Source organism: Aeromonas enterica, assembly GCF_054052465.1.
Genome location: NZ_JBSTYL010000024.1, coordinates 1 through 57,032, shown reverse-complemented (window position 1 = coordinate 57,032; position 57,032 = coordinate 1). Strand labels below are relative to the sequence as shown.

General features: G+C 60.6%; 51 protein-coding genes, 1 tRNA gene, 1 rRNA gene and 2 pseudogenes (1 of these 55 running past the window's edge). 24 read left to right on the top strand and 31 right to left on the bottom strand.

What is annotated here, in order from left to right:
• The 5 genes from glyQ to ACW5XD_RS19740 all read left to right on the top strand — a co-directional run.
• Window positions 1-668, top strand: the 3' portion of a protein-coding gene (gene glyQ, locus ACW5XD_RS19760; RefSeq protein WP_042651628.1) for a glycine--tRNA ligase subunit alpha. The gene continues 262 nt to the left of window position 1, outside the view; 668 of the gene's 930 nt are visible here — the last part of the coding sequence; its start codon lies off the left edge, out of view; its stop codon occupies window positions 666-668.
• 9 nt (window positions 669-677) lie between these two features.
• A complete protein-coding gene (gene glyS, locus ACW5XD_RS19755) occupies window positions 678-2,747 on the top strand; it encodes a glycine--tRNA ligase subunit beta (RefSeq protein WP_456496344.1) in 2,070 nt (689 codons plus the stop codon).
• Between the two features lie 138 nt (window positions 2,748-2,885).
• Window positions 2,886-3,332, top strand: a complete 447-nt coding sequence (locus tag ACW5XD_RS19750) for a hypothetical protein (RefSeq protein WP_456496343.1) — start codon at window positions 2,886-2,888, stop codon at window positions 3,330-3,332.
• The gene (locus ACW5XD_RS19745) at window positions 3,329-3,772 is read left to right on the top strand and encodes a hypothetical protein (RefSeq protein WP_456496342.1); all 444 of its coding nucleotides are present in this window, start codon (window positions 3,329-3,331) and stop codon (window positions 3,770-3,772) included. The genes ACW5XD_RS19750 and ACW5XD_RS19745 overlap by 4 nt, the downstream gene beginning before the upstream one ends.
• Before the next feature lie 513 nt (window positions 3,773-4,285).
• Window positions 4,286-4,780 (top strand): DM13 domain-containing protein, encoded by a 495-nt coding sequence (locus ACW5XD_RS19740; protein ID WP_456496341.1) that lies wholly within the window; start codon window positions 4,286-4,288, stop codon window positions 4,778-4,780.
• A gap of 75 nt (window positions 4,781-4,855) precedes the next feature.
• On the opposite strand, the gene ACW5XD_RS19735 is transcribed toward ACW5XD_RS19740, so the two are convergent.
• The gene (locus ACW5XD_RS19735) at window positions 4,856-5,929 is read right to left on the bottom strand and encodes a methyl-accepting chemotaxis protein (protein ID WP_456496359.1); all 1,074 of its coding nucleotides are present in this window, start codon (window positions 5,927-5,929) and stop codon (window positions 4,856-4,858) included.
• Here ACW5XD_RS19735 and ACW5XD_RS19730 point away from each other — a divergent pair.
• Window positions 5,900-6,058 (top strand): annotated as a pseudogene (locus ACW5XD_RS19730) (hypothetical protein); the annotation flags it as partial. The gene ACW5XD_RS19735 and the pseudogene ACW5XD_RS19730 sit on opposite strands and share 30 nt — an antisense overlap.
• A gap of 21 nt (window positions 6,059-6,079) precedes the next feature.
• Here ACW5XD_RS19730 and ACW5XD_RS19725 read toward each other — a convergent pair.
• The 6 genes and pseudogenes from ACW5XD_RS19725 to norV form a co-directional block, all read right to left on the bottom strand.
• A pseudogene (locus ACW5XD_RS19725) lies at window positions 6,080-7,006 on the bottom strand (cache domain-containing protein); the annotation flags it as partial.
• Window positions 7,007-7,346: 340 nt separating this feature from the next.
• Window positions 7,347-8,573 (bottom strand): aromatic amino acid transporter, encoded by a 1,227-nt coding sequence (locus ACW5XD_RS19720; protein WP_024945476.1) that lies wholly within the window; start codon window positions 8,571-8,573, stop codon window positions 7,347-7,349.
• Window positions 8,574-8,861: 288 nt separating this feature from the next.
• Complete coding sequence (locus ACW5XD_RS19715; RefSeq protein ID WP_456496340.1) at window positions 8,862-10,079, bottom strand: 4Fe-4S binding protein; 1,218 nt, start codon at window positions 10,077-10,079, stop codon at window positions 8,862-8,864.
• A gap of 123 nt (window positions 10,080-10,202) precedes the next feature.
• Window positions 10,203-10,559 carry a DUF1971 domain-containing protein gene (locus ACW5XD_RS19710; protein WP_456496339.1) on the bottom strand — a complete coding sequence of 119 codons (357 nt, stop codon included), beginning with the start codon at window positions 10,557-10,559 and terminating at the stop codon, window positions 10,203-10,205.
• Between the two features lie 51 nt (window positions 10,560-10,610).
• A complete protein-coding gene (gene norW / locus ACW5XD_RS19705; protein ID WP_456496338.1) occupies window positions 10,611-11,777 on the bottom strand; it encodes an NADH:flavorubredoxin reductase NorW in 1,167 nt (388 codons plus the stop codon).
• A complete protein-coding gene (gene norV / locus ACW5XD_RS19700; protein ID WP_456496337.1) occupies window positions 11,774-13,258 on the bottom strand; it encodes an anaerobic nitric oxide reductase flavorubredoxin in 1,485 nt (494 codons plus the stop codon). The genes norW and norV overlap by 4 nt, the downstream gene beginning before the upstream one ends.
• A 171-nt stretch (window positions 13,259-13,429) precedes the next feature.
• Here norV and norR point away from each other — a divergent pair, with 171 nt between their 5' ends.
• The gene (gene norR / locus ACW5XD_RS19695; RefSeq protein ID WP_456496336.1) at window positions 13,430-14,953 is read left to right on the top strand and encodes a nitric oxide reductase transcriptional regulator NorR; all 1,524 of its coding nucleotides are present in this window, start codon (window positions 13,430-13,432) and stop codon (window positions 14,951-14,953) included.
• 107 nt (window positions 14,954-15,060) lie between these two features.
• On the opposite strand, the gene ACW5XD_RS19690 is transcribed toward norR, so the two are convergent.
• Window positions 15,061-15,768 (bottom strand): GntR family transcriptional regulator, encoded by a 708-nt coding sequence (locus tag ACW5XD_RS19690; protein ID WP_456496335.1) that lies wholly within the window; start codon window positions 15,766-15,768, stop codon window positions 15,061-15,063.
• Window positions 15,769-16,052: 284 nt separating this feature from the next.
• Here ACW5XD_RS19690 and ACW5XD_RS19685 point away from each other — a divergent pair, with 284 nt between their 5' ends.
• Window positions 16,053-17,642, top strand: a complete 1,590-nt coding sequence (locus ACW5XD_RS19685) for an alpha-glucoside-specific PTS transporter subunit IIBC (protein ID WP_456496334.1) — start codon at window positions 16,053-16,055, stop codon at window positions 17,640-17,642.
• A complete protein-coding gene (locus ACW5XD_RS19680; protein WP_456496333.1) occupies window positions 17,639-18,964 on the top strand; it encodes a 6-phospho-alpha-glucosidase in 1,326 nt (441 codons plus the stop codon). Before ACW5XD_RS19685 ends, ACW5XD_RS19680 begins: the two co-directional genes overlap by 4 nt.
• Window positions 18,965-19,045: 81 nt before the next feature.
• On the opposite strand, the gene ACW5XD_RS19675 is transcribed toward ACW5XD_RS19680, so the two are convergent.
• Window positions 19,046-20,050, bottom strand: a complete 1,005-nt coding sequence (locus ACW5XD_RS19675; protein ID WP_456496332.1) for a substrate-binding domain-containing protein — start codon at window positions 20,048-20,050, stop codon at window positions 19,046-19,048.
• 435 nt (window positions 20,051-20,485) lie between these two features.
• Between ACW5XD_RS19675 and ACW5XD_RS19670 the strand changes: the two genes are divergently transcribed.
• The 6 genes from ACW5XD_RS19670 (at window position 20,486) to ACW5XD_RS19645 (ending at window position 26,557) form a co-directional block, all read left to right on the top strand.
• A complete protein-coding gene (locus tag ACW5XD_RS19670) occupies window positions 20,486-21,607 on the top strand; it encodes a branched-chain amino acid ABC transporter substrate-binding protein (protein ID WP_456496331.1) in 1,122 nt (373 codons plus the stop codon).
• 64 nt (window positions 21,608-21,671) lie between these two features.
• Complete coding sequence (gene livH, locus ACW5XD_RS19665) at window positions 21,672-22,598, top strand: high-affinity branched-chain amino acid ABC transporter permease LivH (protein ID WP_456496330.1); 927 nt, start codon at window positions 21,672-21,674, stop codon at window positions 22,596-22,598.
• 97 nt (window positions 22,599-22,695) lie between these two features.
• On the top strand, window positions 22,696-23,964 hold the full coding sequence (locus tag ACW5XD_RS19660; RefSeq protein WP_456496329.1) for a high-affinity branched-chain amino acid ABC transporter permease LivM: 1,269 nt from the start codon (window positions 22,696-22,698) through the stop codon (window positions 23,962-23,964).
• On the top strand, window positions 23,961-24,734 hold the full coding sequence (livG, locus tag ACW5XD_RS19655; RefSeq protein ID WP_456496328.1) for a high-affinity branched-chain amino acid ABC transporter ATP-binding protein LivG: 774 nt from the start codon (window positions 23,961-23,963) through the stop codon (window positions 24,732-24,734). Before ACW5XD_RS19660 ends, livG begins: the two co-directional genes overlap by 4 nt.
• Before the next feature lie 275 nt (window positions 24,735-25,009).
• A complete protein-coding gene (locus ACW5XD_RS19650) occupies window positions 25,010-25,711 on the top strand; it encodes an ABC transporter ATP-binding protein (RefSeq protein ID WP_456496327.1) in 702 nt (233 codons plus the stop codon).
• Window positions 25,712-25,714: 3 nt separating this feature from the next.
• Window positions 25,715-26,557 carry a helix-turn-helix domain-containing protein gene (locus ACW5XD_RS19645; protein WP_456496326.1) on the top strand — a complete coding sequence of 281 codons (843 nt, stop codon included), beginning with the start codon at window positions 25,715-25,717 and terminating at the stop codon, window positions 26,555-26,557.
• On the opposite strand, the gene ACW5XD_RS19640 is transcribed toward ACW5XD_RS19645, so the two are convergent.
• Entirely contained in the window at window positions 26,536-27,129 is a 594-nt protein-coding gene (locus ACW5XD_RS19640; protein ID WP_456496325.1) for a LysE family translocator, read from the bottom strand. The two genes, ACW5XD_RS19645 and ACW5XD_RS19640, sit on opposite strands and share 22 nt — an antisense overlap.
• Before the next feature lie 170 nt (window positions 27,130-27,299).
• On the opposite strand from ACW5XD_RS19640, the gene glpE reads away from it, so the two are divergent.
• Both glpE and glpG read left to right on the top strand, forming a co-directional pair.
• On the top strand, window positions 27,300-27,623 hold the full coding sequence (gene glpE / locus ACW5XD_RS19635) for a thiosulfate sulfurtransferase GlpE (protein ID WP_042867378.1): 324 nt from the start codon (window positions 27,300-27,302) through the stop codon (window positions 27,621-27,623).
• A gap of 29 nt (window positions 27,624-27,652) precedes the next feature.
• Window positions 27,653-28,486 carry a rhomboid family intramembrane serine protease GlpG gene (gene glpG, locus ACW5XD_RS19630; RefSeq protein ID WP_456496358.1) on the top strand — a complete coding sequence of 278 codons (834 nt, stop codon included), beginning with the start codon at window positions 27,653-27,655 and terminating at the stop codon, window positions 28,484-28,486.
• Between the two features lie 72 nt (window positions 28,487-28,558).
• Here the strand turns inward: glpG and ACW5XD_RS19625 are convergent, their stop codons facing one another.
• Window positions 28,559-30,991: a VolA/Pla-1 family phospholipase gene (locus tag ACW5XD_RS19625; RefSeq protein WP_456496324.1), complete on the bottom strand. Its 2,433-nt coding sequence runs from the start codon at window positions 30,989-30,991 to the stop codon at window positions 28,559-28,561.
• 300 nt (window positions 30,992-31,291) lie between these two features.
• On the opposite strand from ACW5XD_RS19625, the gene ubiK reads away from it, so the two are divergent.
• Window positions 31,292-31,549, top strand: coding sequence for a ubiquinone biosynthesis accessory factor UbiK (gene ubiK / locus ACW5XD_RS19620; protein ID WP_456496323.1), 258 nt, complete (start codon window positions 31,292-31,294; stop codon window positions 31,547-31,549).
• Window positions 31,550-31,687: 138 nt separating this feature from the next.
• On the opposite strand, the gene fre is transcribed toward ubiK, so the two are convergent.
• The 5 genes from fre to trxA all read right to left on the bottom strand — a co-directional run bounded on the left by fre (window position 31,688) and on the right by trxA (window position 37,022).
• Complete coding sequence (gene fre / locus ACW5XD_RS19615) at window positions 31,688-32,386, bottom strand: NAD(P)H-flavin reductase (protein WP_456496322.1); 699 nt, start codon at window positions 32,384-32,386, stop codon at window positions 31,688-31,690.
• Between the two features lie 222 nt (window positions 32,387-32,608).
• Window positions 32,609-34,078 carry a 4-hydroxy-3-polyprenylbenzoate decarboxylase gene (gene ubiD / locus ACW5XD_RS19610; RefSeq protein WP_456496321.1) on the bottom strand — a complete coding sequence of 490 codons (1,470 nt, stop codon included), beginning with the start codon at window positions 34,076-34,078 and terminating at the stop codon, window positions 32,609-32,611.
• A gap of 30 nt (window positions 34,079-34,108) precedes the next feature.
• Window positions 34,109-35,116 carry a hypothetical protein gene (locus tag ACW5XD_RS19605; protein WP_456496320.1) on the bottom strand — a complete coding sequence of 336 codons (1,008 nt, stop codon included), beginning with the start codon at window positions 35,114-35,116 and terminating at the stop codon, window positions 34,109-34,111.
• A 107-nt stretch (window positions 35,117-35,223) separates the two neighbouring features.
• Window positions 35,224-36,489, bottom strand: a complete 1,266-nt coding sequence (rho, locus tag ACW5XD_RS19600; RefSeq protein ID WP_042036072.1) for a transcription termination factor Rho — start codon at window positions 36,487-36,489, stop codon at window positions 35,224-35,226.
• A gap of 206 nt (window positions 36,490-36,695) precedes the next feature.
• Window positions 36,696-37,022, bottom strand: a complete 327-nt coding sequence (gene trxA / locus ACW5XD_RS19595; protein ID WP_005307306.1) for a thioredoxin TrxA — start codon at window positions 37,020-37,022, stop codon at window positions 36,696-36,698.
• A 113-nt stretch (window positions 37,023-37,135) separates the two neighbouring features.
• Here trxA and rhlB point away from each other — a divergent pair, with 113 nt between their 5' ends.
• From rhlB to ACW5XD_RS19575, 4 genes are all read left to right on the top strand, one after another.
• On the top strand, window positions 37,136-38,425 hold the full coding sequence (gene rhlB, locus ACW5XD_RS19590; RefSeq protein WP_456496319.1) for an ATP-dependent RNA helicase RhlB: 1,290 nt from the start codon (window positions 37,136-37,138) through the stop codon (window positions 38,423-38,425).
• Between the two features lie 13 nt (window positions 38,426-38,438).
• Entirely contained in the window at window positions 38,439-39,929 is a 1,491-nt protein-coding gene (gppA, locus tag ACW5XD_RS19585; protein ID WP_456496318.1) for a guanosine-5'-triphosphate,3'-diphosphate diphosphatase, read from the top strand.
• 207 nt (window positions 39,930-40,136) lie between these two features.
• Entirely contained in the window at window positions 40,137-41,111 is a 975-nt protein-coding gene (locus ACW5XD_RS19580) for a DUF4382 domain-containing protein (RefSeq protein WP_456496317.1), read from the top strand.
• An 18-nt stretch (window positions 41,112-41,129) separates the two neighbouring features.
• Window positions 41,130-41,384 (top strand): Rho-binding antiterminator, encoded by a 255-nt coding sequence (locus tag ACW5XD_RS19575; protein ID WP_456496316.1) that lies wholly within the window; start codon window positions 41,130-41,132, stop codon window positions 41,382-41,384.
• A gap of 72 nt (window positions 41,385-41,456) precedes the next feature.
• On the opposite strand, the gene ACW5XD_RS19570 is transcribed toward ACW5XD_RS19575, so the two are convergent.
• On the bottom strand, window positions 41,457-42,206 hold the full coding sequence (locus ACW5XD_RS19570) for a class I SAM-dependent methyltransferase (RefSeq protein WP_456496315.1): 750 nt from the start codon (window positions 42,204-42,206) through the stop codon (window positions 41,457-41,459).
• 76 nt (window positions 42,207-42,282) lie between these two features.
• Between ACW5XD_RS19570 and ACW5XD_RS19565 the strand changes: the two genes are divergently transcribed.
• Window positions 42,283-43,023, top strand: a complete 741-nt coding sequence (locus ACW5XD_RS19565) for a substrate-binding periplasmic protein (RefSeq protein WP_456496314.1) — start codon at window positions 42,283-42,285, stop codon at window positions 43,021-43,023.
• A 7-nt stretch (window positions 43,024-43,030) separates the two neighbouring features.
• Here ACW5XD_RS19565 and ACW5XD_RS19560 read toward each other — a convergent pair whose 3' ends face one another.
• The 12 genes from ACW5XD_RS19560 to ACW5XD_RS19505 form a co-directional block, all read right to left on the bottom strand.
• Window positions 43,031-45,577, bottom strand: coding sequence for a putative bifunctional diguanylate cyclase/phosphodiesterase (locus tag ACW5XD_RS19560; protein WP_456496313.1), 2,547 nt, complete (start codon window positions 45,575-45,577; stop codon window positions 43,031-43,033).
• Between the two features lie 205 nt (window positions 45,578-45,782).
• Window positions 45,783-47,825 (bottom strand): oligopeptidase A, encoded by a 2,043-nt coding sequence (gene prlC / locus ACW5XD_RS19555; protein WP_456496312.1) that lies wholly within the window; start codon window positions 47,823-47,825, stop codon window positions 45,783-45,785.
• Window positions 47,826-48,047: 222 nt separating this feature from the next.
• A complete protein-coding gene (hemB, locus tag ACW5XD_RS19550) occupies window positions 48,048-49,067 on the bottom strand; it encodes a porphobilinogen synthase (protein ID WP_456496311.1) in 1,020 nt (339 codons plus the stop codon).
• Window positions 49,068-49,070: 3 nt separating this feature from the next.
• Window positions 49,071-49,856: a TatD family hydrolase gene (locus ACW5XD_RS19545; RefSeq protein ID WP_456496310.1), complete on the bottom strand. Its 786-nt coding sequence runs from the start codon at window positions 49,854-49,856 to the stop codon at window positions 49,071-49,073.
• Window positions 49,857-49,969: 113 nt separating this feature from the next.
• The gene (gene tatC / locus ACW5XD_RS19540; RefSeq protein ID WP_456496309.1) at window positions 49,970-50,725 is read right to left on the bottom strand and encodes a twin-arginine translocase subunit TatC; all 756 of its coding nucleotides are present in this window, start codon (window positions 50,723-50,725) and stop codon (window positions 49,970-49,972) included.
• Window positions 50,722-51,168, bottom strand: a complete 447-nt coding sequence (gene tatB, locus ACW5XD_RS19535; RefSeq protein WP_456496308.1) for a Sec-independent protein translocase protein TatB — start codon at window positions 51,166-51,168, stop codon at window positions 50,722-50,724. Before tatB ends, tatC begins: the two co-directional genes overlap by 4 nt.
• Before the next feature lie 3 nt (window positions 51,169-51,171).
• Complete coding sequence (gene tatA / locus ACW5XD_RS19530; protein ID WP_456496307.1) at window positions 51,172-51,423, bottom strand: Sec-independent protein translocase subunit TatA; 252 nt, start codon at window positions 51,421-51,423, stop codon at window positions 51,172-51,174.
• 112 nt (window positions 51,424-51,535) lie between these two features.
• The gene (gene ubiB / locus ACW5XD_RS19525) at window positions 51,536-53,176 is read right to left on the bottom strand and encodes a ubiquinone biosynthesis regulatory protein kinase UbiB (protein ID WP_456496306.1); all 1,641 of its coding nucleotides are present in this window, start codon (window positions 53,174-53,176) and stop codon (window positions 51,536-51,538) included.
• Window positions 53,176-53,784: a ubiquinone biosynthesis accessory factor UbiJ gene (locus ACW5XD_RS19520; RefSeq protein WP_456496305.1), complete on the bottom strand. Its 609-nt coding sequence runs from the start codon at window positions 53,782-53,784 to the stop codon at window positions 53,176-53,178. Before ACW5XD_RS19520 ends, ubiB begins: the two co-directional genes overlap by 1 nt.
• Before the next feature lie 8 nt (window positions 53,785-53,792).
• Entirely contained in the window at window positions 53,793-54,545 is a 753-nt protein-coding gene (gene ubiE / locus ACW5XD_RS19515; RefSeq protein WP_042867354.1) for a bifunctional demethylmenaquinone methyltransferase/2-methoxy-6-polyprenyl-1,4-benzoquinol methylase UbiE, read from the bottom strand.
• A 65-nt stretch (window positions 54,546-54,610) separates the two neighbouring features.
• Window positions 54,611-54,988, bottom strand: a complete 378-nt coding sequence (gene crcB, locus ACW5XD_RS19510) for a fluoride efflux transporter CrcB (protein WP_456496304.1) — start codon at window positions 54,986-54,988, stop codon at window positions 54,611-54,613.
• A gap of 87 nt (window positions 54,989-55,075) precedes the next feature.
• Window positions 55,076-56,341, bottom strand: coding sequence for a cytosine deaminase (locus ACW5XD_RS19505; protein ID WP_456496303.1), 1,266 nt, complete (start codon window positions 56,339-56,341; stop codon window positions 55,076-55,078).
• A gap of 143 nt (window positions 56,342-56,484) precedes the next feature.
• Here ACW5XD_RS19505 and ACW5XD_RS19500 point away from each other — a divergent pair, with 143 nt between their 5' ends.
• Window positions 56,485-56,688, top strand: coding sequence for a hypothetical protein (locus ACW5XD_RS19500; protein ID WP_456496302.1), 204 nt, complete (start codon window positions 56,485-56,487; stop codon window positions 56,686-56,688).
• A gap of 49 nt (window positions 56,689-56,737) precedes the next feature.
• On the opposite strand, the gene ACW5XD_RS19495 is transcribed toward ACW5XD_RS19500, so the two are convergent.
• Together ACW5XD_RS19495 and rrf are read right to left on the bottom strand one after the other, a co-directional pair.
• Window positions 56,738-56,813 (bottom strand) — tRNA-Thr (locus ACW5XD_RS19495).
• A 106-nt stretch (window positions 56,814-56,919) separates the two neighbouring features.
• A 5S ribosomal RNA gene (gene rrf, locus ACW5XD_RS19490) occupies window positions 56,920-57,032 on the bottom strand; the annotation flags it as partial.

Below are 57,032 nucleotides of genomic sequence, written 5' to 3'. Positions count from 1 at the left end.
AGCCTTCCCCCGACAACATTCAGGAACTCTACCTGGGCTCGCTGAAAGAGCTGGGTATGGATCCCGAAATCCACGACATCCGCTTCGTGGAAGACAACTGGGAAAACCCGACCCTGGGTGCCTGGGGTCTGGGCTGGGAAGTGTGGCTCAACGGCATGGAAGTGACTCAGTTCACCTACTTCCAGCAAGTTGGCGGCCTGGAGTGCAAGCCGGTGACCGGCGAGATCACCTACGGTCTCGAGCGTCTGGCCATGTACATTCAGGGCGTGGACAGCGTCTACGATCTGGTCTGGTCCGATGGCCCGCTGGGCAAGACCACCTACGGCGATGTGTTCCACCAGAACGAGGTGGAGCAGTCTACCTACAACTTCGAACACGCCGACGTGGACTTCCTGTTCCACTGCTTCGAGCAGTACGAGAAAGAGGCCCAGCACCTGCTGGCACTGGAAACGCCGCTGCCGCTGCCCGCTTACGAGCGCATTCTGAAAGCCGCCCACTCCTTCAACCTGCTGGATGCCCGCAAGGCCATCTCGGTCACCGAGCGTCAGCGCTACATATTGCGCATTCGCACCCTGACCAAGGCCGTGGCCGAGGCCTACTACGCCTCCCGCGAAGCGCTGGGCTTCCCGATGTGCAAGCGCAGCGACGAAGAGAACAAGCAAGGTTAAGGAACGGACATGGCACAACATACATTTCTGGTAGAGATCGGCACCGCCGAGCTGCCACCCAAGGCCCTGCGCTCCCTGGCCGAGGCCTTTGCCGACAACTTCAAAGCTGAGCTGACCAAGGCCGACCTGGCCTTCGGCGACGTCGAGTGGTTTGCCTCACCGCGCCGCCTGGCGCTGAAGGTGCACGCGCTGGCCGGCGAGCAGCCGAGCAAGAGCGTCGAGAAGCGCGGCCCGGCCGTCTCCCAGGCGTTCGATGCCGATGGCAAGCCGACCAAGGCTGCCGAAGGCTGGGCCCGTGGCAACGGCATCACCGTCGAACAGGCCGAGCGTCTGGTCACCAACAAGGGTGAGTGGCTGGTTCACACCGCCAAGGTCGAAGGCCGTCCGGCCAAAGATCTGCTGGGCGAGCTGGTCGCCTCCGCACTGGCCAAGCTGCCCATCCCCAAGATGATGCGCTGGGGCGACAAGACCATCCAGTTCGTGCGTCCGGTGTTCACCGTGACCCTGCTGCTGGATGGGGATCTGGTGCCCGCTCACATTCTGGGTATCGACTCTGCCCGCATCCTTCGCGGTCACCGCTTTATGGGCGAGAGCGAGTTCACCATCGACAACGCCAGCCAGTACCCGCAGATCCTGCTGGAAAAAGGCAAAGTGGTTGCCGACTTCATGGCGCGCAAGGCCAAGATCAAGGCTGACGCCGAAGCGGCCGCTGCCGCCTTCGGTGGCGTTGCCGATCTGGACGACGCCCTGCTCGAAGAGGTCACCGCTCTGGTCGAGTGGCCGGTCGTGCTGACTGCCAACTTCGAAGAGAAGTTCCTGGCCGTACCGGCCGAGGCGCTGGTGCACACCATGAAGGGTGACCAGAAGTACTTCCCGGTCTACGACAAGAGCGGCAAGCTGCTGCCGAAGTTCATCTTCGTCACCAACATCGAGTCCAAAGACCCGAGCCAGATCATCAGCGGCAACGAGAAGGTGGTGCGCCCCCGTCTGTCTGACGCCGAGTTCTTCTTCAAGACCGACCTCAAGCAGACGCTGGCTTCCCGCCTGCCGCGCCTCGAAACCGTGCTGTTCCAGCAGCAGCTGGGCACCGTCAAGGCCAAGGTCGAGCGCATCGAGACCGTCGCCGGCTTCATCGCCGAGCGCATTGGCGCCAATGTGGCTCAGGCCAAGCGTGCCGGCCTGCTCTCCAAGTGTGATCTCATGACCAACATGGTTGGCGAGTTCGCCAGCACCCAGGGTGTCATGGGGATGCACTACGCCCGTCACGACGGCGAAGACGAAGTGGTGGCCGTGGCCCTGAACGAGCAGTACATGCCGCGCTTCGCCGGTGATGCCCTGCCGTCCGCTCTGGAAGCCTGCGCCGTGGCGCTGGCCGACAAGCTCGACACCCTGGCCGGCATCTTCGGCATCGGCATGCTGCCCAAAGGCGACAAGGATCCGTTCGCCCTGCGTCGCGCCGCCATCGGTGCTCTGCGCATCATGACCGAGAAGCAGCTGGATCTGGATCTGGTTGAACTGGTTGAAGAAGCGGTACGCGTCTACGGCGACAAGCTGACCAACAACACCGTCGTCACCGACGTGGTCGACTTTATGCTGGGCCGCTTCCGCGCCGCCTATCAGGACGAAGGCATAGGTGCCGATGTGGTGCTGGCCGTACTGGCCCGCCGCCCGACCCGTCCGCTGGACTTCGATCGTCGCGTCAAGGCCGTCAGCCACTTCCGCAGCCTGGATGCCGCACTGGCATTGGCTGCTGCCAACAAGCGCGTGAGCAACATTCTGGCCAAAGTTGAAGGCGAATTGCCGACTGCCGTCAAACCGGAACTGCTGCAAGATGCCGCCGAGAAGGCGCTGGCCACCCAGGTTGCTGCCCTGCAAGCCGAACTGGCGCCGCTGTTCGCTGCCGGTGACTATCAGACTGCCCTCACCCGTCTGGCCGCCCTGCGCGAGCCGGTCGACACCTTCTTCAACGAAGTCATGGTGATGGCCGACGACGAGGCCCTCAAGGCCAACCGTCTGGCGCTGCTGAACAACCTGCGCAACCTGTTCCTGCAAGTCGCGGATATCTCGCTGCTGCAGTAGCGAAGATTGCCTGTATTACCTAAAAATGGCGCCATAGGCGCCATTTTTTTACAGATGGATTCAATACAAGAATCACTGTGTGATAAGGTGAGTATTTTTATGACATGAGTCATTATCAATAGGATAAAGGAACCTAAATTGCCTAAAGACTCTAAGAATGTCGCATCAAAGCATTTTTCCGGCGAGATATTCGACAAGCCGTTAATAATGGAAGGTTTTATAGAAAGTGAGCCTACACGTTATATCGCTGAGATGCCATACGATTTAACTAGATATGAATTTAGCATAATAAAAAAGCCTGATAACACAGAAATGTATTTTAATTTGTTCGCAGGTGCTACTATAGGCTTACTAATATCGATCATTGGAAAAGTTGCCGCCTCCTTAGTAGCTAAAGAAGACCCTCAACTGGCTGGATGGGAAATAATATCATTAGTCATTGGTTTATTAATTTGCCTAGTAACAAAGCGTTTCGTTAAATCTAATGAAGACAAAGAGAAGGAAGATTTACTAAACGCGATAGAAGAACACTTCATCAATAACAAAAAAAGAAAACTACATGTTACTAAGGGAGAATGGCAATGAAGATTAATTCTCTTCCCACCAACTATAAGGCACCGAGTAGTATTTATATCGGTAGTAACATCATATCTAATGTTAATACCTTGATAGATTTCAAAGGATTTGCCCCCATATTAATAGGTGATGGCAAGATTCCCAGGATATGGATTAATATACCAGCCAAACAAGATGGCTCAGAGTGGTACCCATTGGTAAAAGATAATTTCTCTACAAACCCGTCAGTTCTTGTAATTAAAAACGGAAATAGAGTTAAAATAACTACGCCAGATGGCGTGATAATTGACTGTGAAAAAGAAAAAAATGGGAGTGTTACAGTTAATAAATTAAATTTAAAACCTTTTGGTTTAAATGTTTACTCAGATGAAAAAAGCATGAACATTATGAATGCAACTTTCTCATCAAGCAAATTTTCAAACATGATGTCCGTAATTGGCATTAGCTAACAATTTCAGTTCGTAGGTTCGATTAGCCGTCAGGCGTAATCGGACGTTCGCGTAAATAGATTCTCCCGCCATAACGGCTAGCCGAATTTTCCCTCCGGCTGGCCACCTCTGTTGCACGGCAACAACCACAACCAAAGCCTCTCGATCGTCCGATTACGCTGCGCTAATCGAACCTGCAGAAGCGTTGGCTGGCGGTAGGTACATGCAGGTTGGCACCGAGCGTAGTGAAGCCCAACGTTTACCGCGGATAACCACGCCCCCTCATCCCCAGGCCTTCTCTTCCTTGTCCATATCGCGAGAAAAGGGGCAGTCCGCAGTTTGTAGATGCTGTCTGACTTGGCTACTACCCTGGCAGTCATCTGGGTGATATGGCGGTATCTACAGGCATGACTGGCGAGTGGACAAGCAGTGCCAGGCTGCACAAACGTCCGATTCTATTGCGCTTAACAACAAGCCTGCCATCCCTCACCGCTGCTATGATGCTGACTCCAATTCATCAACGACCGAGATATCATGCAACGCAAAACCATGATCCTGCTGTTTGGCACCCATCTGCTGGTCGCGGCGGCGGGCTTTGCCGCCGGCATCTATGCCCTGCCGATCCTGATCGCGCCTGCCGCGCCGAGCAGTGAACAGGTGGCAGCCCGTCAGCAAAAAGCGACCTTTAACGGCACCTTTCGCCGGGACCTGAAAGACAGCGACCGACTGCACTGGGGCGAAGGCAAGGTGAGCATAGGGCCCGATGCCATCAGCCTGATGGGCAAGCTGGCGCCGGGGCCCGATTACCAGCTCTATCTGTCGCCGGAATTTGTCGAAACTGAGGCCGACTTTGCCCGTCTGAAGGCTCAGATGGTACGGGTCGGGCCGGTGAAAACCTTCGACAACTTTGTCGTGCTACTGCCTGCCGATATCGACCCGGCCCGTTACAACAGCGTGATCGTCTGGTGCGAAACCTTCAGCCAGTTCATTACCGCCGCCCGTTATCAGGATGGACGCGAGGCACAGTGACGTTTCTCTGCCTGGCCAACGCAATAGAGACGGGCTGACATCACTGTCAGCCCGTTTGCTGCCTGATCTGTGTTATCAGTTGCGATTCGGCTGGGTCATCTCCTCTATCAGCTGATCGATATTGCCCACCACCAGCTCGGAGTTGCGCTCGATCTCGCGGTAGAGCGCCTCTGCCTCCTCCTGCTTGTGCTGGTTTTTGAGGTCGATGATCTGCTGGATCACCTGATGCAGTCTGGCGTGAGGGGCCGCGATGGCACGGAAGGCAACATGATCACCACAACAGGTCTGTCCCTCGCCGAAGTACCAGCGACCGAGACGGCACTCCCTGTCACTCACCGCCTCCTGGCGGGAGAGAGATTCATGGCCATCGAGGTAAGCCCGCACTCGGCTCTTCCAGCCCATGTGAGCCGCGCGGGCTCGTCCCAGCACCATCTGCACGTTGGTGCCATCCTGGAACTGGCCGGCCAGATCCCCCAGCTTATCCACCAGGGTCGCCACATGGCTGGCGATCTGAGCGGTATCGCGCGCCACCTGGGTGGTGGCCTGGGAGATCTCGTGCACACTGACGATGTTGCGGGTGATCTCGTCGCTGACCGAGGATTGCTCCTCCGAGGCGGTGGCAATCTGGGCATTCATGTCGCGGATGCTGTTGACCGCCCCCTTGATGCGACCGAGCGCATCCCCCGCGCGGTTGGCCCGCTCTACCGATTCGCCCGCCTGCTGGACACTGTGCTCGATCATGGTGACCGTGGTGCCCACCGCCCGCTGCAGTTGTTCGATGGTGGCACGGATCTCGGCGGTTGAGTGCTGGGTACGGCCCGCCAGCGAGCGCACCTCGTCCGCCACCACCGCGAAACCGCGTCCCTGCTCGCCGGCCCGGGCGGCCTCGATGGCAGCGTTGAGCGCCAGCAGGTTGGTCTGCTCGGCAATGGACTGGATCACCGCCAGCACGGAGCCAATCTGCTCACTCGCCTTCGCTACCTCCTGCACTGTGTGGCCGGCATGGGAGATCTCCTGAGCCAGCTGTTCGATCATGCTGACGCTCTGCTGCACCACCGCATCGCCGGTCACCGCCTGATTGTCCGCCTCACTGGCTGCCTCGGCGGCCTTCACCGTATTGTGCGCCACCTCGTGCACAGTGCTGGTCATCTCGGTCATGGCGGTAGCGAGCTGGGTGGTCTGCTCCTGCTGGCGCGTCATGCTGCCCAGGTTGCCGACGGCGCTGCGCGACAGTCGTTCACTCTCGCCGGCCAGCTCGCCCAGGGTGCTGGTGAGCTGGCTGATGGTATCGCGGATCTTGCCGACGAAGGCATTGAAGGCGATCCCGAGGCGCCGCGTCTCATCGGAACCTTCGACCGGCAGTCGGCTGCCGAGATCGCCGGAGCCGTTGGCCAGCGCCTCCAGCGCCTTGATGCTGTTCTGCAGTGGCCGGTTGAGGCGACCCAGCAGCAACGCTAGCGCCACCCCAATCAACGCAGTACCGAGCAGGGCTATCATCCCCATCTGCCAGATCTGCTTGGCCAGCGCGGCGGAAACTACCCCGTGATCCCGCGCCAGTTCTATGATGCCGACCGCCTTGCCGGAGAAGTCGTACAGCGGGGCCGCCACCACCAGGAAGGTGTTTCCCTCCTGCTGGATGCTAACAAAATGCGGCTCGCCAGCCAGCACGGCCTGATACCAGTCGGCGCTTTCGTTGAGCAGGCTGTTGCCGGTCAGCATGACCGGCTTGCCCTGATCGAGCAGGTAGATCGCCAGACGGCTGCTCTTCTCCAGCAGATCGCCAAAGAGCGAGGTATCCAGCGCGCGACCAAACTCAACGGAGCCTACCGGCTTGCCCTCGAAAGTCACCGGCACCACGCCACGGATACCGGTTCCCCCCAGCCCCGTTTCCAGCCCGCCCACCGGCTGATGGGTGCGGTTGACCTCCACCACAGCCAGCCGGGTGGTAGCGAGATCGTCGCCGTGCGTCTGGGGCTTGTGAACCCGGTAGAGGGAGGTGGCGGGCGGCACGTGGAAGTGGAACTGCTGGATCCCCTGCGCCTTGAGGACGGGCCAGACCGGATCGAACAACCTGGCGAGGGTCTGCCAGTCCTGCTCGGCAACGGCTTTGGCCGCATCCGGCCGCTGTGCGATCAGGGTGGCGGCCAACATGACTTCATGCCGGGTGTTGCGTAGCACTGCATCTATATTCTGCAGCTGGGTTTTCAGCTCGGTTTGCTCGGCCATCATGGCTCGCTGACGGTTTTCAAGCAGGTTGAAAGAGAGCAACACCACGGCGAGCAATACGATACCGCTGATGGTCAACAGGGTGATCTGATGACCGAGCTTGCGAGGGGGAAACATGAGACACCATCCTTGACAGTCATATCCAACCTAGAGCATGGAACGGATAGCTTGGACGTTCATCAGAACTTCTCTTTTTGTTGATAGTGATCAAACCATCGACAGGGTGGGAGTGAGGCAGATCACATTGCGCGCCTGTTCGACAGCGCCGGCAACAAAACGGCGCCCCAAGGCGCCGTTTTGTTGCATGCCACCGGTGACGGCGGCTGGCTGTTTAGCTGGCTCAGCCGGTATAGACGGGCAGCAGGCCAGCCATGTTGAGCAGGTGGAACGCTGCGGTCAGTACCCCGAACAGGAAGACGCCGGCGATCATCGGCATGCCGCCCGGCGCCCGGAAGCCCTCCTGTTTGTCACCTTGCTTGCCCTTGCCGGCGCGCACCTTCCAGGCCAGCAGGGCCGGGATGATGCAGGTCCACAGGGTGGCCACGGCGCCCGCGTAGCCGATGGCCATCAGGAAGCCGAACGGGAACAGCAGGGAGAGCAGCAGCGGCGGCAGGAAGGTGGCCGCCCACGACTTGGCGCGGCCACCGCGGCCGTTGTCGAACTTGAATAAATCCGCCAGATAGTCGAACACCCCCAGTCCCACCCCGATGAAGGAGGAGAGGATGGCGGCCATGGAGAAGAGGTTGAGGGCGCTGGCGACCGCCTCGGATTCGATCACCGAGGCCAAGGCCTTGAGCAGCACATCGACGTTGCCGCCCTGGGCTACCACAGGGCCGAACTCGCTGCGCGGCAGGTTGCCGAACACGCTCACCAGCCAGATGAGGTAGAACAGCAGGGCGATGGCGGTGCCGCCGAGAATGGCGTAACGGGCGCGGCGCTCCTCACCGTAGTAGGCGCGCATGGACGACACCGAGTGGTGATAACCGAACGAGGTGAGCGCCACCGGCAGCATGGCCAGCGCATAGGGGGCATAACTGGCGTGCTCGCTCAGGGTGTCGAACAGCAGGGTCGGCTTGATGTTGAGCGACAGCCCAGAGATGCCGAACACGAAGCTCAGCCCCATGGCAATGACCAACACCACTGAGATGCGATCCACCGCCCGGGTGGAGTGCCACACCAGACCGGAGAAGCCCAGGGTAAACAGGACTGAGCCCAACTGGCTGCCGATGCCGGTCATGCCGTCGATGATGAGGCCGGCCGAGGTGATGTAGGCGTAGAGCAGGATGCCGCCGACGAAATAGACGGTGAGGTTGTTGAGGGCGTTGAGCTTCTCCCCCAGCAGTTCGCGGGTAACGGTATCGAACGACACGCGCAGCGGATAGCCCTGATAGGACTCCAGCAGCATCCAGCCGGAGAGCGTCATCACGATCATGGTCAGGGTGATGGCCAGCACCGACCAGATGGTCCAGGCGCCCGCCCCCGCACTCGGCAAGCCCAGCATGCCGGCCCCTACACAGACGCCGGCAATGATGCATGCCCCGCCCACCAACGATGGTTTCTGTCCCATTTACTTCTCCAAAGACGATTGTGGATCTGATCGCGACCGCGGACCGTTGCATGTGCTACGCCGGTTGTCATGGTAGATCGCGCTCATCTAGGTGCCGGCGCCCGGCGCTGGCTGCTTCGCAAGGGAAGCAAGGTGCACTCAAGGCAGGCTGCCGGCCCGACACGGCAGCATGGCCGCCATGTCGGGGAAGGGACTTTACCTTGCTACCCCTCAGGTATCAAATGCGGGTGCATCTTCAGGCTGCCCGGCGGGCCCTCAACAGACAGCCTGCAACTCGCTCCTCACTACTCAATGGGTCAGTTGCGGCAGCAGCTGCAGCAGCTGGGCGCGATCTGCCAGCGGCGTCTGACTGACCCAGATACCCAGCAGGCCGTAAGCGAGCAGCGGCAGCACCAGCAGCAACAGGCAGAGCAGCCCCAGCAGCTGGCGGGGCGCGAGCCGGCGCCCCTGAGTGCCAAAGTGCAGCGCATCGGCCCGCTTGGGGCAGGCGGCCACGCAGCTCAGGCAGCTGGTGCACTCGAGACTGCGCACCGCGATGAGCTGGTGTACCTGGATACGCGATGGGCAGGCCCGGCTGCACTTGTCGCAGTCATGGCCCGCACTTCGCAGGCAACGGGCCGGGTCACGGCGAATGCGCAGTGGGGTCAGCAGGCCGAGCAGGGCCAGCCAGGCGCCATAGGGACAGAGGTAGCGGCAGAACCCTTGCCGGAAGGTGGCGGTGAGCAGCAGCACCCAGCCGAGGCACAGACCCGAGGTCAGGGTCAGGTTGAAGAAGAAGGCCCCCATCTTCATGTCCGCCGCCTGATGGTAGGGGCTGGTGAAGTAGCCGGGCAGGGCGGCGCTTGGCACCGCGATCAGCACGATAAACAGCAGGAACGCGAGCACCAGAAACTTCTGGCCGCGCAACACGACATCGAACCAGCGCGGTGGCGTCCACTCCCCCGCCAGCCATCGGCTGCGCAGGCCGTGCAGCCACTCACCCACCAGCCCGAGCGGGCAGAACCAGGCACAGAACGCCCGCCCCAGCAGCAGGGCCGACAGCGAGAGCACCAGCACCGTGATAGTGGCCGCCGGATGGTGTGGATCCACCAGCCCCTGTCCGAGCCAGGCCCGCAGCCCGAGGCCGCCGGCAATGGGCAGGAAGCCGTCCACCACGTCCGGGCGCACCAGCCAGGGGCTCATCCCCTGCCCCAGCTGCCAGACATGCAGGCCGTACTGCAGCGTCACCAGCCCCCAGCAGAGCAACAGTAGCTGGCGCGTGCGTGCCCGCAACCACTGGCTGTCGAGCGCCTCGAGGGCGGGCAGCGGCCGCCAGTGGTGCCAGAGGGCAAGCGCGACGGCCACCAGCCCCACGCCGAGCCAGAGCAGGCTGTCCGCCGCCAGCAACCAGAGCATGAGCAGCAGACCGAGGGCGAGGCGCCACTGCCAACCCGATCGCGCCTGCCACGCCAGCAGCACCAGATAGGCCAGGCCGGCGGCCATGGTCATCGCTTCAATCAGGCTCATGCATCTCCCTCATAGCACTCATGCGGATAAGGGGGCAGGATAACGAACATCTGAGTTGATTATTTTGATCTGCATGGGCAGAGGGGGACATTTGCGCCCAATGCCCCTCCCCATGGTTGAACCTTATGCTTTGCGGCTATTGAACAGCGGCTGGTCGGATTCGGCCTGCTCGGCCCAGAAGTGGATGTTGAAGCGGGCATCCTCCGACAACTCGACCCTGTGCCAGTACTGGGGCGGGCTGATGGCAAACTCCCCAGCTCGGATCACCAGGCTTATCTCAGGCTCCTCGGCCTGCTCGTCGGCAAAGCCGTGATAGGTGACGGTACCCTCCATCACGCAGAGCTGGCCGAACACCCCGGCCGCCGTGTTGTGGTGAGTGAGCAGGGCTGCGGGTACGCTCTGGCGGGTAAAGAAGGGGGTGGAACGGCGCACTACCCAATCTGTAGGAATAGAATGGGCGGGAATAAGGTGCAGTGACATAGACATTCTCCTCAGATGGCCGGGTCGACCCGGCCGGAGCAATGAAAGGGGTTAACGGGGCAGCTGGCGCAGCAGCGGGAAGGCGGCGCTCATCTGATCGCCCCCCACCACGAAGCCGCACAGCTCGCCGGCTTGGTCGCGCGCCTCGGCCACCATGCCGTGGCTGTTCCAGCGGCACTGCCAGGCGAGATCTTCACCCCGGGTGCGGCCGGCCAATTGCAGCGGGTAGCGCGGCGTCTTCACCTTCACCAGCATGGGCGGCAGGGTCAGCGGAGTCGGCGTGCCGAGCAGGGTGCGCGCCAGCGCATTGGCACCCAGCACTATGGGTTGCAGGAAGGGGAGCAGCTGGCCCTGCCACTGCACGCAATCCCCCAGCGCGAAGATATGGGGATCGCTGGTCTGCAGCCGATCGTCGACCAGGATACCGCGCTCCACTTCCAGCCCGGCCCCCCGGGCCAGGGCCAGATTCGGCCGCAGGCCGATCGCGGCGATCACCAGATCCTGCTCGCTGACGCGGCCGTCAGTCAGGGTAACGCGCCAGCCATCGCCCGGCTGGGCATCTATCCTGGCGAGACCTGTCCCGAACTGCAGGCTGACCCCCTGGCTGCGCAGCGCCTGTTGCAACGGCTGGGTCAGGGTGGCGGGCAGCAGGGCGCTGAGCGGGCTGTCGGCCAGATCCAGCAGGGTGACCTCGCGGCCATCGCTCGCCATGTCCATCGCCAGCTCGCAGCCGATGAGGCCGCCCCCCAGCACCAGGATGCGGCGGGCCTGCTGGATTAGCCCCTCGGCGGCGGCGTACTCCTGCTGGCTGTTGAGGGTCACCAGATGCTCGCTGCCCGGCAGCTCGGGGCGCGCCGCGCTGGCACCGGTGGCCAGCACCAGCTGGCCGTAGGGGAAGCTGCCCTGCTCGGTCAGCACCAGCCGCCGGACGGGATCTATGCCAAGCACGGGGCAGTGGGGCAGCAGCGCGATGCGCTGCTGCTCAGCAAAGTCGCTGCCACTCTGGCGGGTCATGGCCGCGGCGGCGCAGCCCCGGCTCACCACGTGGCTGAGATCCGGCTTGTTGTACTCGTCACCGCTGTCGGCGGTGATGAGGCGGATGAGCTGCTCGGCGTCCAGCTTGCGCAGGCTCTTGACCAGCTGCTGGGCGGCGAAACCGCTGCCGATCACCACGATTTCCCGGCTAACGCCGGCGTCACTCTGCGTTGTTGTGCTCATACACAGGCCTCCACCGCACAGGGTTCGAATACCTCCTTGCCGATGCCACAACCCGGGCAGAGGAAGCTGTCAGGTACCTGAGCCCAGGGGGTGCCCGGCGCCACCAGCTGATCCGGTTCGCCCTGGGCCGGGTCGTAGACCCACTGGCAAACGGTGCAGAGCATGGGCTGGTCGTCGTCCCATTCAGCGGCGGCCGGGGTGACGACACGCGCAACCGGAACCTCGATCACGGGCGCCGCCACTGCGGCGTTATTTGTGATGATCGGGCGAGGCGCATCCAGCGGATGCAGCGCCCACTGGCGGGCCAGCTGGCGGCCGTGCTCACGGCATTCGGCCAGGGCCGAGCCATCCGGGCGCCACTTGGCCTTGAGGGAGATGCTGATGTCGAAACCCGCGTCCATCAACCGGGTCTGGATCCGGTCCACCGCGCCGCCGGTCCAGCCGTAGCTGCCGAAGGCCGAAGCCCGCTTGTTTCTGAAGCGCAGGCCGGTGATCTCCTCCAGCATGCCCGCCACCTTGGGCATCATGACGTTGTTCATGGTGGAGGAGCCCACCAGCACCCCCTTGGAGCGGAACACCTGGGTCAGGATCTCGTTCTTGTCGTGGCGGGCCACGTTGAAGATCTTCACCGCCACGCCCGGGTCTACCTCGTGGATGCCCTGGGCGATGGCGTCGGCCATCATGCGGGTGTTGTTGGACATGGAGTCGTAGAACAATGTGATGCGGTCTTCCTGATAGTGGTCGGCCCACTCCAGGTATTTCAGGATGATCTGGGTGGGGTCCTCGCGCCAGACGATGCCGTGGGAGGTGGCCACCATGCTTACCGGCAGGTTGAAGCCGAGCACTTCCTTGATCTTGGCGGTCACCAGCGGGCTGAAGGGGGTCAGTATGTTGGCGTAGTAGCGCTGGCACTGCTCCATCAGCTCGGTCTGATCCACCTCGTCGTTGAACAGGTGCTCGTCGCAGTAGTGCTGGCCGAAGGCGTCGTTGGAGAAGAGCACGGCGTCCTCCGTCATATAGGTCATCATGCTGTCGGGCCAGTGCAGCATGGGGGTCTCGATAAACACCAGCTGCTTGCCGTTGCCTATGTCCAGGCTGTCCCCTGTCTTGACCGGGTGGAAGTTCCACTCAGGATGATGATGATGACCTGTGATGGAGTCGATGGCGTTGTGGGTGCAGTAGATGGGGGTGCCTGGGATGCGGGCCATCAGCTCGGTCAGGGCGCCGGCGTGATCCTCCTCGGCGTGGTTGATCACCACGAAGTCGATGGAAGCGAGATCGATCTCCGCCGCCAGGTTCTGCACGAACTCCCGGCTGAATTTGTGATCGACGGTATCGATCAGCACGTTCTTCCCTTCGCGGATGAGATAGCTGTTGTAGCTGGTGCCCTTGTGGGTCTTGTACTCGGTGCCGTGGAAGTCGCGTACCTCCCAGTCCCGTTGGCCGACCCAGTGAATGTTGTTTTTGACGTGAATGCTCATCAAGTTGTTCCTCAGAATGCAATAGCGAATGTGCGACTGAACCAGCTATTGCAGTTGATGTGCCAACTTTTAACTTATTGTTTTTGCTTTATATTCATATCTGTCATTGTCATTTAGACAGCCACTCTCTATAGTCAAAATCACAAACACACTGTCATTTGGACAATCATCGTGATCTCGACCGACAGCCTGGCGCGCATCGCCCTCGACCTGCAACTCGGCATCTCCCATCAGGACAGATTCCACCGCCTGATCCAGAGCGTGCGCAGCCTGCTGCACTCAGACGCCTCGGCCCTGCTGCGCTACGAGGGGGGCCAGTTCATCCCGCTCGCCATCGACGGCCTGATGCAGGACGTGCTGGGGCGCCGCTTCGCCTTGCGGGATCACCCGCGCATGGAGGCCATCGCCCGGGCCGGCGACGTGGTGCGCTTCCCCGCCGACAGCGCCCTGCCCGACCCCTATGACGGCCTGATCCCGGATCACGACGACTTCAAGGTGCACGCCTGCGTCGGCCTGCCGCTCTTCTCGGATCAGGCTCTGATCGGCGCCCTGACCATAGACGGCATGAACCCGACCCAGTTTGACGGCATCAGCGACGAGGAGCTGCGGCTGGTGGGGGCCCTGGCCGCCGCCGCCCTCAGCAACGCCCTGCTGCTGGAGCGGCGCGCCCGCCAGAGCAGCGAGCCGCTCGCCTCAGTCCCCCATGCCGAGGGCCAGCCGGAGATGATAGGCCGCTCCCCCGCCATGGCCCGCCTGCGCCACGAGATAGAGGTAGTCGCCAGCTCGGAGCTGAACGTGCTGATCCTGGGGGAGACGGGGGTGGGCAAGGAGCTGATCGCCAAGGCGGTGCATCAGGGCTCACCCCGTGCCAGCGCGCCCCTGGTCTACCTCAACTGCGCCGCCCTGCCGGAATCGGTGGCCGAGAGCGAGCTGTTCGGCCACGTGAAGGGGGCCTTCACCGGCGCCATCCACAACCGGGCGGGCAAGTTCGAACTGGCGGACAAGGGCACATTGTTTCTGGACGAGATCGGCGAGCTGTCGCTGGCGCTGCAGGCCAAGCTGTTGCGGGTGCTGCAATACGGGGATCTGCAGCGCATCGGTGACGACACCCCGCTCAAGGTCAATGTGCGCATCCTGGCCGCCACCAACCGGGATCTGAAGCAGGCTGTGGTCGAGGGGCAGTTCCGGGCCGACCTCTACCACCGCTTGAGCGTCTTCCCGATCCAGGCCCCGGCACTGCGCGAGCGCCCCGGCGACATCCCCCTGCTGGCCGGTTATTTTTGCGAACGCTGCCGGGTCAGCCTGGGGCTGGAGCGGCTGCGCATCCTGCCCGGGGCACTGGCACTGCTCGAGGGTCACGACTGGCCGGGCAACGTGCGGGAACTCGAGCACGCCATCCACAGAGCCGCCGTGCTGGCGCGGGCCGAGCAGGGCAGCCAGTCCCCGGCCCTGGATGCCCATCACTTCAATCTGGGGGCGGCGGTCTCGCCGCCGCCTGCCGCCAGCACGGCACCCCCTGCCCCGCCCATCGCCGTTGGTCTCGGCCTGCGCGCCGCCACCGACGCCTTCCAGCTCGCGCTGATAGAGCAGACCCTGGCCGCCCATGACGGCAACTGGGCCGCCACCGCCCGGGCGCTTGAGCTGGACGGCGGCAACCTGCACCGGCTCGCCAGACGGCTCGGCCTCAAACCCTGAGGCCCGCCGCACCAAGCCCATAAACAAAACCCCCCTCGGTGACGAGGGGGTTTTTCGTGGTACCTATACGATGACCAGGGCCGTGGCATGGTCCATCGACGGCGGATTCAGTCGCGGGCACGGCGCAGGTGGTAGTCGACGTGATAGTCGTTGGCGTTGCGGAACATGATGGAGTAGTTGAGAAACTCCCCGTTCTCGCCATAAGAGAGCGAGGTCAGCCGCAGGATGGGCGCCCCCTGCTCGATATGCAGCAGCTCGGCCATCTGCCGGTCGGCCAGCACGGCGCTGAAGCTCTCGTAGTTGCCAGCGATGGGGAGCTGGCACTCGTTCTCGATATAGGCAAACTTGGAGCCCTCCAGATGGGCCACCGACAGGGTGCGAAACAGCCGCACCGGCATGTAGCTCTCCTCCACCAGCAGGGCCCGACCATCCACAGAACGCACCCGGCTGGAGTAGTAGATGGGCTCGTTTACCTTGACCCTGAGCTGGCTGGCAATCGCAGGTGCGGCCGGCATGGTACGAAACTCCAGCACCTTGCTGGTGAGCAGGCGACCCTGATCGCGCATCAGCTCGGTAAAGCCGCTCAGCCCCTTGGTCTCATGCTGGACATCCTTCTTGGTCACATAGGTGCCGCTGCCGTGGCGCCGCGCCACCAGCCCCCATTCGATCAGCATGTCCACTGCCTTGCGCACCGTCATGCGTGACACGCCGAACTGGCTCGCCAGCATTTTCTCGCTCGGCAATACGTCTCCCACCCGGCAATCCGCGCCATTGACCCGGATACGCAGCCGATCCGCCACCGATTTATAGATCACTGATAGACCTCTCCCGGCCTGTACCCGCGGCCCCCTCATTCAGGGACTCCAGGCTCAACCAATTTAAAATAAACAATTTTAAATTCAAATAAAACGACAAGAACGTCACAAAAACAAGATGTACAATAATATCTCAAAATTTAGATCTCTTTGTCTAAATAAGAGCATGCGCCGGATCACATAACCACCACATATTTCATGAGGGCTTGACCCATTGTTGTTAGGTTCAATTCAGCAACACAGACAACACCTCATCAAAAACTCTTTTAATAAAGGGACGATATATGCTCAGTCAAATTCAACGCTTTGGCGGAGCAATGTTTACTCCTGTACTACTGTTTCCATTTGCAGGTATGGTAGTGGGCATTGCAATCATGCTGAAAAATCCCATGTTCGTGGGAGAGGCGCTGGCAAACCCGCAAGGGTTGTTCTTTCAAATAGTCAATATTATTGAAGAAGGTGGCTGGACCGTATTCAGAAACATGCCACTTATATTTGCCATCGGTTTACCGATTGGGCTGGCAAATAAGGCGCAGGCACGAGCCTGTCTCTCCGTATTGGTCAGCTTCATGACCTGGAATTATTTCATCAATGCCATGGGGATGACCTGGGGCGACTATTTCGGGGTCGATTTCAATCAGGTGGTCGGCGGCGAAAGCGGCCTGGCCATGGTCACCGGGATCAAGACGCTGGACACCAGCATCATAGGGGCCATCGCCATCTCGGGTATAGTCACCGCCCTGCACAACCGGCTGTTTGATCGACAGTTGCCCGTCTTTCTCGGCATCTTTCAGGGCAGCTCCTTTGTCACCATCATTGCCTTCTTCGTGATGATCCCCTGTGCCTGGCTGACCCTGCTGGGGTGGCCCAAGGTACAGATGGGCATCGCATCCCTGCAGGAGTTCATGCTGATCTCGGGCCCGCTCGGTGTCTGGGTCTACACCTTCCTCGAGCGCATCCTGATCCCGACCGGACTGCACCACTTCATCTATGGCCCCTTCATCTTCGGCCCGGCCGCGGTGGAAGGCGGCATCCAGCTCTACTGGGCCCAGCATCTGCAGGAGTTCAGCCAGAGCACGCGTCCGCTCATCGAGCTGTTCCCCCAGGGTGGCTTCGCACTGCACGGCAACTCCAAGATCTTCGGTGCCATGGGGATTGCCCTGGCCATCTACGCCACTGCAGCCCGTGAAAACAAGGCCAAGGTGGCCGGTCTGCTGATCCCGGCGACCCTGACCGCCATGCTGGTGGGCATCACAGAGCCGCTTGAATTCACTTTCCTCTTCATCTCGCCACTGCTGTTTGCCATCCATGCCCTGCTGGCTGCCACCATGGCCACAGTCATGTACCTGTTCGGTGTCGTCGGCAACATGGGCGGCGGCCTGCTCGACCAGTTCCTGCCGCAGAACTGGATCCCCATGTTCCACAACCATGCCGGCATGATGTTTACCCAGATAGCCATAGGCCTGGTGTTTACCGGACTCTGGTTCCTGATATTCAGGAGTCTCATTCTGAGATTCAATTTGAAAACCCCGGGGCGGGAAGACAGCGAAATAAAGCTGTATTCCAAGGCCGATTATCAGGCAGCCAAACAACAACGAGGCAGTGATATTGCGGAGCAAATTATCGAGGCACTCGGCGGCAGCAAAAACATAAGAAGCCTGAATAATTGCGCCACCCGCTTAAGAATATCGCTGATAAATTCCAGCCAGGCTGCGGCAGATGACATATTCAGACAACTGGGCGCCCATGGTGTGGTTCGTCATGGCGACAGCATTCAAATAATCATAGGTCTGCATGTGCCTCAGGTACGTGAAAATATGGAATCGATAATGAACAACCCCACTCAATCCTCTTCTTTCGTAACGGAGTCATGATCATGAAAAAATTCTCTGTAGTCATCGCCGGCGGCGGCAGCACTTTCACACCGGGTATCGTCCTCATGCTGCTGGAGAACCAGCATCGTTTCCCGCTCAAGGAGATCAAGTTCTACGACAACGATGGTGCCCGCCAGGAAGTCATCGCCGAGGCATGCAGGATCCTGTTGAAAGAGAAGGCACCCGAGATTGCCTTCAGCTACGGTACCGATCCCAAGGCGGCCTTCAGCGAGGTGGATTTTGTCATGGCCCACATCCGGGTCGGCAAATACCCCATGCGCGAGCAGGACGAGAAGATCCCCCTGCGCCACGGCGTGGTCGGTCAGGAGACCTGTGGCCCAGGCGGCATCGCCTACGGCATGCGCTCCATCGGCGGCGTACTGGAGCTGGTCGACTACATGGAGCAGTACTCCCCCAACGCTTGGATGCTGAACTACTCCAACCCGGCCGCCATAGTGGCGGAGGCGACCCGTCGCCTACGTCCCAACGCCAAAATCCTCAACATCTGCGACATGCCGATCGGGATCGAGGGGCGCATGGCCCAGATCGCCGGCCTCAAGTCACGCAAAGAGATGCGGGTACGCTACTACGGTCTCAACCACTTCGGCTGGTGGACCCGCATCGAGGATCTGGCAGGCAACGACCTGATGCCGAAGATCAAGGAACACGTCGCCCGCCACGGCTATGTGCCCAACAGCGCCAGCCATGCCGAAGCAAGCTGGAACGATACCTTCGCCAAGGCCAGGGATGTGTGGGCGCTCGATCCAGATACCCTGCCCAACACCTATCTCAAGTACTACCTCTACCCTGACTATGTGGTGGCCCATGCCAACCCTGAGCATACCCGCGCCAACGAGGTGATGGAGCACCGCGAGAAGCAGGTGTTCAGCGCCTGTCGCACCATCGTCAAGGCGGGTCACTCAGAAGCGGGGGAGCTGGAGATAGACGAGCACGCCTCCTATATCGTGGATCTGGCCACAGCCATCGCCTTCAACACCCAGGAGCGGATGCTGCTGATAGTCCCGAACCGGGGTGCCATCAACAACTTCGACCCCGAGGCCATGGTCGAGATCCCCTGTCTGGTGGGCAGCAGCGGGCCAGAGCCCTTGCAGGTCGGCAATATTCCCCTGTTCCAGCAAGGCTTGATGGGCCAGCAGGTGGCGGTCGAGAAGCTGGTGGTGGAAGCCTGGGTCGAACGCTCCTACCAGAAGCTGTGGCAGGCGATCACCCTGTCTAAGACGGTGCCGAGCGCCTCGGTGGCGAAGGCCATCCTGGATGACCTGATGGCCGCCAACAAGGATTACTGGCCGCCGCTGCAATAAATCGCCCACAAACAAAAACCCCCTCGGTGACGAGGGGGTTTTTCGTGGTGCCGACTATCGCCGTGCAATACGGCGTGGCGGTCAGCGCAGGGATTTGACCGAGCGGCGAACGATAAGCTCAGGCTCTACCGTCATGGACTCGACTTCCAGCGCCTTGTTGCGGATCCGGCTCACCAGGTGCTTCACCGCCAGCAGGCCGAGCTCGGCCTTGGGGTGGCGGATGGTGGTGAGCGGCGGACTGGAGAAGCGCGCCATTTCCACGTCGTCATAGCCGATCATGGAGATGTCGTCCGGCACCTTGACCCCGGCTTCCCAGGCGGCGCAGATAGCGCCGATCGCCATGGGATCGTCGAAGGCAAAAACCGCCGTCGGGCGAGGCGTGAGGGCCAGGATCCGCTGCATGGCATCGAAACCGCTCTGGCTCTCGTAATCCCCTTCGAAGATCTGCTCGTCTTTCAGGGTCAGGCCATGTTCGCCCAGGGCATCGCGTACCCCGTCCAGTCGCTGCTGGGTGGTCGGCTTGGAGATCTGACCCGTGATGCAGACGATGTCCGTGTGACCCTGCTCCAGCAGATGGCGCACGGCCAGACGCGCGCCTATGCGGGCGTTGTCATTGATCACGTTGGCGAAATCGCACTCGGTGCCCCAATCCAGCACCACCTGCGGCACATTCTTGTGGATCCGCAGCATGTCGCGCAGCGGGGTGTCGATATCGGTTCCCAGCACCAGCAAACCGTCGACCCGCTTCTCCATCAGCATTCTCAGGTAATGCTGCTGGCGGGGCGGCTGGTTTTCGGTGTTGCACAGGATCAGGCTGTAACCCTGTTCGAAACAGTACGCCTCCACCCCTTGCACCACTTCCGCAAAGAAGGGGTTGGCACTGGTGGTGACCAGCATGCCGATGGTCTTGGTTGAGTTTATCTTGAGGCTGCGCGCTACCGAATTGGGCGCGTAGTTGAGTTCTGCCACCGCCTCAAGCACTTTTTGGGTTGCATCTTCGCTGACCCGACGGGTGTGATTGAGTACATGTGAGACGGTGGAGATGGATACGCCTGCCCGTGAGGCGACATCCTTGATAGTGGCCATCTCTGTCTCCTGAATATCAAAAGCGGAACATTAGCAGATTTCCCGAATAAAGGCTTGGTTTTAACAGGCGCTGCCAATGAATTGTCAATGCTGGCTAATCTAGGGGCTCATTTCTATTTGCGCAAATGGATTTTGGTCAAAATGGGAGCAGTGTCAGGGTAAAATATCGTCAGCTTTTTCATCTGCCATTTGTCATCAGCACATCTTGTTGTAAAGATGTTAACTTAACAAAACAGCATTAACGTCCACCGTGTCGTTTAAAACTAGCCATTTGCTCCAAAAAAGCACTAACCCACCCGCTCTGGTTAGTATCTTTAACAGCTTGTTATTGCCCAGCGAGGAATGATAGAACCATACCTATTACCGGACTGGCGGGATCACGGTCCGGAATGGCACACGGAAAATGAAACAATCCACTGATTAAGGGACGAATCGATGAATAAGTTGAGCAAAATGGCAGTCAGGACAGCGGTTTCTATGGCTCTGTTCGGATCGGTATCGCTGGCTCACGCGGCAGACACCATCAAGATCGGCATCGCCGGCCCGGTCACAGGCCCGGTCGCCCAGTACGGTGACATGCAGTTCACCGGCGGCAAGATGGCGGTCGAGCAGATCAACAAGGCGGGTGGCATCAAGGGCAAGCAGATCGAAGCCGTCATCTATGACGACGCCTGCGATCCCAAGCAGGCCGTAGCGGTCGCCAACAAGGTGATCAACGACGGCGTCAAGTTCGTGGTCGGCCACCTCTGCTCAGACAACACTCTGCCCGCCTCCGACATCTATGAAGATGAAGGCGTGCTGATGATCACTCCAGCCTCCACCAACCCCAAGATCACCGAGCGTGGCTATCAACTGGTGCTGCGTACCATAGGCCTGGACAGCGACCAGGGCCCGACCGCCGCCAAGTACATCATCGAGCAGGTCAAGCCCAAGCGCGTGGCCGTCATTCATGACAAGAAGCAGTACGGTGAAGGCATTGCTACCAGCGTGAAGGCATCGCTGGACAAGGCCGGCGTGAAAGTGGTGGCGTTCGAAGGCATTACCGCCGGTGACAAGGACTTCTCCGCCCTGATCGCCAAGCTGCAGAAAGAGAACGTCGATTTCGTCTACTACGGTGGCTACCACCCCGAGCTGGGTCTGATCCTGCGCCAGGCTGGCGAGAAGGGCCTGAAAGCCAAGTTCATGGGTCCGGAAGGGGTTGGCAACAAGGACATCTCCGCCATCGGTGGCCCGGCTTCCGAAGGCCTGCTGGTCACTCTGCCCAACAAGTACGATCTGGTACCGGCCAACGCCCCGCTGGTAGCCGCGTTCAAGGCCAAGGGCCAGGACTCCTCCGGTCCGTTCGTGTGGACTACCTATGCGGCGGTGCAGACACTGGCTGCCGGTATCGCCAAGGCGGGTGAAGATGACCCGGCTGCGGTCGCTGCCGCCATCAAGGCCACGCCGATCGATACCGTCATGGGTACCCTGAGCTGGGCACCGAGTGGCGACCTGAAAGGCTTTGAATTCGGTGTGTTCCAATGGCACGCCGACGGTACCTCCACTCAACTCAAATAATCTGCCGGCCGGGGTGACATGAGTCACCCCTCCTTTCTTTGCGGGCAAGTACAGGGATCGCAGTATGTCCGAACACCTCCTTTACCTGGTTCAGCAGCTGCTGAACGGGTTAACCATAGGTAGCACCTATGCGTTGATCGCCATTGGCTACACCATGGTCTATGGCATCATCGGCATGATCAACTTCGCCCACGGCGAGGTGTACATGATCGGCTCCTATGTCGCGTTTATGGTGATGGCCGGGCTCATGATGATGGGCATCGACAGCACAGTCCTGCTGCTGGGAGGTGCCTTCCTGGTCAGCATCATCATCACGGGAACCTATGGCTGGACCATAGAGCGGGTCGCCTATCGTCCGCTGCGGGGCGGCAACCGCCTCATCCCCCTCATCTCCGCCATCGGCATGTCGATCTTCTTGCAGAACATGATGCGAATGGCTCAGGGCTCGCGCGATATCGCCATGCCCACCCTGATCTCCGGGGGCTGGACCCTGGGCACCGAGGACGGCTTTCAGGCCAGTCTCTCCTACATGCAGCTCATCATCTTCGTGGTGACCTTCATCACCATGCTGGCGCTGACCCAGTTCATCGGCCGCTCCCGCATGGGCCGTGCCTGCCGTGCCTGTTCGGAAGACATCAAGATGGCCAACCTGCTGGGGATTGATACCCACGTGGTCATCTCCATCACCTTCGTGCTGGGGGCCACCCTGGCCGCCGTCGCGGGTGTGCTGCTCGGCATGTATTACGGCGTCATCAACCCCTATCTCGGCTTTATGGCCGGGCTGAAAGCCTTCACTGCTGCGGTATTGGGCGGCATCGGCAGCATACCTGGCGCCGTGCTCGGCGGCCTGCTGCTGGGGGTGGTGGAAGCACTCACCGCCGGCTATCTCAGCACCGAGTACAAGGATGTGATGGCCTTCGCCCTGCTGATTGGCGTTCTGTTGTTCATGCCCACCGGTATTCTCGGCCGCCCGGAGGTCGAGAAAGTATGATGAAACATCAATATATTCATACACCTGTCGCCAGCCTGATGCGGCTCTTCATGTCCATCAGCGGCATTCTTGGCCGACCGGAAGTGGAGAAAGTCTGATGAAACGCCAATTCATTCACGCCTGCATCGCCAGCCTGGTATTGCTGGTGCTCTCCTTCTGGCTGCTCGGCTTCAAACTCGAGACCGACGGCACCCGTTTGCTGGTAGTCAGCCGCCTCGACGTGTCACTGGCCTGGCTGGTGGGCGGTGCCGCCCTGGTGTTCTGGTTCCAGATGTTGCGCGGCCAGATCAGCCGGCTGTTCAAAGGCTCCATCAGCGGCTTCTCCATCGGCTTCACCAAGCTGGTACTGCCAAGCCCGGAAGAGGCACCAAAGCTCTATAACCTCACCGCCGTGCTGGTGCTGCTGTTTGCAGTGAGCTGGCCCTTCATGGCCTCTCGCGGCGCCATCGATCTCGCCACTCTCACCCTGATTTACATCATGCTGGGACTGGGGCTGAACGTGGTGGTGGGCCTGGCCGGTCTGCTGGATCTGGGCTACGTCGGCTTCTACGCGGTCGGCGCCTACAGCTATGCCCTGCTCAACACCTACTTCGGCCTGAGCTTCTGGGAGTGTCTGCCCATCGCCGGCCTGATGGCGGCTACATTCGGCTTCCTGCTCGGTTTTCCCGTGCTGCGGCTGCGCGGGGACTATCTGGCCATCGTCACGCTGGGCTTTGGCGAGATCATTCGCATCCTGCTCAACAACATGACAAGCCTCACCGGCGGCCCGAACGGCATCTCCGGTATTCCCAAACCGACCCTGGGCGGTCTGGAGTTCAACCGCACCGTCAAGGATGGGGGCTTTGGCACCTTCCACGACTTCTTCGGCATCGCCTACAACGCCAACCACAAGGTGATCTTCCTCTACCTGATGGCGCTGGTGCTGGTGGTGGCCACCCTGTTCGTCATCAACCGCTTGCTGCGCATGCCGCTGGGCCGTGCCTGGGAAGCGCTGCGGGAGGACGAGATCGCCTGCAAGTCGCTGGGGCTCAACCCCACCATCATCAAACTGACCGCCTTCACCATAGGCGCCTGTTTTGCAGGCTTCGCCGGCAGCTTCTTTGCCTCGCGCCAGGGCTTCATCAGCCCGGAGTCCTTCGTCTTCATCGAGTCGGCCATAGTCCTCGCCATCGTGGTGCTGGGCGGCATGGGCTCCCAGATCGGGGTGGTGCTGGCCGCCATAGTAATGACGGTGCTGCCTGAACTGGCCCGTGAATTCAACGAGTACCGCATGCTGATGTTCGGTCTGCTGATGGTGTTCATGATGATCTGGCGGCCACAGGGACTGCTGCCGATGACCAGACCTCACCTGGAGCTACAGAAATGAACAGTCATCAGAAGTTGTTGGAAGTCTCTGATCTGTCGATGCGTTTCGGAGGCTTGTTGGCCGTCAACGGCGTCAAGCTGGACATAGACAAGGGGGAGGTGATCTCCATCATTGGCCCCAACGGTGCGGGCAAGACCACCGTCTTCAACTGCCTGACCGGCTTCTATCGCCCGAGCGGTGGCACCATTCGCTACAAGGGTGAGGAGATCCAGGGGCTGCCCGGTCACCTTATCGCCCGCAAGGGGATAGTGCGCACCTTCCAGCACGTGCGGCTGTTCAAGGACATGACGGCAGTGGAGAACCTGCTGGTGGCCCAACATCGCCACCTGAACACCAGTTTTATCGCCGGCCTGTTCAAGACCCCGGCTTTTCGCCGTGCCGAGCAGGAGGGACTGGAACACGCCGCCTTCTGGCTGGAAAAGGTGGGCCTCAAGGATCTCTCCAATCGCGCCGCCGGCAACCTGGCCTATGGCCAGCAACGCCGGCTCGAGATCGCCCGCTGCATGGCGACCCGGCCCGATCTGCTGATGCTGGACGAACCTGCCGCCGGCCTCAACCCCCACGAGACCGATGAGCTGAACGAGCTGATCATCAGCCTGCGGGACGAATTTGGCGTCTCTGTGCTGCTGATCGAACACGACATGAAGCTGGTGATGGGTATTTCCAACCGCATCTTCGTGGTCAATCAGGGTACCCCGCTGGCCCACGGCAAGCCGGACGAGATCCGCAACAATCCGGCCGTGATCAAGGCCTATCTGGGCGAGTCATAGGGTCTGTTGACGTTTCGTCACGACCGCGACAGAGTCAGTTTTGACGCGAAACTAGGCGCGAGGCGCGAAGTTTGGTGATCCATATGAGCCGTCGAGTAACGACGTTACGCGAAAAAACGGACCCGTCCCTTCGGGTTGCGCGGCAAATGACGCCATGCGTTGTTGCGGGACTTGCCAAGGGAATAGCCATTGTCTGCGCCCCGCGTCTAGCCTGGCGTCATTTGACGCGGCAACGCGGCTTGCGCCGAAACATCAACAGACCCTAGGGAAGCAAGATGTTAGAACTTCGCAACGTATCGACCCACTACGGCAAGATCCAGGCGCTGCACGACGTCAGCGTCGAGGTAAAAGAGGGGGAAATCGTCACCCTGATCGGTGCCAACGGCGCCGGCAAGACCACCTTGTTGATGACCCTGTGCGGCGAGCCCAAGCCTAGCAGCGGCAGCATCTGGTTCGAGGGGGAGCAGATAAGCGACCTCACTACGGCCCGCATCATGCGCAAGGATATCGCCGTGGTGCCGGAGGGGCGCCGCATCTTCGCGCGCCTGACGGTGGAGGAGAACCTGCTGATGGGCGCCTTCTTCGTCGACAAGGCCGAGCAACCGGCCCTGCTGGATCAGGTGTTCACCCTGTTCCCGCGTCTGCACGAGCGGCTGCAACAGCGCGCCGGCACCATGTCCGGCGGCGAGCAGCAGATGCTGGCCATAGGCCGCGCCCTGATGAGCAAGCCGCGCCTGCTGCTGCTGGATGAACCCTCGCTGGGGCTGGCCCCCATCGTCATCCAGCAGATCTTCGACACCATAGAGCAGCTGCGCCAGAAGGGGATGACCATCTTCCTGGTGGAGCAGAACGCCAACCAGGCGCTCAAGCTGGCCGATCGGGGCTATGTGCTGGAGAATGGCCATGTGGTGCTGCAAGACACGGGGGCCGCCCTGCTGGCCAACCCCGCAGTACGGCAGGCCTACCTGGGTGGTTAACTCATGAGCAGGGCCGGTGCCGAGCAGGATCGCCACCTGTTCTGGCGCGATCCGGCCCTGCCCTTCATAGAGGCGCGGGCGGTGCAGGATGGCCGCCGCGTCTGTTACGACAAACACAGTCACGCCCACTTCTCCATCGGCGCCATCACCGGCGGCCACAGCCACTACCTCAACCAGCGCAGCAGGCAGGAGGTCGGCTCGGGCTCCCTGGTGCTGATGAACCCGGAAGAGGTGCACGCCTGCAACCCCATCGCAGACCAGCCCTGGTCCTATCTGATGTTCTACCTCGATATCGACTGGCTGCGCAGCCAGCAGGAAGAGGCCGGACTGGGGGCCCATTTTCGCCCCTTCGACATGACGGCCAGCCGGGATCCCCTGCTGTATGCCCGCTTGCAGCACCTCTATCGCACCCTGCGGGATGACCGCCAGGATCGCCTCGCCAAGGAGGTGGCCTGCCATCTGTTCAGCCACCAGCTGCTGGCCAGGCTCACTCCCGCCAGATGGGACGCGCGTCCGCCCCTGCATCTGAGACGCGCCGCCGAGCTGATGCAGGACGAGTACGCCAGCCCCCTCACCTTGCAGCACTTGAGCACAGTCGCCGGGCTGACCCCGTCTCACTTCGTGCGCGCCTTCAGCCGCCATTACGGCATGACCCCCCACGCCTACCTGCTCAACCAACGCATTCGCCATGCCCGTGCCCTGCTCGTTCAGGGGCGCCCCCTGGTCGAGGTGGCGCTGGCGACGGGCTTCGCCGATCAGGCCCACTTCCAGCGCCAGTTCAAGCGGCTGGTCGCCGCGACCCCGGGCCAATACCAGTGCCTCCCTCAGCGCTCCAGCACAAGATAGCCAACGCTGAGCAACAACAGCATCGCCATTCCGCGGTTGAACCAGCGCAGACGGCGAGGCGCGAGCAGGGCCTCCTGCAGACAGCTGCCGACATAAGCCCAGCAGGCGATGGAAGCAAGGCAGATCACCAGATAGAGGCCGGTGAACCATATCGTCTGACCCACATTGCCCACGGCCCCATAGGCCCCCATGCCCATGCTGGCCGCCAGCCAGGCCTTGGGATTGAGCCACTGCATGAGGGCGCCGTATAAAAAGGCGGGTGGCGTGCCGCCCTCACGCTTCAGTTCTCCCTTGTCCGTCATCAGCAGCCAGGCCAGGTAGCAGAGGAAGAGGATGCCTCCCCAGCGGATGCCGCTGAGCGCCATTGGCCAGTGCGACAATGTAGCCCCCAGGCCCAGCCCCATCAGCAGCAATAGCAGGATGAAGCCCAGGGTGGCCCCCACCACATGGCGCAGGCTGGCGCGAAAACCATATTGCGCCCCCGCACTGAGGGCGACCAGATTGACCGGGCCGGGAGAGATGGACATGGCCAGGGCAAACCCGGCCATGGATAACAGCAGACTCATTTCCATGGATGACACTCGTTGAATGTGTTGTGCCCTCACCCTACCCATGAGCCTGGCGCCGATATTGAAGAAAATTGCGATCTCCCACGGCGGGACGAGCCGACACATTGCGGGCTTAGCACCAGCGCAGGCTTGCGGTAAACTGACCCACAATCACCTATTCACAGGACATGTTAATGGACCAGTTTGCCCATATCAGTGCCCATGATGCCCACCAGAAGATCGCCGCCGGTGAAGCCCGCCTCGTGGATATTCGCGATCCGCAATCCTTCGAGGCAGCCCACGCAGTCGGCGCTTTCCACCTCACCAATGGCACTCTGGTGCGCTTCATGGACGAGGTGGACTTCGATACGCCGGTGATCGTGATCTGCTATCACGGCAACAGCAGCCAGGGAGCGGCCCAGTACCTGCTGCAACAGGGCTATGACCAGGTCTACAGCCTGGATGGCGGCTTCGAGGCGTGGCGCAAGGAATTCCCCGTCCAGGCAGGCGACGCATGACAAGGGCAGGCAATTCCACCTCAGCCGGCATGATCCAGCTGCTGGTGCTGGGCGACGCCCGCATGGCCCAGGCGCTGGTGGACTACCTCGCCACTCTCGGCATCTCGTGCGAGCTGACCCAGTCCGAGCTCGGCGTCTCGGTCTGGCTGGCGGACGAGCAGCGCCTCGCCCAGGCCCAGCTGGAGGTGAAGCGCTTCCTGGCAGAGCCGACCCACCCCCGTTACATGGAAGCCTCCTGGCAGTCGGGCCGAGCGGATGCCCGCATCGACTACAGCAAGGGAATGACGGATCCCGTCACCGACTTCCTCCATCAGGCGGGGCCGCTGACGCTGGTGGTAATCATCGCCTGTCTCGCCATCTACGGCATCAATGCCATAGGCCTGCCGATCTTTGACGAGCTGGCGTTCCATCCGACCCTGGCCCAGTTCACCGACTGGCAGGCGTGGCGTTACTTCACACCAGCCCTGATCCACTTCTCGGTGCTGCACCTGGTGTTCAACCTGCTGTGGTGGTGGTATCTGGGGGGCCAGATAGAGCAGCGTCTCGGCAGTGGCAAGCTGCTGATCCTGCTGCTGGTGGGGGCCGCCCTGCCCAACATCGCCGAGTTCTTCGTCAGCGGCCCGCTGTTTGGCGGCCTCTCCGGCGTTGTCTATGCCCTGCTCGGCTACTGCTGGCTGCGTGGCAAGCTACAACCGGCCTGCGGCCTCACCCTGCCACCGGCGCTGATGGGCTTCATGCTGTTCTGGTTGGTGCTCGGTTTCTTCGACCTGCTCGGCACCAGCACCGCCAACATGGCTCATCTGGTAGGGCTGCTGGTCGGCCTGTTGCAAGGGTGGCTGGACAGAAACCACCAGCCTGCCTGACGGTTGGCCCTGCCCCAGTCGCAGAAACGAAAACGCCGCCCCGAGGGGCGGCGTTTTTATTGGCCGACAGGCTTACTGCTTGAGCAGGCTGCCATTGGTCACCTTGACCGCGGTACCGCCACTCATGAAGAAGCTGCCGAACTGGGACTGCATCTCTGTGGTGACGTCGCCGCTCGGATCGAAGTTCTCGTCCGGCGCCAGCAGCGAGCTGTGACCACCGGCCACGAAGCGGGCCGCGTTGTGGCTGGCCGCGCCGGTAGCTGTCAGGGGTTGCAGTGCCAGCACCTTGAACAGCGGCTCGGTACCACCCAGCGGGGCGGACGCTATGCTGTTCGGGATCACCTGATCCGACAGGCTCAGGGCACCGTCACCGACGATCTCGGTGGCAAACAGCGGGAAGTCCGCCTTGATGCCACGGCCGAGGTTGATCGGGTCAGCCGAATCCAGCACCGACTGGGCCGCAAAGCTGTAGCTCTGCAGCGTGCTGGCTGCGGTCGCCTGAGTGGCCGCGTCCAGGCTCGGCAGGAACTCGTTGACGAAGCAGGTCGGCACCGCCGTCTGGCAGTTGGGCGCATAGGCGGTGAAACCGGCCTTCAGCTCGGCACTGCCGCTGGTCAGCACGCCCATCTTGATGGTCGGGCCGAAGGTCGGCGAGTTCAGCAACAGCGGTGCTATGCCGCCACCCGGCATGGCCAGGCCACCGGTATCGAACTTGAACAGGGCATCCGCCTGCGCGTTGCCCAGGGTCTGGTTGGCGACCGCAAGCAGGTTGGTACCCGAGATGGCACCCAGCGAGTGACCCAGGAAGTGTACCTTGAGGCCGGCACCACCAAGCTGAGTACCCAACCCCTTGGCGTTGGCCAGGCCAACCGCCAGACGCAGACCCAGCAGATCCGCCACGCTCTGTTTCAGGTTGTCCCGCGCCACTGTCAGGTAGCTCAGGTTCAGGTACGGCGTCGGATTGTCGGAGGTGGTCACGGTATCCATGCTGCCACTCAGGGCGAAGCCTCGCTCGCCGTGCAGCGGATGATCGATTACCACCACAGCGACATTCTTAGGTGTTGGAGCCTGCAAGCCCGCACCAATCTGACCCAGCGCCAGGGCATAGGCGTTCTCCTTCACCGAGGTCACGCCATGCTGATAGATGATGACATCCGTGATGGTCTTCAAGTCTACTGTTGCGGCGAAGATCCGCATCGGCACGGATTGCACCTCTTCCAGCATCGGCAGCGGGTTGAAGCGGCCTATGTTCTGCTCGGCATCGAGCGGCTTGCCGCCGGAGGTGAGCGTCACCCCGATCAGCTTGCTCGCTTCGGCCAGCAGCTCGGCCTGACGGCTCGGGTCGGCGATGAGCTCGCCCAGCAGGGCCGGATCCACACCGGCGCCCACCAGACCGCCGATCACCTCGGCATCCTGTGCCTTCAGGGCATTGGCGATGGCATAGAGGCTGGGGATGGCACCGTGCCAGGACTGGGTCTTGGCCTTGCTCCAGGAGCCGGCAGTGGCCGGTGAGGAGAGGAAGTAGGGCAACTTGACCGTACCGGTATAGACCTGGGTCATACCAGCAAGACCTTTCAATTGCGGGTTAGCTTCAACGGCAGCGGCGATCGCATCTTTTTGCTCCTGCGGCAGGAACTGCTCGGCATCCAGCTGGGTCAGGAAGGCATTGTTGCCGGTCACGGCCAGGGTATAGGTGCCGGGCAGGCTGGTGTTGCCCAGAGCATCCTGCTTCCACAGGGCGGCAGCGTCCAGGGTCGGGCTCTTCAGCACGGAAGCGGCCGCGCCCTTCACAGCCACCAGCACATCGGCGCCAGATTGGGTGCCGAACCAGTCGGAGAAGATCACATGGTCCGTGGCGATGCCGGTCGCGGCCTTGAACAAGCCTTCCTGCAGCGCGATCAGACCGTTGATGGTCTGTTCCTGAGCATTGCTGCCGGCGTTATTCTTGTAGTTGCCGTAGTCACTGCCTGCCTTGAGGGCATCGCCGCGACTGTCTTTCAGCGAGTCTGTGGCCACTATCATGTAGTAGGAAGAAGGGTTCAACGGCTTGAGCGGAACCAGGTTCAGCTTGCCGGCCGAGGCAGCCACCACGAAGTCCACACCGTAGGTCAGCACCTTCTTCACACCGTTCGGGCGCAGCGCCGTGCTGTCAAAGCTCAGTTCCAGCAGGTAGAGCGGTGCCACCGAGGCGCCAAACTCGGCCGCCGTCGGTGCCTGAACCGTGATGCCGGACGAGGTGACGGGCACGATCTGGATAGCCTGGGTCGTGGACCAGCCATCCAGGGTCGACATGGCGGAGACGGGGTTGGAGAGATCCGCGGTCTCGGTGGAGAATTTCAGGGTACCATCGCTGGCCCGGGCCGCCAGGGCACTGGGGCGTACAGAGTTGGAACCGGTCAACAGATAGTCGAGATAGCTTGAGGTGTCGCCTTTGTTATCGTCACTGCCACCACAGCCAGCCAACAGGGCACTGACAACTGCGGCATAAATTAGCTTCTTTTTCATATCCTTATCTCTTTTTAGTTGTTATCCATGATGTGCTGACGGGGGAGGGTGAAAACCCGACCTGACCATCTTAACAGCAACGCAACAATTGTTAAGCGTCTGGTCGGTCATCTGATCTGCTTTTTTTGTGTACAACATCAAGGAATTGGAATAGATACGGGACTCAATAGGTTAACACCTTCATTCCAAATACCAGACCCGACCAGCGACCCCTCTGCTCCTGATGGCAAAAAGCCACCCCGATCTCGGCAAAGCGGCTGAATTGTCGGTAGAATGTCGCCATTGCTTAAGGAGAACCACATGATCGACCCGAAGAAACTGGAAGAGATCGCCAAACAGGTGCACAACGCCCTGCCGCCCGGCATTCGCAGCATGGGTGAAGAGGTGGAGAAGAAAATCCGTCAGGTGTTGCAGTCCCAACTGGGCAAGCTGGATCTGGTCAGTCGCGAAGAGTTTGACGTGCAGACCAAGGTGCTGTTGCGCACCCGTGAGAAGTTGACCGCCCTCGAGGCCAAGCTGACGCAGCTGGAACAGCAGCTCGGCGCCAAGGGCGAGTAACACACGCTGACGCCGCCGGCTCGCTCGGCGCATAAAACAAACCCCAGCCTGGCTGGGGTTTGTTGTTTCTGGCTCGCCGAAGAGACGTGAAAAGCCGGCAGGGTCGATTAGCGAAGCCTAATAGACCGCAATAGACGCTCAGATAAATTCGTAGGCGTCACCGAAGATGCGCTCAGGCTCGGCACCGAGGATCTTGAACTCCTCCCGCGCCGCGCCGGCCATCTCGAAACGGCCGGCCACATAGATGTCGTAGTCATGCAGACTGACGAAGTCATCCATGATGGCCTTGTGCACCAGCCCCGTCTTGCCGGTCCAGTTGCTTTCCGGCTCCTGCACCACAGGGATAAAGCTCAACGGTGCATAGTCGCGCGCCCACTGCTGCATCTGCTCCTGTTCATAGAGCCAGTGTGCCTGGCGCACGCCCCAGTAGAAGAACACGGGGCGCTTGCTGCCGGTATCGATCAGGAACTCCAGAATGGAGCGGGCATAGGAGAAGCCGGTGCCGCCCGCCATCAGGATCAACGGACGGGGCGACTCTTCCCGCAGGAAGGCCTTGCCTGCCGCCAGTTCGATCTCGATCTCGCCCTGTTCGCGCATGCGGGCCAGCACCTGACCGGCATAGGCGTTTTCAGGGGTGGCGCCGATCTGCAGCTCCAGCACACCGGGGCGAGTCGGTGAGTTGGCGATGGAGAAGGGGCGCTTGTCCGAATCGCTCATCACCACCAGCAGATACTGGCCCGGCTTGAAGCTGACCGCTTGCTGCGGCGTCAGGGCCACGTGCCAGATGGTGTCGACATATTCGCGCAGTTCCTCTACGCGGCACTTGATACGTTGCATTCTTATCCTTGTGGCGGGCTCGCTCGGCCCGCTTTCGCTCATTGATTCACTGTGGACTGACGACCAGTGCAGCTGGTCAGGTTCCCCGAGCATACCCAATTCCACCCGGAGATCATCAACCTTTTGCAGCAGCACGACGGTGGCACGGCGGATCCTCTGGCTGGCCGGGTATTTTCGACCAGGCCCGAGTGATATAGCGCCCTTGCACTCTGATAGTCAGACTTAGCCGAGAAGATTCAGCTCGTCCCAGATGGCATCCACCTTCTGCTTCACCGCCTCGTCCTGGACTATGGGTTGCCCCCACTCGCGGTTGGTCTCCCCCGGCCACTTGTTGGTGGCATCCAGCCCCATCTTGGAACCAAGACCGGAGACCGGCGAGGCGAAGTCCAGATAGTCGATCGGGGTGTGCTCGATCAGGGTGGTGTCCCGGGCCGGGTCCATCCGGGTGGTGATGGCCCAGATCACGTCCTTCCAGTCGCGGGCGTTGATGTCGTCATCGCAGACGATCACGAACTTGGTGTACATGAACTGGCGCAGGAAGGACCAGACCCCCAGCATCACCCGTTTGGCATGGCCCGGGTAACGCTTCTTGATGGTCACCACCGCCATCCGGTAGGAACAGCCTTCCGGCGGCAGGTAGAAGTCCACTATCTCGGGGAACTGCTTCTGCAGCAGCGGCACGAACACCTCGTTGAGCGCCACCCCCAGCACCGCCGGTTCATCGGGCGGCCGGCCTGTGTAGGTGCTGTGGTAGATGGCATCGCGACGCATGGTCATGTGGGTGATGGTAAAAACCGGGAACTCGTCCACTTCGTTGTAATAACCGGTGTGATCCCCATAGGGCCCTTCCGGTGCCAGCTCACCCGGCTCCAGGTAACCTTCCAGCACGATTTCGGCGCTGGCGGGCACCTCCAGCTCACAGCTCAGCGCCTTCACCACCTCGGTACGGCTGCCTCGCAGCAAACCGGCGAAGGCATACTCGGAGAGAGAGTCAGGCACAGGCGTCACGGCCCCCAAAATGGTGGCAGGATCGGCGCCCAGCGCCACCACCACGGGGAAGCGCTCGCCCGGGTGGGCTTCCTGCCACTCGCGAAAATCGATGGCGCCACCGCGATGATCCAGCCAGCGCATGATCAGCTTGTTCTTGCCGATCTTCTGCTGACGGTAGATGCCGAGGTTCTGCCGCTTCTTGTAGGGGCCGCGGGTGATGGTGAGGCCCCAGGTGACCAGGGGCGCCACATCGCCGGGCCAGCAGTGCTGGATCGGGATCTGGTCCAGATCGACCGCCTCCCCTTCCAGCACAACCTGTTGGCAAGGGGCGGAGGAGAGCCGCTTGGTCGGCATGTTGAGCACCTGCTTGAAGATGGGCAGCTTCTCCATCAGCTCCTTGAGGCCGCGCGGCGGCTCGGGCTCCTTCAGGTAGGAGAGCCAGACCCCGACTTGGCGCAGAGCGCCGACGTTGGGCTGACCCATGCCCATGGCGACTCGATCCGGGGTGCCGAACAGGTTGGTCAGCACCGGCATGCGGTAGCCTTTGGGATTTTCGAACAGCAGGGCCGGGCCACCCGCACGCAGGGTGCGATCGCTGATCTCCGTCATCTCCAGATAGGGATCTATCTCGCGGGTGATGCGCTTGAGTTGTCCGTTTTGTTCCAGCTGCGCGATGAAATCACGCAAATCCTTGTATTTCATGCAGGTACCCTGTGTTCAGGCGGTGCCGCATTATAACCTTGGCGGGGCGACGGGTGTACCCGTATCGGGCAGCATCACAGGACTTGCATGGCGCTTTTCTTGCCGGGTTAGTCGATCGGCGAGCTGGGCCAGCAGCCTGGGTTCATCCATCTGCAACAGCAGACTGGCCACCTGACCGCTGTACTGACGATTGCCGAGCTCGGCCAGCAAGAACTGCTGCGCCGTGTCGGGCAGGGGCGAGAGCTGGCTGAGTTGTTGCAGGGCGGGCAGTTTCAGACGGCCGTTGCGGCTGGCGGCGATCAGCAGATCGCTCGCCTCCTGGCCTGAGTGAAAACGGGCCACGCTCCTGAGGGCGGCCACGCTGTCATGATCCACCGGCTGGTGCCACAACTTCTGATAGAGGGCGCTGTCGCCGGTGCGCTCGACCAGCTGCCGCAGCAGCCGATTGTCGGGCAGGAAGATGCTCATCGCGGCCAGCTTGCGCGCCTCGCGTTGCAAGACAAAGAGAGGCTGCCGCTCGAGTACCACCAGCAACGCCTGTTGCTGCAGGGCCAGATCCGGGTTGCGGCTGTTGTAGATCTGTTTGAATTCGAAGTTGTTCTGTTCCAGCAACTGACGGTAGTTGTCCTGCCAGGCCTGCTGCTGCCAGCGGCTCAGTACCAGCCGCGCCGCGGCGGCAAAATCATAGGCAGGCTGCTGGATCAGAAAACCGTCCATCTCCTTCTCCACCAGCCAGCGGGGTGCCTTGACCGACTGGGTGCGCACCCAGGCCAGCAGTTCGGGGGAACTCGCTCTGGGGCTGGCATCCAGGGTGGCCAGCAGCCGGCACAGCAGGTATTCCCGCTGGCCCACGGCCAGCGAGTCCAGCAGCGAATCCATGGCGGCAAACTGCCCCCGCTGCAGACGGCTGCCCAGATAATCGAGATGGCCCTGCAACCCTTCATCGGCAATCAGTTCAAACTTGACCACCGAGAGGGGTGCAGCATGCACCGGCATGCCCATCAGCCAACCGAGCCATATCAGGAGTACCAGCTTCATGACGTCCCTGTCCTTGTGACATCGAGGTTTCATACTACTCAAGCGACCGGAAAATAGATAAACAAAAACCGCGACCTGAGCCGCGGTTTCGTCATTGTCCGACCGGATTACTTCTGTTGACGCCGCATGGAGTCAAAGAATTCGTCGTTGGTCTTGGTAGCAGCCAACTTGTCGATCAGGAACTCTATGCTGTCGATCTCGCCCATGGGGTGAATGATCTTGCGCAGGATCCACATCTTTTGCAGCTCGTCACCGGTCGTCAGCAACTCTTCCTTCCGGGTGCCGGAGCGGGTGATGTCGATGGCCGGATAGACGCGCTTCTCGGCAATCTTGCGCGAGAGGTGCAGTTCCATGTTGCCGGTACCCTTGAACTCTTCGTAGATAACCTCGTCCATCTTGGAACCGGTATCAACCAGCGCGGTCGCTATGATGGTCAGGCTGCCGCCTTCCTCAACGTTACGGGCGGCGCCGAAGAAGCGCTTGGGTCTGTGCAGGGCGTTGGCGTCCACACCACCGGTCAGTACCTTGCCGGATGAGGGGATGACGGTGTTGTAGGCACGGGCCAGACGAGTAATGGAGTCCAGCAGTATGACCACATCTTTCTTGTGCTCGACCAGGCGCTTGGCCTTCTCGATCACCATCTCGGCGACCTGGACGTGACGGGATGCCGGCTCGTCAAAGGTGGAAGCGATCACTTCACCCTTCACCATGCGCTGCATCTCGGTCACTTCTTCCGGACGCTCGTCAATCAGCAGGACGATCAGTTCACAGTCCGGGTGGTTGTAAGCGATGCTCTGGGCGATGTTCTGCAGCAGCATGGTCTTACCGGCCTTGGGCGGTGCCACGATCAGGCCGCGCTGGCCTTTACCTATGGGGGAAGCCAGGTCCAGCACACGGGCTGTGATGTCTTCGGTCGAACCATTGCCCCGTTCCATGCGCAGACGCTCGTTGGCATGCAGGGGGGTCAGGTTTTCGAACAGGATCTTGTTGCGGGCGTTTTCCGGACGGTCGTAGTTGACCTCGTTGACCTTGAGCAGCGCGAAATAACGTTCGCCCTCTTTCGGTGGCCGGATCTTGCCGGAGATGGTATCGCCGGTACGCAAGTTGAAGCGGCGGATCTGGCTCGGGGAGACATAGATATCGTCCGGGCCTGCCAGATAGGAGCCGTCTGCACTGCGCAGGAAGCCAAAACCATCGGTCAGGATTTCCAGCACACCGTCGCCAAAGATATCCTCACCACCCTTGGCATGCGCCTTGAGGATCGCGAAAATAATATCTTTCTTGTGCGCCCGAGCCAGATTTTCTAACCCCATGGATTCGCCAAGCTTGACCAGCTCGGACACAGGAGTGTTCTTTAATTCAGTCAGATTCATAGTGGTGAAAGTCTGTAAGCAAGGATTGAAATGAGGAGACAGTCTGCTGGATTGATGCTGATCGGATTTGATTTGCCGGGCTGTTGTTAAGCAAAGAGTCAGGCAAAAAGGTTAGCAAACGAACGATAAACTAGCACCAATCGGGATGAGCGTCTAGGTGATAAAACACAAGGAGCGCATTATTGCAATGCGCTCCTTTTTGATTATTACAGGTTACCGTCCAGAAACTCTTTCAGCTGAGTCTTGGACAGGGCACCGACCTTGGTCGCTGCCACTTCGCCATTCTTGAACAGCAAGAGGGTCGGAATACCGCGAATGCCATACTTGGGCGGAGTGTCGGCGTTATGGTCGATGTTCAATTTCGCCACGGTCACACGACCGGCATACTCTTGGGCGACTTCGTTCAGGATCGGGGCAATCATCTTGCACGGACCACACCATTCGGCCCAGAAGTCGACCAGAACGGCGCCATCGGCTTTGATTACATCTGCCTCGAAGCTGGCATCGCTCAGCTGAACAATCTTGTCACTCATCTCCAACTCCAGTCAGTAATTAAGGCTTTATTGACGTATCAACAAAGGCAATAGTTGCCCTATTTGAAATGATCCTGTTTATTATTGCAAGCCTAACCTGATAACCTACCGCCATGAGCAAAACACACTTAACGACCGAAAAATTCGCCCAAATGGGCCTCGAACCCGAAGTTCTGGCTGGTCTGGAATCAAAGGGATTTCACTATTGCACGCCCATCCAGGCGCTGTCTCTGCCACTGCTGGTAGAAGGTCATGACCTCGCCGGTCAGGCCCAGACCGGAACCGGCAAGACCATTGCCTTCCTGGCCGCGACATTCAACTATTTGCTGACCCACCCGCTGACCAATCCCCGTCTGGTTAACCAACCCAGAGCCATCATCATGGCGCCCACCCGGGAACTGGCAGTACAGATCTACAACGATGCCGACAGCATAGCCGCCTCTACCGGTCTCAAGCTCGGCCTCGCCTACGGCGGCGAAGGTTACGACAAGCAGCTGGCTGTGCTGGAGCAGGGCGTCGACATCCTGATCGGCACCACCGGCCGCATCATCGACTACTTCAAGTCCAAGGTCATCGATCTGAGCAACATTCAGGTCGTGGTGCTGGATGAAGCGGATCGCATGTTCGATCTGGGCTTCATCAAGGACATCCGCTTCCTGTTCCGCCGCATGCCGGCGCCGACCGAGCGGCTGAGCATGCTGTTCTCCGCCACCCTCTCCCTGCGGGTGCAGGAGCTGGCCTACGAACACATGAACCACCCGGAACACGTGCAGGTGGAGCCCGAGCAGATGACCGGCGTGCGCATCCAGGAGGAGCTGTTCTACCCCTCCAACGAAGACAAGATGCTGCTGTTGCTCTCCCTGATGGAAGAAGAGTGGCCGGAAAAAGCCATTGTCTTTGCCAACACCAAGCATGTCTGTGAAGACGTACATGCGTGGCTGGAAAATGACGGCCACCGCGTCGGTCTGCTGACCGGTGACGTGCCGCAGAAGAAGCGGATGAAAATTCTGGAGGAGTTCACCAAGGGAACGCTGGACATCCTGGTCGCCACCGACGTGGCCGCCCGTGGTCTGCACATCCCGGACGTGACTCACGTCTTCAACTACGACCTGCCCGACGACGCCGAGGACTATGTACACCGTATCGGTCGTACCGGTCGTGCCGGCAAGAGCGGTCACTCCATCAGCCTGGCCTGTGAAGACTATGCCTTCAACCTGCCGGCCATCGAGGAGTACATCCACCACCCGATCCCGGTCAGCAAGTATGATCGCGAAGCGCTGCTGGATGACGTGACCGCACCGAAACGGGTCGTTCGCAACCGCCAACCGGTGAACCGCAACATGCGGGATCGCCAGGGTGGTGCCAACAGCAACAACCGTCGTCGTCCACCGCGCAAGAGCTGAAGGACAGGCACAGTTGCACAACTCGCCTCTCTATGCCGCCATCGACCTCGGCTCCAACAGCTTTCATATGCTGGTGGTGCGCGAGGTCGCCGGTGCGCTGCGCACCGTCACCAAGGTCAAGCGCAAGGTTCGCCTCGCCGCCGGGCTCGATCCGGAATTTCGTCTCAGCCGTGCCGCCATGGAGCGGGGCTGGGACTGCCTGCGCCTGTTCTCCGAGCAGTTGCAGGACATTCCGGCCGACAACATCCGGGTGGTGGGCACCGCCACACTGCGCCTGGCCACCAACGTTGACGAGTTCCTCAGCGAAGCGGAACGGGTGCTCAACCACAGCATAGAGATCATCTCTGGCGAGGAAGAGGCCAAGACCATCTACGAGGGTGTCTCCTGGACCTCTGCCGGAGAAGGCAACCGGCTGGTGATCGACATCGGCGGCGCCAGCACAGAGTTGGTGATCGGCGAGCACAGCGAAGCAAAACTGCTCAACAGCCTACACATGGGTTGTGTCACCTGGCTCAACAACCACTTCGGTGATGGCGAGCTGAGTGAAGCCCGTTTCGGGCAGGCCATCACGGCCGCCAAGGCGGTACTGGAGAAGGTGGCGGAAGATTACCGCACCCTCGGCTGGCGCACCTGCGTCGGTGCCTCCGGCACGGTACAGGCGCTGCAGGAGATCATGCTGGCGCAGGGGAAGAGCGAGCGGGTCACACTGCCGAAACTGCAGGAGCTGATGGGTCAGGCTATCGCCTGCGGCAGACTGGACCGGCTGCAGCTGGAAGGGCTGGCAGCCGAGCGGCTGACCGTGTTCCCCTCCGGCCTCGCCATCCTGATCGCCATCTTCGAAACCCTGAACATAGAGAGCATGACCCTCGCGGGCGGGGCGTTGCGGGAAGGGCTGATCTACGGTCTGCTCGGCAACAATCACGACTGCGATGCCCGGGATCGCACTGCCGACAGCCTGATCAACCGTTATCAGCTGGACAAGGAGCATGCCGAGCGGGTCCGTGACACCGCCATCGAAGCCTTTACCCAACTGCAACCGAGCTGGCGTCTTTCCAAACGTTACGGTCGCCCGATCCTTCGCTATGCAGCTCTGCTGCACGAGATCGGCCTCTGCATCGAGTACAAGAAGGCGCCGCAACACGCCGCCTACATCATCGACAACATCGACATGCCGGGCTTCACCCCTGCGCAAAAGAAGCTGTTGTCGGCTCTGCTGTTCAACCAGCGGGACGAATTAAAGCTGGAAACGCTGGAGAAGCAGGGCGCCGTCACCGGTCGTCAGGCGATCCGCCTAGCCCGCATTCTGCGCATCTCGCTGATCCTTTGCATGCGTCGCACTCAGGGCACTGTGCCCAGCTTCACCCTGCAGGCCAATGAAGAGGCGCTGACCCTGACCCTGCCCAAGGGCTGGCTGGACGAGCACTACCTGCGCGCCAGCGAATTGCGCCTTGAAGTGGATCGCCAGCAGAAGATGGGCTGGCCCACCCACTTGCTGGAAGCCTGATTGGGCTCACCCCCAATCAGCCCCCTTTGCACTACGCCCCAGCCTGTTCCGACAATCCCTTTCGCAGCCAAACCTAGCTCCATTCAAGGCTGATCATTGATTTCATTGGCTTTTCAGCCAGATCACACCCTCCCGGATCGCTTTGCTTTCCACCCCGTTTCACCATCTCGGCTAGAGTAGGAGCGTCTCCCAACAGGAATGGACGCCATGAAACCTTTGACCCTGATAGGCCTGACCGCCCTGCTGACTGCATGTGGTGGCGGCAGTGACAACGACAACCAGCAGAATGCCCAGCTGTCGCTGGCCTTCTCCGATGCCCCCGTGGATGCAGTCAGCAAGGTCTGTATCGCCGTCTCCAACATCAGCATTCACCCCGTCACGGGCACCGAGCTGGGCTGGACAACCGCCAGCTTCCTGACCTCGGCCCAGGATGATGGTTGCACGCCGGCGGGGGAGACCATTCCTCTCGACAGCGCGGGATATCCCCTGTTCACCTACATAGATCTACTGCAATACCCTGGCTCCACCAGCCGTCCCCTGCTGGCCGGCCAGAGCGTGGTGCCGGGTGATTACAGCCAGATGCGACTACGGGTGCTGGATGGGCGGGAGACGACCAACCAGTTTCTGGATGGCACTCCCTACTCCTACGTCAAACAGGATGATGGCGTGATCAAGCCATTGGAGGTGCCCAGCAGCGAACTCAAGCTGGATGCCTTCACCATAGCGGCCAACGGCCTCAGCGCCTTTACCACCGAATTCGATCTGCGTCAGTCCATGGTGCTGCCGGGCCATGAGCAGTATTACAAGCTCAAACCCAGAGGGGTGCGGCTGGTGAACAATACCCAGGTCGCAACCGTCAAGGGCACGGTAGCGAGCGGTGCCTGCGGCGGTCAGCTGACCGACAAGGCCTTCGTCTATCTCTATCAGCCGAGAAACGATGACAATTACCCCGACATGGCCGACAGCGACAACGGCTTCTACGCCAGCGCCCCCGTGCTGCCGCAGACAGGAGGCGGCTTTGGCTACGAGCTGGGATTTGTTGACCTCGGCAATTACGATCTGGCGCTGGTCTGCAATGGCAACGAGGATGATCCCGAGCTGGCAGGTGAGCCACTGCAACTGGAGCAGGTACTGAAAGGTCAGGCGGTGGTGGCCCCCGCCACCAGCATCAATTTCCTGTAGCGAGAGGCAAGACGCGCCATGGCCGATTACCAGCCCATCAGCTGCGACCTCTACGACTGGCTCGAGATCGCCGCCAGCTGGCAGTTATCCGTCACGCTCACCACCTGGGCGGGACGGCAATGGGTGGATAAAATCCGCACCATAGCGGCCAGCGAAGGCGTCGAGTACCTGGTGCTGCACGGCGGCGAGCGGCTCAGCCTGGCCGAGCTGGCTAGCCTGAGTCTCGTCTGGCAAGGGGAAGAGAAGCTGATCCACTTCGCTCCAAATCGCTAAATCCAGTACGAAAAAGGAGGGCCAACATGACGTTGGCCCTCCTTTTTTTGCATTCGCAGCTCACACAGACCGTCAACCCGCCGCCAGCGCCGCCATCACGTAGACGTCGAAGCGGTTGCTCTTGGTATCGATGGCCATGCTGGGTTTATGCTCATTGAGCCATCCCGCATAGTCGGGGCGCTTCACCACTACCCGCTTGTCTGCCATCTTGAGGGCCGCCGGCAACAAGGCGTCCGCATCGAGATCCGGCCCCACCAGCGACTGAAACACCCGCATCTCCTTCTTCACCAGCGCCGACTTCTGCTTGTGGGGAAACATGGGATCGAGATAGACGACATCGGGCCGCTCGGTCAACGCCAGCAGGTTGTCCACCGCCGGCCCTTGCAGCAGGCGCATCCGCTCGCTGACCCAGGGGCCAATCTCGGGATCCTGCGCTGCCCGCATCAAGCCATCCTGCAGCAGGGCCGCCACCACGGGGCTGCGCTCGATCAGGGTCACCTTGCAACCGAGAGAGGCCAGCACGAAGGCATCACGGCCCAACCCGGCGGTGGCATCCACCACGGTCGGGGTCGCTCCGGCCTTGAGCCCGACCGCCTTGGCGATGGACTGGCCCCGACCGCCGCCAAACTTGCGACGATGGGCCACGGCCCCTTCCACGAAGTCCACATAGACGGCCCCCAGCTTGGGCTCATCCAGCTTGCGCAACTCCAGCCGATCGGGCGTAAACACCAGGGCGAACTGGGGGTAGTCGGTCTGGTCAAGCTGGCTGGCCAGCGCTTGCGCCAGCGCGGCCTTGGCGGGGTCTTCGAGGAGGATTTGCATGGTCTTTGGAGGCGTTCTAAGTTCAGTGAAGGGAGTGTACCACAGCCCCTTTCCATCGCTGTAGGGAGGAAACCCCATGCACCTGCTCATCGTCTTGCTACTCGCCGCCCAGAGCGGCACAGACCTGAAGGTATGCGGAGTGGACTGGCCCCCCTTTTCCTATGCGGAGCAGGGACGCCTGACCGAGGGGATTTCCATCGAGATCCATCAGGAGGTCGCCCAGCGTCTGGGGATGACGCTCAGCCTGATCGAGCTGCCATGGGGGCGCTGCGAGCAGTATGTCAGCACCCGGCTCGCCGACGGCATTCTCGACAATGCCCCGCTGCCCGGTTGTCATCACCCCGATCTCGCGACCGCTTTTTATCCCCTGGCCGCCTATGTGCGCACCGACAGTCCCCTGCACAACTTCTCATGGGAGATGGCAAGAGGAATGAAGGTTGGCATGGTGAGAGGCTATGACTACACGGAGAAGATCAAGCACTATGACGGCTGGGTGCCGATCAAGGCGCACTCGGACAAGCAGCTGCTGTTGCTGCTCGAAAAGAGCCGAGTCGACATGATCATCCTGGATTACTTCTCGGCCCCCATTCTGTCGAAGGAGCAGGACGTGCCGATCCGCGCGCTCTCCCCCTTCATCGACTCGACCCCGCTCTACCTCTGCTTTGGCGAGCAAAGGGCCGCGCTGCTGCCCGCATACAGCAAGGCACTGCAGCAGATGCTGGAGGAGGGTGTACTGGATCGTATCTACCTGCGTTATCTCGGCGAAGACTATCAGACGCTGAAAGGCAGGCAGGACAAGCTGAAACCGGCGGAGTGACCGCCCGCTAGCTGATCTGCAGGAACATGCTCTTGTCGTTGAGTTGCAGGTATTCGATTAGGTCGTCATACGCCAGTGGGCGACTGAGCAGGAAGCCCTGGGTGAAGGCACACCCCTTCTGGCAGAGGAAGTTGAGCTGCTCGCGCGTTTCCACCCCCTCGATCACTACCTGCATGCCGAGGTTGTGCACTATGTTGATGATGCCGTCGAGCAGCAGCCTGTCCTGTTCGTTGAACGGGATATGGCGCACGAAGGAACGGTCAATCTTGACCAGATCCACCGGGAAGTTGCGCAGGTAGTTGAGCGCTGAATAGCCGGTGCCGAAGTCATCTATGGCCAGCTTGCAGCCCGCCTCGCGCAGGGCATCGATCCGCACCCTGTGCTGATCGCTAGTCTCCATCAGCAGGGATTCGGTGATCTCGATGACGATGTCGCAGGGGTCTAGCCCGAAGTGGTGGATCACCTTGAGCCACTCGCTCGCCTCCGGATCTATGGTCTGGAACTCCAGGGTTGAGCGGTTGATGGACATCTGCAGATCCGGGAAGCCGGATTGCTGCAGCCGCGCCAGATCCCGACACGACTGCCACAGTACCAGCGCCCCCAGCCCCTGAATGAGCCCCGCCTCTTCCGCCAGCGGAATGAAATCCGCCGGTGAAACCTGCCCCCAATGCGGGTGATACCAGCGCACCAGCGCCTCCAGCTTTGCGACCCGACCGCTGCGGTTGTCCCAGATGGGCTGATAGGCCATGGTCAGCTGCTCCAGCTTGATGGCCTCCGCCAGATCCTGCTGCATCTGGTGGCGCTGGCGCACCTCTTCGCGCATGGAAGCGCAGTAAGTGCCGAGCAGACGTCCCTGCCGTTTGGCGGCAAACAGCGCCTGTTCGGCGTTGCGCAGCAGCTCGTCGCTCTCGATACCATCCCCGGGGCAGAGGGTAATGCCGATGGTGGCCGTCACGTAGAGGTGCTGGTTGGCCAGCATGAAGGGACGGGCGAAGCCGCCGATCACCTGCTTGGCAAACACCTCGGCCTGGCGGCGGTTGACGATGCCGGGCACCAGGAAGGCGAACTCGTCGCCGCCGATGCGGGCCACCAGATCCTCGGTACGCACCCGGCTCACCAGCCGATCCGATACCTCCCGCAGCAGGGCGTCACCGGCATGGTGATCCATGCTGTTGTTGACTGCCTTGAAGTTGTTGAGATCCAGCACCATCAGCGCGAAGCGCTCACCCCGCTCGCAGAAGCGGCTGAGGCAGCGGCCGAACAGCCAGCGGTTGGGCAGACCGGTGAGGTTGTCGTAGTTGGCCTGGGCGGCAATCTTCTGCTCCGCCAGCTTGGTCTGGGAGAGATCGCTGAAAATGGCGATGTACTGGCTGATCCGTCCCCCTTCCCGCAAGGTGCTGATCATCAGCTGCTGGGGGTAGAGCTTGCCGTTCTTGCGCTTGTTCCACACCTCGCCACGCCAGACCCCTACCCGCTCCAGCGCGTGGTACATGTCGGCATAGAAGGCCTGATCGTGCAGCCCGGATTTGAGCAGGCTGGGGCGCTGGCCGCACACTTCAGTCTCGCTGTACCCCGTAATCTGCTCGAACGCCGGGTTGACCGAGATGATGCGGCTGTCGGCATCACACACCAGAATGGCTTCGGAGAGGTTGTCATAGACCCGGTGGGAGAGCTTGAGCTGCTCGGCATGGCGCTTGAGGGGGTCGATATTCTCCAGCACCACCATCAGATAGTCGGGCTGCAACTGCTCGTCCCGCACCAGGGTGACGGTGACTCGCCCCCACAACACCTGACCATCCCGGTGCAGGTAGCGTTTTTCCTGGGTGAAGGCGGTACGCTCGCCGCGCTTGAGCTCCGCGTAACAGGAGACGCTGCGCAGCCAGTCTTCCGGATGGTTGATCTCGGCGGCAGTGCGGTGCTGCAACTCCTTCTGGCTGTAGCCCAGCATCTTCTCGATGGCCGGGTTGGTCCAGAGGATCTTGCCATCCAGATCCAGCTTGCCGATCCCCACCGGCGCGTGGGACATCATGGTGTGCAGGAAGTGGTGATACCCAGGCTGGCTCTGCACCGGCTCCTGCTGGCACATCAGCGCCAGCTCACGGCCCGCCAGCGGTGCCAGCAGCCGCAACAAGCCCATCACCTTGTCCATATTGGCGAGCGGCTGTTTGAACAGCACGCTGCAGATACCGATGGTCTCGCCCTGGGCATTCTTGAGGGCCACACCGGCATAAGCCTGAATATGCCAGGCCTGCAACACGGCGGCATGAGGGAATAGCTGCTGGACGCGATCGCTGAACCAGGCTTCCCCCTCTTGCAGGGTAACTTCCCCCGGGGTGGCGCTGACCGGAAAACTGAAATGGGTGGTGTCGAGAGATACGGGGTAGGCGGCGTGTACCTTGAAAAACAGCCCCGCTTGATCCCTGCCTGAAATCAGGACGAAGTCAGCCCTGACCGCTGCTGCGATTTCACTCACAAAGGTATCGAAATATCCCTGGCCACTCGAATGAGACAGACTTGAGATGATTTGATAGACAGACTCGAGTGCTCGCCTCATGGCAAGGTTCTTTCTCTCCTTGGAAGGTAGAACCCGACTCTACTGAAGAGGCGGGGACAGTGCAAACACGCACTCCGCAAGATATTAAAAAGCCTTGAGAAAAGGGACCAAAAGGTCCCTTTTTATCTCAAAAATCACGCAAGGATCCCACTATGCCGCAAAAGTGTACCTGCTTGAAGCTCACTGCGGCAAAGGGCGCTGGGCCTCAGGCGGCAATCCCGCTGTGGCGTAGCAGTGCATCGACCTTGGGCTCGCGACCACGGAAGGCACGGAACAGCTCCATCGGCTCCTTGGAGCCACCCTTCTCCAGAATATTCTTGAGGAAGGATTGGCCGGTGGCGGGGTTGAAGATCCCCTCCTCTTCGAAGCGGGAGAAGGCGTCGGCAGAGAGCACCTCGGCCCACTTGTAGCTGTAGTAACCCGCCGCATAACCGCCGGCAAAGATGTGGGAGAAGCTGTGCTGGAAGCGGTTGAACGCAGGCGGCGTCATCACGGCCACCTGGCTGCGCACCTCGGCCAGCAGGGTCGGGATCTGATCCGGGTTGGCCGGGTCAAACTCCTGGTGCAGACGGAAGTCGAACAGGGCGAACTCCAGCTGGCGCAGCATCTGCATGGCGGCCTGGAAGTTGCGAGCCGTCAGCATCTTCTCCAGCAGATCGGCAGGCAGCGGCTCGCCGGTTTCATGATGACCGGAGATGAAGGCCAACGCCTCGGATTCCCAGCACCAGTTCTCCAGGAACTGGCTCGGCAGCTCCACCGCATCCCAGGCCACGCCGTTGATGCCGGCCACGCCGGCCACGTCGATCCGGGTCAGCATGTGGTGAATGCCGTGGCCGAACTCGTGGAACAGGGTGACCACTTCGTTGTGGGTGAACAGAGCCGGCTTGCCATCCACCGGGCCGTTGAAGTTGCAGGTCAGGTAAGCCACCGGCTTTTGCAAGGATCCATCCTGACGGTAGCGACGACCCAGGCAGACATCCATCCAGGCCCCGCCCTGCTTGTGTTCGCGGGCATAGAGGTCGAGGTAGAAGCTGCCGCGCAGCTCGTCCTCGGCATCGAAGATGTCGTAGAAGCGCACATCAGGGTGCCAGGTGTCGATGCCGAGGCGCTCGCGCACCTTGATGCCGAACACCCGCTTCACCACCTCGAACAGCCCCTTCACCACCTTGTTGGCGGGGAAGTAGGGGCGTAACTGCTCGTCGGAGATGGAGAACTTGTGCTGCTTGAGCTTCTCGGCGTAGTAGGCGAGATCCCAGGCGGCCAGCTCGCTCTGACCGTGTTGCTCGGCGGCGAAGGCGCGGATCTCTTCGAGCTCGGCCTTGCCCTGCGGCAGGGACTTGGCCGCCAAATCGGTGAGGAAGTTCACCACCTGCTCGGGCTTGTCCGCCATCTTGGTGGCCAAGGAGAGCTCGGCATAGTTGGCAAAGCCGAGCAGCTGGGCCAGCTCGCGGCGCAGGGTAAGCAGCTCGGTCATGATGGCGGAGTTGTCCCACTTGCCGGCGTTGGGGCCCTGATCCGAGGCGCGGGTGGTGAAGGCCTCATACAGCTCGGCGCGCAGCGCGCGGTTGTCGGCATACATCATCACCGGCAGGTAGGAGGGGATGTCCAGGGTGAACAGCCAGCCCTGCTGACCCTTCTGCTCCGCCAGTTGGCGGGCGGCGGCCTGCGTGCTCTGTGGCAGGCCGGTCAGGTCGGCCTCGTCGGTCACCAGCCGGGTCCAGCCCTGGGTCGCGTCCAGCACGTTGTTGCTGAAGCGGGAGGCCAGCTCGGAGAGACGTGCCTGGATCTCGCCGTAGCGCTGCTGCGCCTCGGCAGGCAGACCGATGCCGGACAGACGAAAATCGCGCAGGGTGTTCTGGATCTCCTTGCGCTGGGCGCCACTCAGCAGCGGGAAGTCATCGCTCTCGGCCAGCTCGCGATAGGCCTGATAGAGGCCTTCATGCTGACCGACATAAGTCTGGAATTCAGACAACAGCGGCAGGCAGGCGTCATGGGCCGCGCGCAGCGCTTCGCTGTTGAGTACGGAGTTGAGGTGACTGACCGGTGACCAGACTCGCGCCAGGCGGTCATTGACCTCTTCCAGCGGGGCGATCAGGCTGTCCCAGGTGTGCGGGTCGCGCTGGGCCAGCACATCACTGATCTTCTGTTTGCAATCGGCGATGGCCTGCGTCACGGCAGACTGCACCTGATCGGGCTGGATCTGGCTGAAAGGGGGCAGCGAGTCCATTGTCAGCAAAGGGTTGTTCATCCTGCGATACCTCTAAATTCTCTACAGCCCCTGCCGTCCAGAAGCTTGCTTGGACTACCTAAGATGTAGGCAGAAACCTCATTAATCAAGCCTTTGCCTGCCAGAGCGCGGCCTGTTGTCCACTTTTAGCCAGGATCTGCTCATTAAAACGACGATCCGGATGCCGGAGACGACAATGCCGGCCCAGGGGCCGGCATTGTCGGTGACATCAGGCAAGATGCATCAGCGTCTGGCGTCTTCCTGCAGCCACTGGGCAGCCCGCTTGGCGAAGTAGGTGAGGATGCCGTCGGCGCCGGCCCGCTTGAAGCAGAGCAGGGACTCCATGATGCTCTCCTTCTCCTTCAGCCAACCGTTCTGGATCGCCGCCATGTGCATGGCGTACTCGCCGCTCACCTGATAGGCGAAGGTCGGCACGCCGAACTGATCCTTCACCTGGCGGATCACGTCCAGATAGGGCATGCCCGGCTTGACCATCACGCTGTCGGCCCCTTCCTGAATATCCAGCGCCACCTCGTGCAGGGCTTCGTTGCTGTTGGCCGGATCCATCTGGTAGGTGGCCTTGTTGCTCTTGCCGAGGTTGCCGGCAGAGCCCACCGCATCGCGGAACGGGCCGTAGTAGCAGGAGGCGTACTTGGCGGAGTAGGCCATGATCTGGACGTTGATGAAGCCGTTCTCTTCCAGCGCCGCGCGGATGGCACCGATGCGGCCGTCCATCATGTCGGACGGCGCCACGATATCGACCCCGGCGGCAGCGTGGGAGAGCGCCTGTTTCACCAAGATCTCGGTAGTGATGTCGTTCAGCACATAGCCTTCGTCATCGATGATGCCGTCCTGACCGTGGGTGGTGAACGGATCGAGCGCCACATCGGTGATGACCCCCAGCTCCGGGAAGCGAGCCTTGAGGGCGCGGGTCGCCCGCTGGGCCAGCCCGTCCGGGCTGTAGGCCTCTTCCGCCAGCAGGCTCTTGCTCTCCAGCGGGGTCACCGGGAACAGCGCAATGGCAGGCACGCCGAGGGCAACCAGCTCTTCGGCTTCCGCCAGCAGCAGATCGATGGAGAGACGATCCACCCCAGGCATGGAGGTGACGGCCTCACGACGGTTCTCCCCCTCCAGCACGAACACGGGATAGATGAGATCGTTGACGGTCAGTACGTTCTCGCGCACCAGACGACGGCTGAAATCATGTTTGCGCACCCGGCGCAGGCGGCGACCCGGAAAGGCGCCCGGAAGAGTTGTAGCCATGAATCACTCCAAAAGAGGAAGTTGGAAGAACGCGGCGGAGGTGGCCCGGGTGTGGGCCAGCAAGGCCTCGGGCGCTTCACCACGACAGGCCGCCACCACCAGGGCGATGTGCGGCAAAAAAGCGGGTTCGTTGCGTTTCGGTCTGGGTTTCAAATCTCGCGGCACCAGATAGGGAGCATCGGTTTCGATCATCAGCCGACCGGCCGGAATACGGGCCACCTGTTCACGCAGCAGCTGGCCACGGCGCTCGTCGCAGAGCCAGCCGGTCACTCCTATATGCAGCCCCAGCGCCAGACACTCGTCCAGCTCCTCGTCGGAGCCGGTGAAGCAGTGCAGCACGGCCCCCGGCAGCTTGGGCAGCCAGGGGCGCAGGATCTCGATAAACCTGGCGTGGGCATCGCGGCAGTGCAGAAACACCGGCATCCCGAGCTCGGCGGCCAGCGCCAGCTGGGCGTCGAATACTGCATCCTGTACCGGGCGGGGGGAGAAGTCGCGGTTGTAGTCGAGGCCGCACTCGCCGATGGCCACTACCTGGGGTAGCGCCACCAGCACACGCAATGCGGGCAGGGTCTGCTCATCGACACTCTTGGCATCGTGGGGGTGAACCCCGGCGGTGGAGAAACAATTGCCCGGCCAGCGAGCGGCCAATTCGGCGCTCTCGCGGCTGCCAGCCAGATCGGTACCGGTCAGGATCAGCGCCTCCACCCCGGCGGCGCGGGCGCGGGCCACCAGTTCCGGCTGTTCACCGGCAAACTGGCTGCTGGTGAGGTTGACACCAATGTCGATCATGGGATGAGGCGTTCCGAACAAAAGGAATACATATCAGGTATTTGAAAACCATCTACTCAATGGGGCATCACCATACGCCTCGAACGGGGGCATGAAAAGAGGAAAGGGGAGCCTCAGCTCCCCTCTTCTGTTTGTTCCTGTTGCTCCTCATCCTCTTTCTTCACATAGAAACGAGCGAAGAACAGACCTATCTCCCACAAGGCCCACATGGGAACTGCAAGCAAAGTCTGGGAGAAGACATCCGGCGGGGTCAGCAACATGCCGACCACGAACACCCCGACGATGACGTAAGGGCGCTTCTCCCGCAGGCTCTTGGGTGTGGTCACCCCGGTCCAGCACAGCAGTATGGTGGCCACCGGGATCTCGAACGCTACCCCGAACGCGAAGAACAGGGTGAGCACGAAGTCCAGATAGCTGGCAATGTCAGTCGCCACCGTCACCCCGGCGGGCGCGGTACTGGTGAAGAAACCGAACACCAGCGGGAACACCACGTAGTAGGCAAACGCCATGCCGCTGTAGAACAACACGGCAGTGGAGACGACCAGCGGCATGATGAGACGCCGCTCATGCTTGTACAGACCGGGGGCGATGAAGGCCCAGGCCTGATACAGCAGATAGGGGATCGCCACGAAGAAGGAGACCACCAGCGTCAGCTTGATCGGCGTCAGGAAGGGCGTCGCCACATCCGTCGCTATCATGCTGGTGCCTGCCGGCAACTGACTGAGCAGCGGCTGGGCAACGAAGTCATAAATGTTGTTGGAGAAGTAGATCAGCGCGATGAACACCAGCAGGATAGCCGAGATAGACCGTAGCAAACGGGTTCTCAGCTCCACCAGATGGGTGATCAGAGGTTGTTCGGCCTGACTCATGGCTTCATCTCCCCTTGGTCGGCACGCAAGTCCGCACGCTGGACAGGGGTCATGGCGCTTTCCTCGTCATGAGTCGCCGTCACGGATGGTTGATCGGGCGTCTCCTCCTTCACCTCGACAGAGGCCGGGGCAGGGCGGATGGTATTTTGCTGTTCGTAAGGGCGGGTCACCGATTGCGCGGCCGCTTTCAGCTGCTCGATAGACTCCTGCAACTCGGGGCTCAGGTTGTTCATCTGCAATTGTTCGGCCTTTTTCAGGTCGTTGTGCAGATCCTGCAACTTGAGCTCCTGCTCCAGCTCGGACTTGACCGAGTTGGCAGTGCTGCGAATAAGTCTGATCCAGTGGCTGGCGGTACGGATCGCCACAGGCAGCCGCTCGGGGCCGAGCACCACCAAGGCGACGACACCGATGACAACCAGCTCCCAGAAGCCGATATCGAACATGGCTTAGGCCTGATCTTTATCTTTCTGCTTGGCGGTCTCGGCACTGTTGGCCGCTTCGTTCAGCTGTTTGGGAGGAAACTCGGCATCTTTCTGCTCGGGTTTGGCATCGGCACCCGGCTCATCGGACAGCGCCTTCTTGAAGCCTTTGACGGCCGCACCCAGATCACCACCGATCCCGCGCAGTTTCTTGGTGCCAAACAGCAGCACGACTATGACTGCGATGATCAACAATTGCCAAATACTGATACCACCCATGATATTCCTCCAAAATTGACGTTAAGATACGCGAGTTTGTTATTAACGATCACGATGCTGAGAGCAGCTCGTACTTTCTCCAACACTGCGCTGAGGAGCGCAAGCTTCTATATCAGTGTGAGCGGGCCTTGAACCAACCCAGCAGCCAGCATAACCCGGCACCGGCGAGGCAGACTTGTCCCCATTCAATGTGTTGTCTTTGGGTCAGCAAGAATACACCCGCCAATAGCAGACTGGCTCCAACCCCTAAGAGGTAGCGAGCCTGTCCCTGCCGACGACTATGGCGGCGGAAATCGGCAAACATCTGGTCGAAGTGGCGCTGCTGGTGGCGGGTCTGGCGCAGGGTCTCATAGACCAGCTCAGGCAATTCAGGCAGTTTCTCCGCCCAGAATGGCGCCTTCTCCTTGATGGCATTCCACACGGCTTTCGGCCCGACCTGCTCGTGCATCCAGTTTTCCAGATAGGGCTTGGCGGTCTGCCACAGGTCCAGCTGGGGATAGAGCTGACGACCCAACCCCTCCACATAGAGCAATGTCTTCTGCAACAGCACCAGCTGCGGCTGCACCGCCATGTTGAAGCGACGGGCGGTGTTGAACAGGTTGAGCAGCACGTGGCCGAATGAGATTTCGGACAGCGGCTTCTCGAAGATGGGTTCCAGCACAGTGCGGATGGCAAATTCGAACTCGTCCACCTTGGTGTCTGGCGGTACCCAGCCGGACTCCACGTGCAGCTCGGCCACCCGGCGATAGTCACGGTTGAAGAAGGCGAGGAAGTTCTCGGCCAGGTAGCGTTTGTCTTCCCGGTTCAGGGTACCGACTATGCCGCAGTCGATGCCGATCCAGAGCGGATTGTCGGGATGTTCATAGGAGACGAAGATGTTGCCGGGATGCATGTCGGCGTGGAAGAAGCTGTCGCGGAACACCTGGGTGAAGAAGACCTCCACACCGCGTTCGGCCAGCAGCTTCATGTTGGTGCCGTTGGCTTCCAGCGCCGGAATGTCGGAAACCGGTATACCGTAGATGCGCTCCATCACCAGCACGTGCTCGCGGCAGTGTTCGGTGAACACCTCGGGCACGTAGAGAGCATCGGATCCGGTGAAATTGCGGCGCAGCTGGATGGCGTTGGCGGCTTCGCGCATCAGGTTCAGCTCGTCGAGTATGGTCTTGCGGTACTCTTCCACCACTTCGATGGGGCGCAGGCGCGCGCTCTGTGGCACAAAGCGGGCAACCAGACGGGCCAGGGTCTGCATCAGGCGCAGATCGGCCTCGATGACCGGCTCAATGTCGGGGCGGATCACCTTGATGACGATCTCGCGGCCATTCTCCTTCAATCGACCCGTGTGCACCTGGGCGATGGAAGCCGATGCCAGCGGCGTCTCGTCGAAATCGTCAAACAGGGTTTCGACGGAACAACCCAGGCTCTCCTCGATCTGGCGGCGCGCCGCCTGACCACAGAAAGGCGGTACCCTGTCCTGCAACATGGCCAGCTCTTCGGCGATATCCGGCGGCAACAGATCACGCCGGGTCGACAACATCTGACCGAACTTGATGAAGATGGGACCGAGCGCCTCAAAGGCGAGGCGAATACGGGCGCCGCGGCTCAGCCCCTGCTGCTTGTTCTTGAGCCAGAACAGGCTGCGGCGGGCCAGGCGACCCGGCCAGGGTTGATAGCGGGCAGGCACCAGTTCATCTATGCCCTGCTCCAGTAATATGGTGATGATGCGATAGAGGCGCTTGAACTCCTTCGGGGTCATCAGGCTACCTGCTGTTCGAAGCGGGCCAGTCGCAGCTCGACCGCTTTCATCCGTTGTGCCAGCAGGTCGACATCATCGTTGAAGCTGGCCACCTCCAGCGGACCCGGCGCGAGGCGGATCTCTTCGGTCAGGTATTCCGCCAGCTGGCTGCGGGAACGGCACAACTCACGCCCCAGCACCCGGCGCGCCTGACGGGCACCACTGAACAGGGTATGGGCCAACACGTCACCGGTATAGCGCGACAACTCCTCTTCCCAGTCGATATCCAGCTCACCCAGCAAGACACTGAACGCCTGTACCAGCTGAGGATCGCCGCTCAGATCCAGCTTCTCCTCGCGGATGTAGCGGGTCAGGGCAGAGGGTTCTTTCAGCAGCCCCAGCGCTGTCAGTGACAGGCTGAGCACGGCATCGGCATCGCCTTCGTGGTGGGCCAGCACATCCAGCCGGCGATCGGAGAAGACAAACCAGAGCGGCTTGAGCTCACGCAGCTCCAGCTTGAGCACCTTGCCCGTCAGCTTGCGCAACCGTTCCTGACTCTGCTTGTCGAGCGTCAGCAACTGGTTGAGGCTGGTTTCGATCACGGCGGTGACCATGGCATCCATCGGCATAGGCGACCTTAAAACTTGTAACCACGGTGCAGGGCAACCACACCCTGGGTCAGGTTGTAGAACTCAACCTGTTCAAAACCGACATTTTCCATCATCCCTTTCAGGGTCTGCTGATCCGGGTGCATACGGATGGACTCCGCCAGATACTTGTAGCTTTCACCGTCGTTCGCGACGATTTCACCCATTTTGGGCAGCAATTTGAAGGAGTAGAGATCGTAAAGCTTGGCGATCACCTCGCTGGCCGGTTTGGAAAACTCCAGCACCAGCAGACGGCCACCCGGTTTCAACACCCGGAACATGGAGGCCAGCGCCTTGTCCTTGTCGGTGACGTTACGAAGGCCGAAACCGATGGTGATGACATCGAAGTGGTTGTCCGGGAAGGGCAGCGCCTCGGCGTTGGCCTGCACGTAGGAAACGTTGTTCGCCACCCCCAGGTTGCGCAGCTTGTCACGGCCAACTTTGAGCATGGAGTCATTGATATCCGCCAGTACCACCTGACCGGTTTCGCCGACGATGCGGGAGAACTTGGCGGTCAGATCGCCGGTGCCACCGGCCAGGTCCAGCACCTTCTGACCCTTGCGCACACCTGAGCAGTCGATGGTGAAGCGCTTCCACAGGCGATGGATGCCAAACGACATCAGATCGTTCATCAGATCATACTTGGCTGCCACCGAATGGAAGACGCCTGCAACCAGAGTTTCCTTCTCGGTCGCGGCCACGGTTTTAAAGCCAAAATGCGTTGTCGTAGTCTGTTCTGACATCCCTTAAACACCCATAGAACAAAGAATGGTCGCCAGTTTACCAGAGCCAATGGCGTGCGGACACCTTAAACCCGGCTGGCAACCAACTGCATGCCCAGCAATACCATGGCCAGGCAAAGGAAGAGGTTGAGACCGATATTGAGCATCGCCTTCAGATAAGCGCCCTGCTGAGCCAGCACCACCGTATCCAGTGCAAAGGAAGAGAAGGTGGTAAGCGCCCCGAGAATTCCCACCATCAGCAGCGGTTTCATCGGGTGCTCCACCACGTGACCCTGACTGATGAGCGCAAAAGCGATTCCCATGATGAAAGATCCCACCAAGTTGACCACCAATGTGCCATAGGGAAAGTGGCGACCCAGCAACAGCACCATCAGCTCGGCGATACCAAAACGCAGGCAGGCACCGATGGCGCCGCCAGCCGCGACAAATAACCAAGTTTGCATAAATGCAGACTCCATAGTATCAGGCCAACATTATGCAATAATGTCAGCAATCAGGGACAGCGGGGCAATTAATCGATATCGACCGCCTCAACGGCGAAAGTCGACCGGCTCGACCCGATCCAGGTAGAGTGAAGTCTGGGCCGGCCGGGTCTCGGCAATCACCCGGCCATGGCGAATGGAGTAGCGCACCGGCACCTGGCGACGTACCGCATCGAAACCATTTTCGGCGGGCAGGATCAGCAGATTGGCCGGCTTGCCGACCTCGATGCCGTAGCGATCCTGCACGTTCAGGGTGCGGGCGCTGTGGCTGCTGATGAGCTTCAAGCCGTCGTTGATCTGCTCATACCCCATGATCTGGCACACATGCAGCCCCATGTGCAGCACCTGCAGCATGTTGGCCGTGCCCATGGGATACCAGGGATCAAACACATCGTCATGGCCGAAGCAGACGTTGATGTCGGCTTCCAGCATCTCCTTCACCCGGGTGATGCCGCGACGCTTGGGATAGGTATCGAAGCGCCCCTGCAGATGGATGTTCACCAGCGGGTTGGCGACGAAGTTGATGTTCGCCATCCTGAGCAGCCGGAACAGACGGGAAGCATAGGCCCCGTTATAGGAGTGCATGGCGGTGGTATGGCTGGCGGTCACTCGCTGCCCTATGCCACGCTCATAAGCCAGCGTCGCCAGGGTCTCGATAAAGCGGGACTGCTCGTCATCAATCTCGTCACAGTGCACATCCACCAGAACCTGATACTTCTCGGCAAGATCGAAGATGTAGTGCAGACTTTCGACACCATATTCCCGGGTGAACTCGAAATGGGGAATGGCGCCTATCACATCGGCTCCCAGCCTGAGTGCCTCTTCCAGCAACGCCTTGCCATTGGGGTAGGAGAGGATCCCCTCCTGCGGGAAGGCCACTATCTGCAACTCGACCCACTCTTTCATCTCCTCCTTCACCTCCAGCATCGCCTTCAAGGCAACCAGATTGGGGTCAGAGACATCGACGTGAGTGCGCACAAACTGGATGCCGTTGGCAATCTGCCACTTGAGGGTCTGAATGGCGCGCCGCTTCACATCCTCATGGGTCAGCAGCGCCTTGCGCTCGGCCCAGCGTTCTATCCCCTCGAACAGGGTACCGGACAGGTTCCAGCTCGGCTCCCCGGCGGTCTGGGTAGTATCGAGGTGAATATGAGGCTCGATAAAGGGGGCCATGGCCAGGCCCTCTTCCCCATCCAGCTCCCGGGTAGACAGGAGAAGCTGGCTCATGGGAGCTATGGTTCGGATCAGGCCATCCTGACACAGGATCTGCCATAACCCCTCCCTGCCAACCAGACGCACATTCTTTATCAGCATGTTTTTCTTCCTTTTTCTGACACCGATTACCTTTTCCAATTCACAACTTAGCTCGGATCAATTTAATAGAAAAGCGTTCATATTGAATACATATGAGACCGTCACTATTGATAAACAGCAACAATAAAAGGGAGTTCATTGGGATGAAAGCAGGATTGATCGAGATTGGCAGCGCCGGTCTGTTTCACGAGTATCTGCAAACGCTGGGCATCAACAAGCCGCCATTGGCCTCGATCGATAAACAGTGGGAATACAAGCGCAACGAGCGATTGGTCGCAGCGATCCAGATAGAAGCCTCGGGGCGGGCCCGCTTCTATCTCGATGCCAGACAGATCTCGGTAAACTGAAAAAGGCGAATACAAAAAAGCCTCCCGACTGGGAGGCTTTAATATTTACTGGTGCTGATACCCAGAGTCGAACTGGGGACCTCATCCTTACCAAGGATGCGCTCTACCAACTGAGCCATATCAGCACACTAACCGGTAAAGACCGCACTGCGTGCGTTATCTAAATCTTCTGCCCAACACAACCTGACGTTGTATCGCGACCAACCACATCGCTGTAGTTGTTTAATTGAAGCCTGGCAGTGTCCTACTCTCACATGGCGAATGCCACACTACCATCGGCGCTACCGCGTTTCACTTCTGAGTTCGGCATGGGATCAGGTGGTTCCACGGCGCTATGGCCGCCA

Coding starts and splice junctions, on each gene's coding strand:
- glyS (WP_456496344.1), top strand. CDS start 678: ATGGCACAACATACATTTCTGGTAGAGATCGGCACCGCCGAGCTGCCA.
- ACW5XD_RS19745 (WP_456496342.1), top strand. CDS start 3,329: ATGAAGATTAATTCTCTTCCCACCAACTATAAGGCACCGAGTAGTATT.
- ACW5XD_RS19740 (WP_456496341.1), top strand. CDS start 4,286: ATGCAACGCAAAACCATGATCCTGCTGTTTGGCACCCATCTGCTGGTC.
- ACW5XD_RS19735 (WP_456496359.1), bottom strand. CDS start 5,929: ATGACCAGCACTGTGCACGAGGTGGCGCACAATACGGTGAAGGCCGCC.
- ACW5XD_RS19720 (WP_024945476.1), bottom strand. CDS start 8,573: ATGGGACAGAAACCATCGTTGGTGGGCGGGGCATGCATCATTGCCGGC.
- ACW5XD_RS19715 (WP_456496340.1), bottom strand. CDS start 10,079: ATGAGCCTGATTGAAGCGATGACCATGGCCGCCGGCCTGGCCTATCTG.
- ACW5XD_RS19710 (WP_456496339.1), bottom strand. CDS start 10,559: ATGTCACTGCACCTTATTCCCGCCCATTCTATTCCTACAGATTGGGTA.
- norW (WP_456496338.1), bottom strand. CDS start 11,777: ATGAGCACAACAACGCAGAGTGACGCCGGCGTTAGCCGGGAAATCGTG.
- norV (WP_456496337.1), bottom strand. CDS start 13,258: ATGAGCATTCACGTCAAAAACAACATTCACTGGGTCGGCCAACGGGAC.
- ACW5XD_RS19685 (WP_456496334.1), top strand. CDS start 16,053: ATGCTCAGTCAAATTCAACGCTTTGGCGGAGCAATGTTTACTCCTGTA.
- ACW5XD_RS19680 (WP_456496333.1), top strand. CDS start 17,639: ATGATCATGAAAAAATTCTCTGTAGTCATCGCCGGCGGCGGCAGCACT.
- ACW5XD_RS19675 (WP_456496332.1), bottom strand. CDS start 20,050: ATGGCCACTATCAAGGATGTCGCCTCACGGGCAGGCGTATCCATCTCC.
- ACW5XD_RS19670 (WP_456496331.1), top strand. CDS start 20,486: ATGAATAAGTTGAGCAAAATGGCAGTCAGGACAGCGGTTTCTATGGCT.
- livH (WP_456496330.1), top strand. CDS start 21,672: ATGTCCGAACACCTCCTTTACCTGGTTCAGCAGCTGCTGAACGGGTTA.
- ACW5XD_RS19660 (WP_456496329.1), top strand. CDS start 22,696: ATGAAACGCCAATTCATTCACGCCTGCATCGCCAGCCTGGTATTGCTG.
- livG (WP_456496328.1), top strand. CDS start 23,961: ATGAACAGTCATCAGAAGTTGTTGGAAGTCTCTGATCTGTCGATGCGT.
- ACW5XD_RS19650 (WP_456496327.1), top strand. CDS start 25,010: ATGTTAGAACTTCGCAACGTATCGACCCACTACGGCAAGATCCAGGCG.
- ACW5XD_RS19645 (WP_456496326.1), top strand. CDS start 25,715: ATGAGCAGGGCCGGTGCCGAGCAGGATCGCCACCTGTTCTGGCGCGAT.
- ACW5XD_RS19640 (WP_456496325.1), bottom strand. CDS start 27,129: ATGGAAATGAGTCTGCTGTTATCCATGGCCGGGTTTGCCCTGGCCATG.
- glpE (WP_042867378.1), top strand. CDS start 27,300: ATGGACCAGTTTGCCCATATCAGTGCCCATGATGCCCACCAGAAGATC.
- glpG (WP_456496358.1), top strand. CDS start 27,653: ATGATCCAGCTGCTGGTGCTGGGCGACGCCCGCATGGCCCAGGCGCTG.
- ACW5XD_RS19625 (WP_456496324.1), bottom strand. CDS start 30,991: ATGAAAAAGAAGCTAATTTATGCCGCAGTTGTCAGTGCCCTGTTGGCT.
- ubiK (WP_456496323.1), top strand. CDS start 31,292: ATGATCGACCCGAAGAAACTGGAAGAGATCGCCAAACAGGTGCACAAC.
- fre (WP_456496322.1), bottom strand. CDS start 32,386: ATGCAACGTATCAAGTGCCGCGTAGAGGAACTGCGCGAATATGTCGAC.
- ubiD (WP_456496321.1), bottom strand. CDS start 34,078: ATGAAATACAAGGATTTGCGTGATTTCATCGCGCAGCTGGAACAAAAC.
- ACW5XD_RS19605 (WP_456496320.1), bottom strand. CDS start 35,116: ATGAAGCTGGTACTCCTGATATGGCTCGGTTGGCTGATGGGCATGCCG.
- rho (WP_042036072.1), bottom strand. CDS start 36,489: ATGAATCTGACTGAATTAAAGAACACTCCTGTGTCCGAGCTGGTCAAG.
- trxA (WP_005307306.1), bottom strand. CDS start 37,022: ATGAGTGACAAGATTGTTCAGCTGAGCGATGCCAGCTTCGAGGCAGAT.
- rhlB (WP_456496319.1), top strand. CDS start 37,136: ATGAGCAAAACACACTTAACGACCGAAAAATTCGCCCAAATGGGCCTC.
- ACW5XD_RS19580 (WP_456496317.1), top strand. CDS start 40,137: ATGAAACCTTTGACCCTGATAGGCCTGACCGCCCTGCTGACTGCATGT.
- ACW5XD_RS19575 (WP_456496316.1), top strand. CDS start 41,130: ATGGCCGATTACCAGCCCATCAGCTGCGACCTCTACGACTGGCTCGAG.
- ACW5XD_RS19570 (WP_456496315.1), bottom strand. CDS start 42,206: ATGCAAATCCTCCTCGAAGACCCCGCCAAGGCCGCGCTGGCGCAAGCG.
- ACW5XD_RS19565 (WP_456496314.1), top strand. CDS start 42,283: ATGCACCTGCTCATCGTCTTGCTACTCGCCGCCCAGAGCGGCACAGAC.
- ACW5XD_RS19560 (WP_456496313.1), bottom strand. CDS start 45,577: ATGAGGCGAGCACTCGAGTCTGTCTATCAAATCATCTCAAGTCTGTCT.
- prlC (WP_456496312.1), bottom strand. CDS start 47,825: ATGAACAACCCTTTGCTGACAATGGACTCGCTGCCCCCTTTCAGCCAG.
- hemB (WP_456496311.1), bottom strand. CDS start 49,067: ATGGCTACAACTCTTCCGGGCGCCTTTCCGGGTCGCCGCCTGCGCCGG.
- ACW5XD_RS19545 (WP_456496310.1), bottom strand. CDS start 49,856: ATGATCGACATTGGTGTCAACCTCACCAGCAGCCAGTTTGCCGGTGAA.
- tatC (WP_456496309.1), bottom strand. CDS start 50,725: ATGAGTCAGGCCGAACAACCTCTGATCACCCATCTGGTGGAGCTGAGA.
- tatB (WP_456496308.1), bottom strand. CDS start 51,168: ATGTTCGATATCGGCTTCTGGGAGCTGGTTGTCATCGGTGTCGTCGCC.
- tatA (WP_456496307.1), bottom strand. CDS start 51,423: ATGGGTGGTATCAGTATTTGGCAATTGTTGATCATCGCAGTCATAGTC.
- ubiB (WP_456496306.1), bottom strand. CDS start 53,176: ATGACCCCGAAGGAGTTCAAGCGCCTCTATCGCATCATCACCATATTA.
- ACW5XD_RS19520 (WP_456496305.1), bottom strand. CDS start 53,784: ATGCCGATGGATGCCATGGTCACCGCCGTGATCGAAACCAGCCTCAAC.
- ubiE (WP_042867354.1), bottom strand. CDS start 54,545: ATGTCAGAACAGACTACGACAACGCATTTTGGCTTTAAAACCGTGGCC.
- crcB (WP_456496304.1), bottom strand. CDS start 54,988: ATGCAAACTTGGTTATTTGTCGCGGCTGGCGGCGCCATCGGTGCCTGC.
- ACW5XD_RS19505 (WP_456496303.1), bottom strand. CDS start 56,341: ATGCTGATAAAGAATGTGCGTCTGGTTGGCAGGGAGGGGTTATGGCAG.
- ACW5XD_RS19500 (WP_456496302.1), top strand. CDS start 56,485: ATGAAAGCAGGATTGATCGAGATTGGCAGCGCCGGTCTGTTTCACGAG.